Origin of the sequence: Acetobacter aceti NBRC 14818, assembly GCF_000193495.2 — a bacterium.
GTDB lineage: Bacteria > Pseudomonadota > Alphaproteobacteria > Acetobacterales > Acetobacteraceae > Acetobacter > Acetobacter aceti.
On sequence record NZ_AP023410.1, the window covers coordinates 688,364 to 746,034 of the forward strand.

Here is a 57,671-nt window from a genome sequence, read left to right on the forward strand (position 1 = left end):
ACTGAGGATCGCGCTGCGCTCCACCGACTGGCTCTTCGATGATTCGGTCAATCAGACCAAGCTTCTTCAGATCCTGAGCCGTCAGACGCAGTGCTTCGGCGGCAGTCGCAGCCTGTTTCGGATCACGCCAGAGAATCGAAGCGCATGCCTCCGGTGAAATCACCGAATAGATGGCGTTCTCAAGCATCAGCACCCGATCAGCCGTAGCCAGAGCAACAGCGCCACCCGAGCCGCCTTCTCCGATTATGGTCGAAATCAGAGGTACAGGCACCGTCAGGCAGGTTTCGATCGACCGGGCGATGGCTTCCGCCTGACCACGGGCTTCCGCGTCGATACCGGGCCATGCGCCAGACGTATCCACGAATGTAAGAATCGGCAAACGGAAACGTCCGGCCATTTCCATCAGGCGAATGGCTTTGCGGTAGCCTTCCGGACGCGCCATGCCGAAATTATGCTGCAAGCGGGTTTCCAGATCAGAACCGCGCTCGGTTCCGATAACCACCACGGACTGACCGTTGAAACGACCCAGACCACCGATAATGGCCTTGTCATCGCCAAACTGACGGTCACCGGCAAGTGGCGTGAAATCGGTGATCAGTCCCTTGATGTAATCAAGGGTGTGCGGCCGCTGCGCATGACGTGCAACCTGCACCTTCTGCGACGGGGTGAGCTTGGCATAGAGCGAGCGAAGCTGCTTCTCGACCTTATCGGAAAGCTTTCCGATCTCATCAGAGATGCTGACGCCATCACTCCCGCCATCGGCTGCGGCGGCGGTGTTGCGAAGGCCATCGATCTTGGTCTCAAGCTCGGCGACCGGTTTTTCGAAATCCAGAAACTGACGCATGGTCGACGCCGATAGCACACTCACGGACAATTCCAAGCGTGCTGATTTCCCTCACCAGCTCTTTCTTACGGTTTTTTCTCGCTAGCCTCTTTTTGCATGAGACTCTGCTCATCTGTGTCACCCGCCTCGACAGCAGGTTTTCCCAGCGGATGATGCGATTCGACGACAGCCCTCAAGCGGTCTGCCTGCACATGAGTGTAGATCTGGGTGGTTGCGATGTCCGCATGCCCCAGCAGCATTTGTAGCACCCGAAGATCCGCTCCATGTGCCAGCATATGAGTCGCAAACGAATGACGCAGCACATGAGGAGACAATCGTGCGGGATCGATTCCTGCCCGCGAACCGATGTCAGTCAGAATCTTGTCGAAACCCTGTCGGGTGATCGGACGCAAGGGAGTGCGACCGGGGAAAAGCCAGAGACTTTTCTTTGCCTCATCTTCCAGCAGCAGGGCCATGACTGCATCACGGGCCGGGTCGGACAGAGGCACAAGACGCTCCCGTCCACCCTTGCCGCGCACCATCAGCATCCGGACATCCTCCCGGAACATGTCCCGTCTCAACGCGAGCAATTCAGAGATTCGCAATCCGGTCGAGTAAAGCAGCTCCAGTGCGGCACGACCCAGCAAAAGACGGCGCCGCTGTGCCGGGCGGTTGTCCGGTGAACAGGTGGAGGCGTCGATCAGGGCCGACACTTCGGTTTCTGTCAGAAATTTGGGAAGCGTCTGCTGCGGCGATGGCGCATCGAGTTGACTGGCAGGGTTATCCGCCCGCCGCCCCTCGCGTAGCAGAAAGAGATAGAACTGGCGGATACAGGAAATCCGGCGGGCGATCGTGCGACGCGCCAGTTTATCTGACGCCATTTCGGCGACCCACCGGCGCAAAGCCTCCACGGAAGCCGTAGCAAGCGTCTCACCTTCAGCACCGAGCGCCTCGCTGCAATGTTCGAGATCCCGTGTGTAGGCGGCAAGGGTTGCTGGTGCAGCGGCTCTTTCAGCCGCCAGCATCTCAAGAAACGAATCGACTGACTCGTCAGTCACGATCCATTCCCTGACGGTGAAACAGCTTCATTGAGACCGGCTTTCGTAGCCTCACACTGACAAGCCACTCTCACGGAAACTGTGCACTCTGCCTGTTCGATTTCACTGCGCTGGTGTTGGCGCCACTGCCGCGGGCGCAGCTGCCGGGGAAGCCACAGGTGCCGCAGACGGCACGGTCGTCGGAGCCGGAACCACAGCCTGCGGCGGCACCACAGAGACAGGCGCGGGCTGGGAGGCTGCCGTCAGGCTGGCTACAGAGAGTTCCTTGTGAACCATCTGCTGGGTTGCTGGCGGACCTGACGACACTCCGAGAGAGAGAATGCCACCACAGATGACAACAGCAGCGGCTCCGGCTGCGATAAGGACGATTCGGCGCATTTCAGCCTCGATTCTTTCAGTCCCGCAGCCGGTAATATCCGCCGCGTTTCCATGATGACGTGTGTTTGCCCGCTCTATGTTACGATGGCAGCCATGTCACGCCCATTCTTACCTGAACGGGGGAATGCAGTCCTGCCTGAGCAGACGCCTGCGTTGCCTCCCTCCCCGCCTCCGGACACGGTCCCGGAGCCCGCGCCTGCCCTGCCGCTCAATCTGGACGCGGTTCGCAGCAGCACCGGCTTTGGACCTCTCTGCGGCCGAAGCATTCTGCTGATCGGCCTGATGGGAGCCGGAAAATCAACCATAGGCCGCCGCCTCGCCCAGCGCCTCGGACTCGGATTTGTTGATGCCGACGCCGAAATCGAACGGGCCGCAGGCTGTTCGATCAACGATGTTTTCCGTCTGTATGGCGAGGAAGCTTTCCGTGACGGCGAACGACGGGTTCTGAAACGCCTGATCGACGGCCCCTCCCGCGTAATCGCGACAGGTGGCGGTGCTTTCATGAACGAGCAGACCCGCGCCCTCATTCGGGAGCGCGCCATCTCGGTCTGGCTGCGCTGCCCACTGCATGTCCTGCTGAAACGGGTGAGCGGACGTACGCACAGGCCCCTTCTGAACGGTCCCAAACCGCGCGACGTGCTCGAACGGCTGATGATCATTCGTCATCCGGTTTACGCTGAAGCTGATATCATCGTGCAATGTGGAGAAGACAACGTGGACAACGCCACAACCCGCGTCATCGAGGCGCTGGCTCTCAACCACCGCCCACGTCGCCTCCCCGTGCGGCTTGAGCGTAACCCTTACGAAGTCATCATCGGCACGGGCCTTATCGAACGTGCCGGTGCGCTCCTGGCGACAGTACTGCCGCAAAAGCGTGTCGTCGTGGTCTCCGATACGACGGTAGCGGAACTTTACCTCCATCCTCTGCTGGAATCTCTCTCAGACTCCGGCTTTGCCGTTCAGAGTATTGTGGTGCCGCCCGGTGAACAGTCGAAATCGCTGGGCGAGTTCCAGCGAGTCACGGACGCCATGCTGGAGCAGAAAGTCGAACGTCGGACTGCCGTCATCGCTCTTGGCGGTGGTGTGATCGGTGATCTCGCAGGATTCGCCGCTTCAGCGACTCTTCGCGGGCTGCCTTTTGTCCAGATGCCTACCACCCTGTTGTCACAGGTCGATTCTTCGGTTGGTGGTAAAACCGGCATCAACACGTCATGGGGCAAGAATCTGCTTGGTGCGTTTCATCAGCCCGCGATGGTTCTGGCGGATATCTCCAGCCTCGCAACATTACCGGTGCGCGAAATCCGGGCAGGTTATGCCGAAATTGTGAAGGCTGGCCTTATCGGTGACCCGGATCTGTTCACATGGTGTGAACGGCACGGTGCTTCCGTCATTTCACAGGACCCCGATGCACTGGCTGAAGCCGTCGAGCGGGCCTGTGCTTTCAAGGCGGCCATCGTGACTGACGATGAGTTCGAGCAGAAACCGGAAGGCGGTCGCGCGCTTCTCAATCTTGGCCACACGTTCGGTCACGCCCTGGAAGCAGAGATGGGCTACAACGGCAGCCTCCTGCATGGAGAGGGCGTGTCCATCGGCCTTCGTCTGGCTTTCATGCTCTCCGTCCGTCTGGGTTACTGCCCTCAGGCTGACCTTGATCGGGTAACTGCCCATCTGGATGAAACCGGCATGCCAGCACGGATTTCCCAGCTTGGACGCCACTTCGAGGCCCGCACGCTTCTTGACCACATGACAAGGGACAAGAAGATGCATGACGGCAAACTCAAATTTGTTCTGGTCCGAGGAATTGGTCAGGCATTTACATGCCGTGATGTCCCTGCGCAGGCGGTGCATGACGTGCTTGTGGAAGACGGATGTGCAGCAGATGCGATGCAGACACACGCTAGCCGTGGAACTGACATCTAAAAGCCACATAGGTCGTTACAAAACCCTCATCAACCGGCCATGTACAGTCATTCGGACCGAAGAAAAACAGGGGGCCGCATACCATTTGCAACAACAGAAAGTTCATGACCCAAACATGAACTGTTGCATATAAATCACGCTTATGGCGTGTAATAGGCGAAAGCCTCATCAGGTGGGTTCCATTCACGGAACCCATCGTTTTATAGGGCTTTTAGACAGCCTGTAGGGGCAAGGGATCGCAATTCACCGGTCCAGCCCAAACAGTTGATAAATGAGGACGAAAAAATGCGTCTCCGCAGTGCGTTACTCGCAACCACACTGATGGCAGCAGCACCAGTTGCCGCTTCCGCAACAACGATCACCGGACCGTACGTCAATGTCGGCGGTGGTTATGATCTGACACAGACCCAGCATGCCAGCACATGGGATCCGGGTTCACAGAGCACGGTCAGCTCCAAGTACCGTCACCAGAACGGCTTTACCGGCTTTGGTGCATTCGGCTGGGGCTTCGGCAATGGTCTGCGCGTTGAGGTCGAGGGTGTTTACAACTACTCCGAAATCAACCACCGCAACGGTGCCGGTGTCGCCAACAACAAGACACGTGGCAGCGACCAGTCCTATGGTGGCCTTGTCAACGTCCTGTATGACATCGACCTGAAGCAGTTCGGTATCGATGCTCCTGTCACACCGTTCGTCGGTGTTGGTGCCGGTTACCTGTGGCAGCACTACAACCCGACTGACTCGAACTTCGCCAACGGCTCCCGCTCGCGTCTGGGCGGCACGAACGGCAGCTTCGCGTATCAGGGTATCGTCGGTGCGGCCTATGACACGGGCATTCCGGGTCTGCAGGTCACAACCGAATACCGCATGATCGGCCAGACCTTCTCTGACGGTGCGTTCAAGACCACGGCATATGCTCCTGGTGGCGCGAAGATCGGTAGCGGCAACACAAGCTTCGATCACCGCTTCAACCACCAGTTCATCGTTGGCCTGCGCTATGCGTTCGATACGGCTCCGCCGCCGCCGCCAGCCCAGCCCTATGTCGCTCCTCCGGCTCCGACACCGGCTCGTACGTATCTCGTCTTCTTTGACTGGGATAAGGCCAACCTGACGGCTCGTGCTCGCCAGATCGTTGCAGAGGCAGCTCAGGCTTCCACGCACGTTCAGACGACCCGCATCGAAGTCAACGGCTACACCGATAACTCGTCGGCTCGTGGTGGCGCTGCTGGTGCGAAGTACAACATGGGTCTCTCGATCCGTCGTGCAGACAGCGTCAAGGCTGAGCTGATCCGTGACGGCGTGCCGGCTTCGGCTATCGACATCCATGGTTACGGCGAAGCCCACCCGCTGGTTCCGACAGGCCCGAACACTCGCGAGCCTCAGAACCGTCGCGTGGAAATCATCCTGCACTGATCCGCTTTCCGGATCTTTCAGGAAACGCTACGAAGAAGGGTGCCTTTCGAGGCACCCTTTTTTTGTTCTTTACTGTTTCAGGAAATATCGTGGCTGCCCGAAAGTCTTCTTTCCTGCGTCTATTCAAATTCGCAACTGTCGGCAGTCTCGGTCTTCTTTGGGATACCTGTACCGTCCTGAGTCTCAGAGACATCATCGGCCTGAACGCAGCAGCTCTCGCCGCCTATTTCGTGGCCGCCAGCTTCAACTGGACACTCAATCGCGTCTGGACATTTCGCGATGTAGGACGCCACGATCATCCGCTACTACAATGGCTCCGTTTTCTCTCTGCCAACAGTCTGGCGTTCTTTCTGAATCGTGGCACGGTCTACCTCCTGTTCTTCTTTTCTCCCTTCTGCGTAAATCATCCCGTCGTCGCGCTTGTTGTCGGCGCATTGGCTGGCATGGGCGCCAACTTCAAGCTGAGCGAAAGACTGGTCTTTCGGGAACGTCCGCCACAATCAGTTCTGGAACTTGGCGAAATTTCAGTCGGCATGGTTGATCCGGAACTTCCACAACCACAAACCGATGAAGCATCATCAGGCCGCGACAACCCATAACCCAGTTTGGAAAATAAAAGACCGATCTAATTCAGGATGTGGATGAGCTGCACTGCATGCCATCAAGCACATGGATTTCACTCTGAATTTCAGAAGCAGACCACGAGCCACCTTTCCCTGCCCGCCCTGACTGCGCTAGTGTTTCGCCTCAGATGTTTCTCTTGTTCTCCCGCTGTCTCTAACAGACGGCAGCTGCCACAGGACGCTTTTCCGCACCATGCCCACAACAAATGAAATCCGCTCCGCTTTTCTGGATTATTTTGCGTCCAACGACCATCAGATCGTCCCTTCGTCCTCACTGGTTCCCAGTAATGATCCGACGCTGCTGTTCACCAACGCTGGAATGGTGCAGTTCAAGAACGTCTTTACAGGTCAGGAGACACGGCCCTACTCCCGCGCCACAACGGCACAGAAGGTGGTGCGGGCCGGTGGCAAGCATAACGACCTCGACAATGTCGGCTATACAGCCCGACATCATACCTTCTTCGAGATGATGGGTAATTTCTCTTTCGGGGATTACTTCAAGCCTCGTGCAATTGAGTTGGCCTGGAATCTTATCACGAAGGACTTCGGGCTTCCGAAAGAAAAACTCCTCGTCACCGTCTACTCGGAAGACGAGGAAGCGGCTGGCCTATGGCGCAAGATTGCCGGTCTGACCGATGACCGCATCATCCGCATCCCGACTTCGGACAATTTCTGGCGTATGGGCGATATCGGACCGTGCGGCCCCTGCTCGGAAATCTTCTACGATCACGGTCCCGACGTGTTCGGCGGCCCTCCGGGTTCTCCCGATGAAGACGGAGATCGCTTCGTCGAGATCTGGAACCTCGTGTTCATGCAGTTCTTCGAGGACCCACCGGGCACGCGCACGCCGCTTCCTCGTCCGTCGATTGATACCGGCATGGGGCTTGAGCGCTTTGCCGCCATCATGCAGGGCAAGCGCGATAACTACGACACCGATACATTCCGCGCGCTAATCGAGGCTTCTGCCGAGGTGACGGCCCAGGCAGCCGACGGCCAGTTCAAGGCGAGCCACCGTATTGTGGCCGACCACCTGCGCTCCACGGCATTCCTGATCGCGGATGGCATCCTGCCTTCAAAAGATGGTCGCGGTTATGTGTTGCGTCGCATCATGCGTCGCGCCATGCGCCATCTGCACATGATGGGCACGTCGGAGCCAGTCTTCTACAAGCTGCTTCCTGCCCTCATCCAGCAGATGGGCGCGGCCTATCCAGAACTTGGTCAGACAGAATCCCTGATCCGAGAGACGATGCGCGGTGAAGAAGAGCGCTTCAAGGCGATGCTCGGGCGTGGCCTTTCGCTTCTGACGGAAGAAACCGACAAACTGCCAGCCGGCGGTGCCCTGCCGGGCGATGTTGCTTTTAAGCTGTATGATACGTTTGGTTTCCCACTTGATCTGACGCAGGACGCCCTGCGCTCAAGCGGTCATTTGGTAGACGTTCCGGGCTTTGAAGCCGCCATGAAAGTGCAGCGAGATCGTGCCCGCGCAGCATGGTCCGGTTCCGGTGATACAGCTGTTGAAACTGTCTGGTTTGAGGCACGCGACAAGTTCGGCGCGACCGAATTCCTTGGCTACAGCACGGAAACAGCTCAGGCAGAAGTCCAGCTTATTGCCTCGGGTGGCGTCAGTGTTGAATCCGCTGGACCGGGCACCAAGGTTGCAATCCTTCTCAACCAGACACCTTTCTACGGCGAGAGTGGTGGACAGGTTGGTGACACCGGTGAGATCGAAGCACCGGGTGTTAAGGTGGCCATCTCCGACACCCAGAAAAAGCTCGGCGATCTTCTGGTGCATTATGGCACCGTGACAGAAGGCACCCTGAAAACGGGCATGGCAGTCACGGCAAAGGTGGATCACACCCGCCGTTCCGCCATTCGTGCGCATCATTCTGCGACCCATCTCCTGCATGAAGCATTACGTCGTCGTCTAGGCGATCATGTCATGCAGAAAGGCAGCCTCAATACACCGGACCGACTGCGTTTCGATGTCAGCCAGCCTCGTCCGATCACCAAGGAAGAGCTGAACGAAATTGAAGCTGAAGTGAATGCTCGCATTCGGGAAAACACGGCTGTCACAACCCGCATCATGACACCGGATGAAGCCTCTGCTGAAGGTGCGATGGCTCTGTTCGGTGAGAAATACGGCGATGAAGTGCGCGTCGTCTCCATGGGCGGCAAGGATGCGGACGGCAGCAAGCCTGCGTGGTCAGTGGAACTGTGCGGTGGCACGCATGTCAGCCGCACCGGCGACATCGGTCTGTTCCGAATTTCTTCGGAATCTGGTGTTTCGGCAGGTGTCCGACGGATTGAAGCTGTGGCTGGTTCCGCAGCAGAAGCCGTGGCTGTGGCGAATGAAGAGCGCCTCTCCCAGATCGCTGCGATGCTGAAAGTTACTGTGGCGGAAACGCCAGAGCGCCTTGCCACACTGCTGGAAGAGCGCAAGCTCATGGAGCGGAAAATCTCCGATCTCCAGCGCAAGCTGGCGGCTGGTAGCAGCGATGCGACCAAAGTGGAAAAGATCGCGGGCATTTCTTTTGCCGGTCGTAATGTCGGCGAAACCCCAGCCAAGGAGCTGAAAGGGCTGGCTGACACAATCGGCAAACAGATTGGCGAAGGCGTCGTCGCTCTTGTCTCGACAGCAGACGGGAAAGCCAGCGTCGTGGTGGCCGTCAATCCTGCGCTGCCGGAGGGGATTGATGCCGTGTCCCTCGTCAAGGCTGCCAGCGCAGCCCTTGGCGGAAAAGGTGGTGGTGGTCGCCGGGATATGGCGCAGGCAGGCGGTCCGGATGTAGGCGCGGCTGATGCGGCGCTCAATGCCGTTCGTGCCGGGATTGAAGCCGCTGTAAACGCCTGATCAACGGGCATCAGAAGCCATCCGGATGACGTCGATTGCATCATCCGGATGGCATACTATGTGTTGCAGGAACATTTTCCCGGTCGCCAGTCGTTTCATCGAACAGATGAGAGCGCTCTTAGAAACAAAGCTAAGATATCAAGGCAACAGGCTGATAATAAAAAATAAAAATATTTTTTGTCTTTTTGATAAAGCTGATTTCATGCAGCGCTCAAAAAGACTTCAGCAAAACTCTTCTCCGAAGCGGGACGAGATACAGTCAGAGATGACCTTCACACCAGTCGAGTAGAGACTGCGTTTTGATCGGGATAGAAAAACACCCTCTCCTGAAACCACTCACGGATGGTCTCAGTCCGACGTGTCGTTTTCACGTCATGCCGGACCAGTCTGGGATCGAACTCAGTGTGTCGCGGGCAAGGGCGCCGCCACAATACCGTTGGGAGCAGCAGGCTTCACGACAGCCTGAGGTGGAAAGACAGGCGCCAGCGTCGACTGTGTAAAATACAGGACGCCATTGGACTGGGGCACGCCTGTCACCCACAGATGATTACTGGCACCCGCTGCATTGCTGACCAAAGGTTGTCCTGTTGCCGGGTCGAGCGAAAAGGTCAGCGGGATTCCAGCAAGCGTCTTCAGACTGAAGGCATGCGTAGACGACTTGGCAAGAAGATCCTTGATCTTCTTTACAGGCCACTTACCCGGAACGATTGTGTAGGAAATCAGCGCTTTCAGTGAGGCCCGGTTGGCCGGATCAAGCAATCCGTTCCGGAACTGCGCCGAGTATTGCGCCAGCGGCTCATTGGGGATGGCAAAGACCGTGTAGGGGCCTTTCTGCTGCAGAATAGCAAAGTAGCCTGAAACATGTAGCGCCCGAGTGTAATTCGCCAGTTCGATCGCCGCCGACACGCCTTCCGAGATAGGACGGTCACAGTAAATCGGCGTTTCCGGATCAGCGTAGGCAATCCGGCTGTCAGGCGCTTCTTTCTCGCTGGCTGGTACGTAATTTCGGGTGCCGGACACGGTCGGAGCCATGAAGGAGCAGACACTTCCTACCTGCTTGTAGGAGTCCTGCCGTGCCTTGCTCTGACATCCTCCGACGGACAGCGCCATCACTATAGCAGCGCCTGCCGCGCTCCACTGCACTGCCCGCTCTGGCCGCATCCTGATATCCCCGTTCCAAATCCCATGCCTCCGTCCATGACGGATGACTATCCTGTTACTCTCTATGGGGTCCGGGTTTCGTATCTGTAAATCCCTCGCCAGACCGCAAAGGAGAGTTACTCCTTTTTTCAAGTCCCTGGAAAGTGGTGACAATCAGCAACCATCGCCCCGCATGGTCCATCCCCGAACCAGACCGTCAGACAGCTCGAACGTGGTCTGGCAGACGGAGTTGTAATAGCTGGGAGGGAAGCCACCATCCATGCCCCAGCCCCAACCGCCCATTCCACCCCAGCCTCCCATACCGCCCCAGCCTCCCCAGCCGCCGCCCCAGCCTGGACCGCCCCAGCCCCAACCCCAGCCCATGCTGCCGGGATAGTACTGGGTCTGATTGTCTATGTAGGCGAGAAACAGGTGATTATTGGCCATGAAGGTCCGTGTTGGCACGCCAAAGGCACGCACGACGTCCACTTCCGTCTTGCCCACAAGGGAATCAAGCTGCCGGCGTTGCTCCTTTGTTGGCCCCGAGCAGGCTGTCAGGGAGACCAGCATCAGAGAGGCGAGCGTCAGGGACGGTCCAATACGCCGGATGATCATAACAAATTTCCCGATCATTTCTCCCGCCCAGTCCGGCTGGAGAGTGTGACTACAGTTTGATTGGACAGGATGCTTGCGCGAAATCAGCCCATCCACAAGATATCTGACAGACGCGGCGCTCCGGTCGCCAGCATCACCAGCCGGTCAAATCCCAGCGCGATACCCGATGTCGGCGGCAAGGAAGGCAACGCAGCCAGAAGATTTTCGTCCATTTTCCAGTCTGGTCGCTCTGGATATAGGGCCGCCCGTCTTTTCCTGTCACTATCGAAACGTTCTCGCTGCTCTTTGGCGTCGGACAGTTCCTCAAACGCGTTCGCCAGTTCGACATCCCCGATATACAGCTCGAATCGGAGCGCTACACGCGGGTCTTTTGGACAGCGACGCGCCAGAGCCGCCTGACTGGCGGGCCAGTGCGTGAGAAAGGTCGGCCTGTCTCGTCCGATGACAGGCTCCACCCGCTCAAGCAGCAATCGAAAAAAAAGATCTTCCCACTCTTCGTCCGCCCTCAGGACAGCGCCGGCCTGTGCTGCCAAGGCTTCCGCATCATCGGCTGTCGCCAGAACATCAGCACCAACATAACGCTGAAAGGCGTCCGCGACGGTGAGCCGCTCAAACGGCTCCGTAATCGGGATCACGCATCCATCACGCTGGACGGCAGGAGGAAGAAGTGTGCGAACGAACGTTTCCGTCTCGTCCATCAGACCATCAAGGCTGGCACCCGGTCGATACCATTCCAGCATGGTGAATTCGGGCGCATGCAGGGCGCTGCCTTCACCATTACGCCAGACCCGCGCCAGCTGAAAAATTTTCTGCCCCGTCGCCGCAACAATGCGCTTCATCGCAAATTCGGGACTTGTGTGCAGGAAAAGAGCCTCCCGTTCACCGGTCGGCGCTTCCCGTTCCGTGGCGAACACATGGAGATGCACTTCTTCACCGGGCGTCGGCACCGCATAAGGCGTCTCGACTTCCAGATAGTCTCGACCGTCAAAGAACGCTCTTGCTGCCTGCATCATCAGGGCACGACGACGTAGCAGCGGCAGGCGTTCCGCGATGCGTGCAGTGTCCTCTTGTGCCCTGCTCTCGCTCATGCCTGTGCTCCCTCGCCTTTTCATGCGACGACTGATGCCGCGCCTGTCGGACTGCCGCAAGCCAACCACAGTTTCGTTGCCTGAATATTGCGGGAAAGCCTGCGAAACCATTAGAAGCGGCTCATGTCGTCCTCCCGCATCTCTGCCGCCGGTCTCAATTCAGCCCACACAAGAACACTCCGGACACCGGAAGAACTTGTGAACGCCGGCTTTGTGACGCACGGCACCATGCCTGCCATCGGAGAGGTTGCGGAGAAATATGCCACTGCCATTCCGCCTGCTTTTGCGGATCTGATCGAAACACCGGATGACCCCATCGGTTTGCAGGTCATTCCCTCTCCGGATGAACTGGTCGTGGCCCCACATGAACTCGCCGATCCGATTGGTGACGACGCCCTGTCGCCCGTGCCGGGGATCGTCCATCGCTACGCCGACCGCGCCCTGCTGAAACCGCTACTGATCTGCCCGCTCTACTGTCGCTTCTGTTTCCGGCGCGAGCATGTCGGACCCGATGGCGGTCTCCTCGACGAAGAGGCTTTGGCTGTCGCGTTTCAATGGCTGAGGGAAAACTCCGCCATTCGGGAGGTCATTCTGACGGGTGGTGATCCGCTGATGCTCTCGTCAAGACGGCTTGAGCATATCATACGGGAACTGGCGTCCATCCCACATGTCACGACCTTGCGGATTCACAGTCGTGTCCCGTTGGCTGCGCCCGAGAAAATAACAGATGCGCTTCTGGACGCCATGGATGCGGACAAGGCGGTGTGGATGGTGGTTCATGCCAATCATGCGCGGGAATTCAGTGCTGCTGGACGTGAAGCTCTGAGAAAAATTCAGCGCAGAGGGATTCCCGTTCTGGGTCAGTCGGTTCTTCTACGGGGCGTCAATAACAATGAAGCGGCTCTGGAAGACCTGTTCCGGGCTATGGTCGAGAGTCGGATGAAACCCTACTATCTGCACCAACTTGACCCCGCCCCCGGCACAGCCCGCTTCCATGTTCCCATCGAGGAAGGACGCAGACTTCTCGCAGGATTGCGAGGGCGTGTGACCGGCCTGGCCTGGCCCACATACGTGCTCGATATTCCGGGGGGATATGGGAAGGTTCCGCTGGGACCGGACTATGTTGAGCCGTCCCTGAGCGCGGTCAGCGATCCGAACGGGCAGAGACACGCCATTCGTACGCCGAACAGTCAGTAAAAGTGAATCTGTGTGGCAGCCGAAGCCGCCACACAGACAGGCATCACATATGGGTCGCGTCTGGAGCAGGCTGCCCCTGAGGAGCCGGACCATTGGTCTGCGGAGCACTGTTGCTAGGGGTCATTGTTCCCGGCTGGGTTGAATGTTCGACGTCATAGGCCGTGGCTTTTTCAGCGTAGGTTCCTTTTGCGCCCGGATGCTCCTTGTCATACAGAGCGGCCTTGGCACGGGATTCCTTGCGGTAGCGGTAACGGACATACATGCCGGTCACACAGCCACCCATAGCTCCGAGCACGCCGTGATGATTGGCTACGTGGCCCCCCACGGCGCCGGCAGCACCGTATTTGATGCAACCGCCGGGTTCGGCGTGCGCGACCGGAACCACACCGACAGCCATCACAGCCGCGAGGGAAAGAGAGAGAAGTTTTTTCATTACAGCGCCATTTCAAAAATCAGGTTCCACCGCAGCAGAACCAACTGTCTGAGTTTGCCCCAGAATTGCGGCGAAAACCAGAACAACGATAATACTTTGTAACATTTCATAGCTATTGATAGTCTGTCCGGGCTTGACGTTCTCCCATCAGACCAGCCATGACCTCCGGCAGTTTTCTGAAGTGGCCCAGTTTTGCGGAGTTCCATGTCATGTCGCTTACACGCCGTGCCCTGCTAGCAGTCGCCGTTCCGGCCACGATTGCCCCGAATCTGCTCGGTCAGGCTCTGGCCGCTGATACAACCGACCCCCGCATGACCCCGCGTGCATTCGGCAACCCGAACGCCAAGGTGGTGGTTGAAGAGTGGTTCTCCTTCACCTGTCCGCACTGCGCCCGCTTCGAGCTGGATGTGTTTCCGGAAATCCGCAAGAAGCTTATCGACACAGGCCGCATCCGCTACGTTTTCTGCGATTTCCCACTTGATCGCACGGCCCTGATGGCCACGCAGGTGGCCCGCAGCCTGCCGCTCGAACGCTATGAGCCGTTCATGACGTCGCTCTTCTCCAATCTCGACCGCTGGGCTTATGGCGAGAACGTCAATCCTGAAGAACAGCTTCGCAAGATGGCTGGTCTCGCGGGCATGTCGCCGGCCGAGTTCGACACCGCCGTCAACGATGTCGCGTTCCAGAACGCCATTCTCGCCGAACAGACCCGTGCCGAGAAAGACTACAAGATCGACAGCACCCCAACCTTCCGTTTTAATAACGAAGTCTATCGTCAGGGTGAGCTGACCTATGATGCGTTCGAGAAAAAAGTCATTGCGGCTGGCGGCTGAAGCTTCAGCCGGACTGACGGTCTGACGGCGAACGCCCCATACATCGTGTCTGACATTCACACATCTGCCCGGGGGACTGGATGAGCGCACGCTTCGTCCAGCTTCGTATTGCGGGCTTCAAAAGCTTTGCCGACCCGGTCTCCGTGGATATTCTCCCCGGTCTGACCGGTATTGTCGGACCGAACGGCTGCGGTAAATCCAATGTCGTGGAAGCGCTGCGTTGGGCCATGGGTGAAAGTTCGGCACGCTCGCTGCGTGGCGGCGAGATGGATGACCTCATCTTCGCCGGAACGACCAATCGCCCTGCCCGCAACCTCGCCGAAGTCACGCTGGTTCTGGAAAACGCCAAGGGGCTTGGCCCCGGCCCATTCGCCGAGCAGGACGATCTGGAAGTGTCCCGCCGCGCCGAGCGGGGTTCCGGCAGCGATTACCGCCTGAACAGCAAGGCCATCCGCGCCCGCGACGTCCAGACGCTGTTTGCCGATCTCGCCTCCGGTGCACGGTCTTCGGCCATGGTCAGTCAGGGCCGTGTCGCCATGCTGGTCGGCGCACGCCCGGAAGAGCGGCGCACCATTCTGGAAGAAGCTGCGGGCATCACAGGTCTGCACGCGCGGCGGCATGAAGCCGAACTGAAGCTCCGCGCCACCGAAACCAATCTGACTCGCGCCGAAGACCTCCGCACCCAGCTGGAGAGCCGGCTTGAGGGTCTGACCGGCCAGTCCGAGCAGGCGTCCCGCTACCGGGAACTGTCCGCCAATCTGCGTGACGCCGAAGTCTCCTTGCTGGCTTTGCTGCATGCCCGCGCCCGACAGCAGGTTGAACGGGCCAAACTTGCTGCCGTGCAGGCCCGTACTGCCCTGATTGCCGCCGAAGAAGCCTCCGAAACTGCGGTTCTTGCGGATTATGAAGCCGACAAGGCACTTCCGGCCATTCGTGAAGCCGCTGAGCTTGCCCGCACAGCGTTGGAACGTCAGAGAGTCGCAGCGGAAGGCGTGGCGCTGGAAGAACAGCGTGCCGCGCAGGCTGCGAAAGCCGCCACAGAACGGCTCCGGCAGAGCGAAGCGGATCGGGATGCCGCCAAGTCCCGACTTGAAGACGCCTCCGCCACACTGACACGCCTGCAGGAAGAGATGGCGGCTGTTCAGGCCGCTCGAGCCAGCCTGCCTGACAGACAGGCAGAAGCAGAGACAAATCTTACCAGCCTTCAGGCTGCGCTGCAGGACGCCTCTGAAACGCTGGAACGGTTGATGACCGAGGCGACTGCGGCGCGCACACGATCCGAACAGGCGCAGGCCGCTCTTGAAGCCGCAACCCTGCGCCATACTCGTCTTGCTGAAGATCATGCCGCGCTGAAAAAGCAGATCGAAGCGTTGCAGGCTGAACTGCCTGCGCAGGATGTGTTGACGGAGGCAGAGGCTTCCGTTCAGCGGGCGGCAGCAACTCTGGCAACCTGCCGGGAAGAGGCGGATGCAGCTGCACAGAAGCGGTCTGAAGCACAAGTCGCGCTTTCCATCGCCCGTAACGCTGCGGAAACGACCAGAACCCGACATATCGAATGTGAGAAGGCCCTTGCGACGGCCACGGCCACTCTCAACGGTCTTTGCAAGGACCGTGACGCACTGGCTCAGCGCAAGGAGCAGACAGAACGGGAACTGATCCCTGATACGCAAAGGAGCGCGCTGGCGCAGGCCGTGACCGATGCAGAAGCCGCACGGACACAGGCTGTAGCCGCACTGGAGTCAGCCGAGACCGAACGGGCCGCAGCGTCCACTGCGCTGGTCGAAGCCCGTGGACGCATGCAGGAGGACAACGCCACCCGCGCCTCAGTCGCAGCAGCCGTTCAGTCAGCCGAGGCCGCTCTGCGACGTGCCGAGCAGGAAGCCACAACTTTCACACGGGAACTGGCGGCGGCTGAGCAGAACGCCGTGCCGGATTCCGTTCTGGAACAGGCCCAGAGCGCTCGTGCGGCAGAAGAAAAACGCCTGACTGATGCAGAGCAGGCTCTTGTCAACGCGGAAGAGGCCGCCACCCAGGCAGCAAAAGACGCACAGGAAGCCGAAGCCACACTTGGAGCCCTGAAAGCCGAGCTGACCCGTCTGAAAGCGCAGATCGAAGGGCTGTCGCAGGCTCTCGGTGCTGATAGGGAAGAAGACGAAGCCAGCCCTATTTCCGGGCAGCTGGATATTCCAGATGGACTGGAAATCGCCCTTGCGACGGTGCTGGCTGAGGGACTGGATGCGCCGGATGCGGCTGTCGCGCCGGATGCGCCACGCTCATGGTCGTCGCTTGGACCGCTCGCCTCGCCGCCCACTCTTCCTGCAGGAGCGACCTCTCTCGCTTCCCTTCTCGACGCCGTCCCACCTGCCCTCGCCCGTGCTCTTGGACAGGCAGGACTCGTGGCAACCGTGGCGGAAGGCGATTCGCTGTTCTCCGCACTTCAGGCCGGACAGTCGCTCATCACGCGTGATGGCGCATTCTGGCGTTGGGATGGCTATCGCATCGCCGCCGGTCAACCGAGTGCGGCAGCCCAAAGGCTGGCGCAGCGTCGCATTCTCAAGGAAACGCAACTTCGTTTCGACGAGAAAGCGACTGACCTTCCGGTAGCGGAGCAGAAAGCAGCCGAGACTGCTCAAGCACGCACTGCGACGGCTGAGGCGGTCCGCAAGGCTCGCATGGACCGTGCTGCGGTCGAAGGAGTCCTTGGGAAAGTGCGGACGACGGAAGCAGAGACTTCACGTCGTCACGCAGCTGCCCGAGCCAGACTGGACGCCGTGCGCCCGCAATGTGAACGGGCGACACAGGCTCTTGTCGCAGCAAAGCAGGCCGTCGCAGACGCACAGGCCACGCAGCAGGCGCTTCCCGCGCCGGAAACACTTCGCAAGGCACATGAGGAGGCCAAGGCTCGCGACCAGAAGGCCACGCAGACTGAATCTGCCGCACGCGAAACCCGTCGCAAGGCGGATGCAGCCTTCGAGCAGGCGCGACGGGCGCAGCAGGAAACCGAGACGCGCCACGGAAATGCCGAATCCCGTCTCGGCACCATACTGCCCGAACTGGCCCGCCTCGATTCCGAACGGGGCAAGGCGGAAGAAACCGTCGAAGCGGCTCGTCTGGCGCTGGAAGCATCGTCCGATCCCGCATCGGCTGCTACCGCACTGAAAAATGCAGAAACAACGGCTCGGGAAGCTGAACAGGCTGCCGCTGCTGCTCGCGCAAAACTTGAGGCCGTTGGTCAGGAGATGGCCGGGCGAGAAGCCGCTCATCGCGCCATGCAGGAAAAGACGCTGGAGATACGCTCGCGCCTTTCAGCCACGGAACCTCGTCTGGCTGCACTGGATGTCGAGTTGAACGAAGCAGCTGAAACGCTTGAAGCGGCAGAAGCGGCTCGTGCGGCGACAGTGCTCGACGATCAGGCTTCAGACCCGATTGAAACATTACGTGAAAAGATTTCTGAGCTGCGTCGCGAAGAGCAGGCTGGGCGTGAAGCACGCGCCGCTCTTCTCGCTGAGGTCGGCACACTGACCAGTCAGGAAACCGCACTTCGGGATTCTCTGTCGGAATGGACCAGCCGCGCCAAGGCTGCCGAAGAGCAGTTAGCTGAGGCTCAACTGCGTTTTGATGCTGTTTCCGCCGACCATCAGACCCTGACGGCTCTGCCTGATGAAGCCCGCCAGCTTCGTGAGCGGACTGCGGCCACGCTGACAGAAGCAGAGGAAAAATTTGCGACGGCCAACGCGGCGAGAGAAGCTGCCGAGAACCGACTGAAAGACGCGCAGGAAGCGCGGCGTCGGACCGAAGGCGAATTGGCGACCGCTCGGGAAAATCTGCTCCGTAGTGAAGGCAAGAGTGAGCAGGCTCAGGCCATTCTCGATCAGCTTCTGGCCGAGACGCCCGAGCCTCCCACAGCACCGGTCGGAGATCTCACGGAATCCGCAGAAACCGGGCTTCGACGCAAGATTTCCCGCCTGACCCGTGAACGGGAAGAGCTTGGCCCGGTCAATCTGCGCGCCGATATCGAGGCGCAGGAAGCCGAGCAGCAGATCGAGGTCATCCGGCGCGAACATGGCGAAATCGAAGCCGCCATTGCCCGGTTGCGCGGATCGATCGGGAGCCTAAACAAGGAAGGGCGTGAACGCCTGATGGCGGTCTTCACACAGGTGGACCATCACTTCCAGTCCCTGTTCTCCCGCATGTTCGGCGGTGGGCGTGCTCATCTGGGTCTTGTCGGCAGCGACGATCCGTTGCAAGCTGGCTTGGAAATCTATGCCCAGCCCCCGGGCAAGAAGCTTGCCACATTGTCACTTCTCTCGGGTGGCGAACAGGCATTGACGGCCCTATCTCTGATTTTTGCAGTCTTTCGCTGCAATCCGGCTCCGATCTGCGTATTGGACGAAGTCGACGCTCCACTTGATGACGCCAATGTCGGCCGCTTCTGTGCGCTGCTTGGCGATATGGTCAACGAAGCAGGAACACGCTTTCTCGTGGTGACACATCATCAGCTTACAATGGCTCATATGGACCGGCTCTACGGCGTAACCATGCAGGAACGCGGTGTGAGTCGCGTGCTGTCTGTCGATCTCGACAGGGCTGCGGCGATGGCCGGTGAACGTAAAAAGGAAGAGGCTCATGCCTGATCCTGACATACAGGACTCCATAGACGACCAGAAACCGAAGGCGTCTTTCCTGACCCGTTCCTGCCGCCGGAACGTTCTGATCGGGCTGTCAGTCATTGCCATCGCCGGTGGTGGACTGCTGTGGCGTGATTCGCATGCCGATGCGCTGCTGACCCGGATCCATCATGGTCTGGTCATCTGCGCGAGCGGAAAGGCGGCTACAACTACCCTTCCCTCGCCGACAGCGGAAACATCACGGACCGATAAACTTCTGGCTGAACTGCCGCTACCAACCCCGGAAATTCTCGATACGTCCAGCCTGCCGACGATGGTGGCGCTGGATGTGGTCCGTAATGATGACGGCAAACTGGCAATTGCGGGCAATAACGCTCTTCCGCTGCACGATGCGCTGAAACTTTCCTACAAGCGGCATGAACTGGTGATGCTGTCTCTCCGTGGGATTCCTGCGACCGAAGTGGTGAAGGAACTCCGGGCGACCGGCATGAGAAAAAGAGCCGTCCTGATGGCTCATGATCTCATGTCCGCCCATGACGCCCTGGAAGCTGACCGCGCTGTCGTCGTGGCGATGCCGGTGCAGTCCGCGTCGGATGCCCACAAGGCGAAGCTGCTGGCAGGACGCCATCCCTACGCTCTCTATCTACCAGCCAACGCCTCTTCTTCACTGTTTGCAGCCGCACATCGTGATGCGGACGCGGTCATCGTTTACAGCCCTGATCCCAGCGCCAATCTTCTGGCGACCCAAAAGCTGCTCGATGAGCCGGTGGATATTGTCGTAACCGAGCATCCTGATCGGCTGGCCAGCATGATGGACGGCATCTGAGGCAGTCTTAAAAGTAATAAACGGTAATCTCGTGGAGCTTTGGGTTCTCTGGAGCCAGTTTGATGTTACTGCGCAAGGCTGGCCACTGATGGATGAGATTTCTGAAATACGGAGCCTCAATCCAGCCCAGTCGCCTTGAATGAGGCAGCTATGGTTCCTTCAGAATCATCGAAGATGGTGACCTGAAGCCTTAAGTGAAAGTCTATAGGCGCGTCTTTTTCTAATCATTTCATCAGAAATGAGGACGACAAGCATCAACCCGCGTATCGACTGCACTCTGTCAGCAAGACACCTTTCCACGCCAACTTGAATACGGGCGGCGCAGGCAGGATTAGGTTTTACTTCTGCTTCCCCAAAAAAATCAGTCGCTTTGATGCTTGATATTTCTCTCATACGAGAAGATGGCAGAGCCATGCTCTGTCCGTAGTTTACTGATCACAAAGCACGCAAAAATCTGCAGACTCTTCAGGACCTAGTCCCACATCCGGCAAGTCCTTCTGATCCCGCTCGGCCAAAAGAAGAACGCCGCTCAGTTCTACCTATCACCCCAAAGAAAAAGGGAGAGCGAAACCGCTCTCCCTCTTCCGGAAACAGTGTCTGAACGAGTGGATCAGAAATCCATGTCGCCCATGCCACCCATTCCGCCACCACCCGGCATCGGCGGAGCTTTTTTCTCCGGACGCTCGGCAACCATGGCTTCAGTGGTGATCAGCAGACCAGCAACCGAAGCTGCATCCTGCAGAGCCGTGCGGACAACCTTCATCGGGTCGATGATACCAGCCTCGACGAGGTCCTTGTATTCACCAGCCTGTGCGTCGAAACCGAAGGTATAGGTGCTGTTTTCCAGAACCTTGCCTGCGATGACAGCGCCGTCTTCACCCGCATTGTGCGCGATCTGACGCAGCGGAGCCTGAAGAGCCTTGCGGATGATTTCGCCGCCGACCTTCTGGTCTTCGTTGTGGTAGTGCAGGTGGCCAAGAGCCGTGGAAGCGCGGGCCAGAGCCGTGCCGCCGCCCGGAACGATGCCTTCTTCAACAGCAGCGCGGGTTGCGTGCAGGGCATCGTCAACGCGATCCTTGCGCTCTTTCACCTCAACCTCGGTGGAACCACCGACGCGGATGACAGCAACGCCACCGGCGAGCTTCGCAAGACGCTCCTGCAGCTTCTCACGATCGTAGTCAGAGGTTGTTTCCTCGACCTGAGCGCGGATCTGGTTGCAACGGCCCTTGATGTCGTCCGCGTTGCCAGCACCTTCAACGATGGTGGTGTTCTCTTTCGAGATGTGCACCTTCTTCGCCGTGCCGAGCATCGGCAGCGTCACGCTCTCAAGCTTGATGCCGAGGTCTTCGCTGATGACCTGACCACCGGTGAGGATGGCGATGTCTTCCAGCATGGCCTTACGGCGATCACCGAAGCCCGGAGCCTTCACGGCAGCGATCTTCAGACCACCACGCAGCTTGTTGACGACGAGCGTGGCCAGAGCCTCACCGTCGACGTCTTCTGCAATGATGACCAGCGGACGACCGGACTGCACAACGGACTCAAGCAGCGGAAGGATCGGCTGCAGGGAAGACAGCTTCTTCTCGTGGATGAGGATGTACGGGTTGTCGAGATCAGCCGTCATCTTCTCCGCGTTGGTCACGAAGTACGGGGAGATGTAGCCGCGATCGAACTGCATGCCCTCAACGACGTCGAGCTCGGTCTGGATGCCCTTGGCTTCCTCAACCGTGATCACGCCCTCGGAGCCGACCTTCTGCATCGCCAGCGAGATCATCTCGCCGATCTCTTTCTCGCCATTGGCGGAGATCGTGCCGACCTGCGCCGTCTCGGACGGAGACGTCACCTTCTTGGCGTTCTTCTTGAGCTCTTCAACGACAGCGGCCACAGCCTTGTCGATGCCGCGCTTCAGATCCATCGGGTTCATGCCAGCAGCAACGGCCTTGTGACCTTCGCGGACAATCGCCTGAGCCAGCACGGTGGCTGTGGTGGTGCCGTCACCGGCCACGTCGTTGGTCTTGGACGCAACTTCGCGCACCATCTGGGCGCCCATGTTCTCGAACTTGTCGGCAAGCTCGATCTCTTTTGCAACCGACACACCGTCCTTGGTGATGCGGGGCGCGCCGAAGCTCTTGTCGAGCACGACGTTACGGCCTTTCGGGCCGAGGGTCACTTTTACGGCGTCGGCAAGAATGTCGACACCACGCAGCATGCGCTGACGCGCTTCACCGCCGAACTTTACGTCCTTGGCAGCCATTGGGAATTCTCCTTGAAAATGAAAACGAACGTTTAAGGGGGATCAGAAGCCGGTGATCAGCCGGCGATCACGCCCATGATGTCGCTTTCCTTCATGATCAGCAGCTCTTCACCACCGATCTTGACTTCGGTGCCAGACCACTTGCCGAACAGCACGCGATCACCAGCCTTCACATCGAGAGCCACAACCTGACCCTGTTCGTTACGTGCGCCGGGACCAACGGACACAACCTCGCCTTCCATCGGCTTTTCCTTGGCCGTGTCAGGGATGATGATGCCACCAACTGTCTTTTCTTCGCCGTTCAGGCGACGGACCACTACACGATCGTGCAGGGGACGGAATTTCGTCATTATGGATTGCTCCACATTCTGTTTGGGACGACGCCCTCGTTTCTAAAGCAACGTCGCCGCGTGCCACGCGCTCTACGCCGCGGTGCGTTAGCACTCCCACCCCGGGAGTGCCACGTATGGAGATAGGTGTGCCTACAGGGGGTGTCAAGACGGTTCGGCACTTTTCTCTCGTGAGTGCCAATTACAAGAATTTAACAAGATCTTTTTAAATCACCGCCAAGAAAATTTAGGAAATTTTTATTTTAAATTGACTGCATACGAACGTAGCCCGCTTCCCCTGAAGACCGCCCTTTTCTCTCTTGATGGATAGAAGCAGAAACGTCCGTATCAACAAGGAGTGGCGTCTCCTATCGAACAACACGCCCGCTCTCTGCCTGAGCGATGACCCATGTATAAAAAGCCGATGCCTCCCGGCTCGTTCGCCGATGCAGTGTCAGGACATAGCCGTTCTCGCTTTTGATCGGCGTCGGCCAGAGTTTGACCAGTTGTCCCGTCTCCAGCGCCGTATCAATCAGGGGATGCCAGCCCAGAGCAATACCTTCGTTCTGACAGGCTGACTGCATCAGAAGCGGAAAATGACTGAATGAGCGAAACACGTTCAACTGACCACTCAGTGTCTGCGGACGATCGCTCCCCACCTTCCGGAACCAGCTCTCCCAGTTCAGCCACAATTTCCCGTCGCCTTTCAGGTGCAGGAGCTGAGCCTTGCGTATCTCTTCCACGCTATCGAATGGCCCGTGGTGATCCAGATAAGTTCGTCCACACACAGGATAGACTTCCTCCTGAAAAAGCATTTTTCGTTGGAAAACTGGATCATCTTCCCTGATGGGACCGGGTTCAAACAGGATCGAAACATCAGGTCGAATATCACCAGACGCCGTCTCGGACAGATTTCTCGTGGTGACGATCTGGACTTCCACATCGGGGCAAAACCGTTCGAAGTCTGACAGACGTTCCATGAGCCAGGTGGCGCCAAACCCGTAATCGGTGACCACGGCGATCTGTCGTCGTCCTACCGCCGTAGCAGCGATCTCTCCCAGACAGGTGCGGATGCGTCCGGTGCTTTCCGTCGCGGCGTCGAACAGCAAACGCCCTGCTTCCGTCAAAATCACACCGCGATGTCCACGTGTGAACAGCGGATGACCGATCACGCGTTCTATCTGCCCGATCTGTCGACTGACATTTGGCTGTGTCACGCCCAGTTCAGCAGCGGCAGCACTGAAGCTACCCAGCCTACCCACAGCCTCCAACAGGCGGAGATGGGCAAGCACATATTCCACTACGTAAGGTGTCATAATTCAGGGTTATATCACACATAATAAACGCACTACATCACAAACAATCATGTTTTGTGGTTAATAGTGAAATACACCATATGAACGTTATATTTTGCGCTCCTTACGGAACCCAGTCGATGCCCCACCTATCGTCCCGTGTCGTTTCTCACCACGGAATCCAATTCCAGAGCCATCCAGGCAACACAATAATCAACGAAAATAAATCGGATAATATCCATATAATCCATACCACGATGTCCTGTCGATAAAGCCACACCCCGCCTCTCACCCATTCAATGCCCTAGCGATCATCGCGCATGCATTTTCCTAAAAAGGCCTGTGGCTATGGAATTCCATTTTCTTCTGAACGGTACGGTTGCAACGGCCTTTCTCATATCGGCCAATTCCGTGGCTATCGCAGCCACCGATGCCTCCCACAAAGCAGGCGATCTGGGCGGCGCAGGCATACCGCACGCAACGTCGCACAAACCGGCTAGGGGCCTGAAATCAGTCAAACAGAAAGACCCTGAACAACTGACAGTCAGCGCACGACGCTCTTACGCCCGCGGCATCACCGAAACGATTTCCTCGGAAGTGCTCGCAAGGTCTGTGCCGGGCACAAACCCTCAGAAAGTGCTCGCAACTCGTCCGGGCGTGATGTTCCAGTCTGCCGATCCACAAGGTCTGGATACATGGTCAGCCCAGTTTTACATGCACGGGTTCCTGCAAAACCAGATTGGCATGACACTCGACGGTATACCGCTCGGCGATCAGGAATTCCGCTCTCTCAATGGTCTGAATACGACAGCCGCCATCGCTTCCGAAAATGTCGGTCGCGTCAACATGTCGATGAGCGCAGGCGCGGAATCCGTCGCCAGCACGTCAAATCTGGGCGGCTCACTTGAGTATTTTTCATCCGACCCAACGCACGAACATCATCTGACGACAGCACAGACTTTCGGAAGCAACGCCGCCTATCACACCTTCATTCGTGCCGACAGTGGCGACCTGAACCAGATCGGATCGCGCTTCTATGTCTCCTACATGAGAAACAACACCGACAAATGGAAAGGCGGCGGCAACCAGTTCGCACAACAGGTCAACGCGAAATTTCTCCAGCCTATTGGTCAGGACAGCCGTATCTCAACCTTCTTCGACTGGTCCGACAAGGATCTCTACAATTATCAGGACATGTCCTTCGACATGCTGAAGAACGGCGGCTACAAACTTGATAACTTCGTCGGAACACCCGACGGTTATGCCAAGGCCTATCGACTGGCCCAGTCGCTCAACAATCTCCCCGGCGGTGCTATTCCTGCCGGTTATTCACGGATGTCAGACCCTTGGGACGCGTCCTATTATGACGCCGTTACCGCAGAACGGGATTATCTAGGCGGCCTGACTGCGGATTTCTCCCTGACACACGCCCTGCGCTGGAAAACGACCATTTATGGTCATGGGCAGTACAGACGAGGTGGCTGGACAACGCCTTACCTCACTTCGCCCAACGGAGCGCCGCTGGCTGAGCAGATCAACGCCAGCAACACGCAGAGATACGGTTTCACATCCGCCCTGACCTACACGATTGCCCACAACGATATCAGCGCTGGCGTCTGGTACGAAAACTTCCATACCCAGATTGGGCGTTACGGTATTGAGCAACCTCTTCTCGGAGAGGGATCGCCCATAAATGCACTAGGCACCCTACCCGCCGGCTATCAGGATTTCTGGTCACAGACCTTCAACTCCAACAGCTTTACGGCATTTGTGCAGGATACGTACCATCCAATCGAAAATCTCGCCCTGCATTTCGGCTTTAAATCCCTGCTGCAAACCGTGCGAGCAGGACAGAACGCCAATGACGCGTCCTACACTGGAACAGACGCCATTGCCGCTGGCAGCATGACAACGGCCCGCGCCTTCTTGCCGCATATCAGCGCTGACTGGCATTTCCTCCGTCATCACGAGCTGTTTTTCGATATCTCGGAAAACATGAAAGCCTACCCTGTAGCTGCCTACAAACAGGGTGCCTCGCCTTTTGCTGTCACCCAGAGTCAGTTCAATCAGATCCGTGGCGGGCTGAAACCGGAAACCGACTGGAATTATGCAGTGGGGTATCGCTACCTCGACAAGATCCTGTCTGCATCGGTGTATGCCTATCACACGGACTTTCATAACCGACTACAACAGACGACATCCGGAACAATCGTCAATCCGATCTCGACGGTCGCCAATGTCGGGTCCGTGACCATGAACGGCGTGGATGCCGGGCTGACAATCCGTCTGCTACGTGACGTCTCACTTTATAACAGCGTGAGTTATAATCACGCGACTTATGGTGACAATCTTGTCGAGGCTGGCGTGACGTACGCCACCCATGGCCAGCAGATCGTCAACTATCCGCGCTTTATGTACAAAGCCAGCCTGTCCTACAGTCATGGCGGGTTCGAAGCGCATATCGACACCCAATATCTCGGCCAACGCAATTTCAGCTATGTCGGCGACATGAAAGCGCCCGGTTACTGGCTGGAAAATCTGGGCATGCGTTATAATTTCGGCAAGATGGCGCAATACAACCGCAATCTCGATTTTGTAAAAAACATAACTCTTTCCTTCGACATCTATAATCTAGCCAACCAGAAATACATCGCGACGATGGGTGAAAACGGCAACCCGGTGTCAGGCGACTACCAGTCTTTCATGGTTGGCGCTCCGCGACAGTTCTTCGGTTCCATCAAGGCAGAATTCTGATCTCAACACCCTTCAGAACACTCATCCCGCAGGAAACAGTCATGAATCAGAATACGATTTCTTCTCCTCGCCCCGTCACAATAACGGCTGACCTCAAGCTGCGACCGATCGCTGGACGCATCGGTGCAGAAGTGCAGGAAATTGCCCTTACCCCAGACCTGAGCCCAGCCACCATTCAGGCCCTCCGCGACGCATTGACGCACCACAAGGTTCTCTTTTTTCGGGACCAGCATCATGTCGATGCCGCAACACAGACAGCATTCGGCAGGAAATGGGGCGAACCTGTCGGGCACCCCACCGCGCCGGGGCAGACAGGCGATCATCTGCTGGAACTGAGCGCAGAGCATGGAGGAAAAGCCAATGTCTGGCATACTGACATGACTTTTCTGGAATCCTATCCTGCCGTCTCCATCCTGCGTGCCGTCAATGTGCCTCCCTGCGGTGGCGATACGGTCTGGGCCAACACAGCCGCTGCCTACGAACATCTTCCGGACCATCTGAAACAACTGGCCGACGGACTATGGGCTGTTCATTCCAACGATTATGACTACGCCGTCAATCAAACCCGCCCTGATCAAGCGATGGATGCCTATCATGCGACGTTCGCCTCCTCCGTTTTTGAAGCGGAACAACCACTGGTACGCCTGCATCCGATATCCGGAGAAAAATCTCTAATCCTCGGCGGATTTTTCAAGAAATTTTCCAACCTTTCCCTATCGGACTCCCGTCATCTGTTCGAGATATTCCAGACACATATCACACGTCTGGAAAATACCGTTCGCTGGCAATGGAAAAAAGGAGATGTGGCAATCTGGGACAACCAGAGCACACAACATTATGCACTGGACGATTACGGCAATTATCCGCGCGTAATGCAGCGCCTTACCCTGCGTGGCGAATCCAGTCTTTCCACTGATGGCCGGTATAGCCGTCAGCTTCTTCCCGCCAAGTGAATCAGATTGTGTCAGTAAACAGCAGCACGCATCCGGTTCCCAGCATGATACGGAAAGAGACTGTATCCATTCCCTTTTCAGTCGCGCTGGTCGTGGCTCTCGGAGCCATCACCGCAACGGCCCACCTTGGTAACAACTTCACTCCCTATCTGATCGGCGGACTGATCGACCTGTTCGGTTTTTCGCCACTTCAGATGGGCGTGTGGAGCATGGTGGAGCTTCTCGCCTACGCCGCAACGATGCTGTTCATCGCTCCCCATGTCGTCCGTCTCAGTCCTCGACGACTGGCGCTTGTAGCAGGAGTTCTGATTGGGGCAGCACAGTTTTCCTCATCTCTTCTGGACAGCTTTATCCCGCTTCTGGTCACGCGTATGGCATGTGGATTGGGTTTCGGGCTGGCGAATACCGCCCTGAATCTGACAGCGGCCCGCACGGACAGCCCCACGCGTGCGCTGTCCATAGGCCTGGCCGTCCAGACGATTGTCTACACTCTGATCAATCTCGCCTTACCCGTTGTTGGAACGCATCATGGCACGCCGGGCATGTTTACCATGCTCGCTATTCTGGCCGTGCTGTTCACCATTGCGGGCGGAAGTCTGCTACCTGATCGACCAGTCGCGCAACACCTTCAGGCACCGGTTCAATGGAATGAGTTGAAAAGCGATGGCCGGATTGTGCTGACAGCGATCTCCCTGTTCAGTTTCGGCAGTCTGGCGCTGTGGCCGTTCATCGAACGTGCTGCGCATGAAATCGGCATATCGGCAGTCACTTACGGTCGATATCAGAGCATTGCGACACTTGCCTGCGCGGTGAGCAACACCGTCTTCGGCATTCTTGCTCCGCGCATTCCACGCCGACGGAGCCTGCCTGTCGCACTGCTCATCTGTGGGCTGTCGTGCGCCGCACTCACGCTCATTTCCAACGAGGCAGGCTTTGCCATCGCCCTGATTGTGTTCAATGTCAGCTGGCTGATCGCCTATCCGCTCATACTCAGCGTCGCTTACCAGATCGATGCAGGTGGGCGTCTTGCCGTTCTGTGTTCATCAGCCTGGATTGTGAACATGGCGGCAGGTTCGCTTGTCACCGGCGCGATAGCAGAATGGCTGGGAAACTATGTGCTCGTTGGCCCGCTGGGACTGATCTCGTGCGTCGGAGCCTTTCTGCTCCTTCGCCCTCTTGTTCATTCCCGTGTCGGAAGCGGGGGATAAAGCAGAAGATGCTCACTGCCACTTATACCGAGCCCCGTTTGAGTGGCGGTCAAGGATCCAGAGAAGCCTGTCATTTCCTCTCATTCGGGGAAGATGAAGACCGACGACATCGGCTCAATGCCTCGCCCTGCCTTCCGAATACGCGCTGTCTCTCGCTTCCAAAGCGTTTCTGGTACATCCTTCATACGAATCGTAAACTCAAATCATGTCAGGGATCATGCACCGCGCTCTGCTTCTGGGCTTTTGTAGCCTTATCCTTTCCGGCTGTTCCTGGTTCGGGGGCTCCTCCAATCACCACCTCACTCAGCAGCAGCAGTGGGAAGCACTCGGCTACAAGGACGGCCTCAAGTCGGTGAAGCACTGACCCCTGCAATCTCCCCTGCCATTCCAGACAGGGGATCTTCACCCGCCTGTGACAGGTACCAAGCGCTTTCCAGACGTTGTCCTGTTCTGAGAATCCTTCCCATGAGGATAAGGTCAGCGGGATGACAGTTTCAGAGCCAATACATTCCCCGGCAACCGGCCTTTACGGTGCGGCGCGTCTCAAGGCGATGACTGCAGTCTGCCTCGCCGTTCTGCTGGCCCAGATCGACTATGCGATCGCCAATATCGCGCTTCCCGATATCGGGGCGGACCTGCACAGTTCCGCTTCCGACACGGTCTGGGTGGTGAACGCCTACCAGCTCGCCAGCCTGTCATCACTCCTGCCGCTGGCCGCCGCAGGAGCCTGGATCGGCTATGCACGCATGTGCATGATGGGGATCGCGCTTTTTATCGTCTCCTCGGTTGGATGCGCTCTTGCGCCCAGCCTGCCGGTGCTGACCATCGCCCGCGCCATACAGGGATTTGGTGCGGCCTCCATGCTCGGCGTCGTCTCCGCCCTGATCCGCTTCATCTACCCCGTTGAAGAACTCGGAAAAGGTGTCGCCGTTAACACACTGATCGTCGGTGTCGGTATGGCTCTCGGCCCGACCGTTGCGGGCATGATTCTGGCTGTCGCACACTGGCCGTGGCTTTTCTGGATCAATCTGCCGATCGGCGCGCTGACCTTCGTGCTTGCGGCAACTTCCCTGCCCACAACGCCTCGCCAGAAAGAAATGCCGGACCCTATTGGCGCCGTGCTCTGCATTATTGCCGTCACAGCACTCGGTCTCGGCGGGAACTCGGTCGCCCACTCCGACGGCGCGATGCTGGCCTGCGCCATGCTGGTTATTGGTGTGGCGGCCATGGGCAGCCTCATCCGCAAGGAAGCTGGAAGCCTTCAGCCCATTCTGCCCGTCGACCTCCTCCGAGGCCTCGGTTTCAGAATCGCCTTTATCGTCGGCATCATCAGTTATATCGGCTCGAACCTGTTCATGATCTCCATGCCGTTTACGCTCCACGATCATTACGGCTGGAGCGCAACCTCCACGGGGCTGCTGATGACGCCGTGGGCATTCGGGCTGATCGTTTCTGCCTCCGTCACGCGTCGCATCGCCGATAAAATCCCCGCTGGAATCCTTTCCTCAATCGGCCTGATCTGTGCCATGATCGGGTTTCTTGCCCTGCGTTTTCTGCCTGCTTCACCCACCGCTTTCGATGTCGCTTGGCGCATCGGCGTGGCCGGTTTCGGGTTTGGCGTCTTTCAGGTCCCCAACAACCGGGCCATGCTGCTGACTGCTGCAGCCGGGCGCGAAGGTGGAGCGAGCGGCATGGTGCAGGTCTCCCGTCAGAGTGGACAGACCTTCGGTGGCATTGGAACAGCGCTCATCCTGCGTCTTGTTCCCATAAGCGGCAGCCTTGTGTGTCTTGACGGAGCCGCCTTCTGTGCCGGCCTCGCAGCCCTACTGAGCGCCTCACGCATGATCAGCCGCCGGAAATGACCCTTCGTTGCGGTCTTCGGGGGCAGTCTATAAAATTCAAATTTTCTCAGACAGTTACCTTTCACCATCCAATCAACGGACCTCTCCATCAATGACATATTCTGACACCGCAGAGGCTCCCATCAACCTGAATAGCCTGTGGAAACAGATGGTTCAGGAATCCCAAGTCTGCTGCGATCCGCTTGTCATGGGGCTGCTTTCCACGGGCATCAAGAACCATTCCAGCTTCGCGACGGCCCTGGCAGCGCTCATCGGTCGCAAACTTGGCGACCATTATGTAAGCATCGAGCAACTGACCAGTCTGGTGCTGGAATGCTACGGTGACACGCCTGATACGATCGTTGCGGGAGCCGCTGATCTACAGGCCATCCGGGATCGTGACCCCGCATGCCCCGACTATGTGACGCCCTTCCTCTTCTTCAAGGGTTTCCACGCTGTCCAGTGCTACCGGGTGGCCCACTGGCTCTGGAACGGTAACCGACGCCATCTTGCACAGCATCTTCAGAGCCGGGCCTCCGAACTGTTCGCAGTCGACATTCATCCCGCCGCCAAGCTGGGCCGACGTATCCTGTTCGACCACGGAACCGGAATTGTGGTCGGCGAAACATCGATCATCGAAAACGATGTGTCTCTGCTTCAGGGCGTGACTCTGGGTGGCACAGGCAAGCACGCTGGCGATCGGCATCCGAGAATCCGCCGTGGTGTACTGATTGGAGCCGGAGCCAAGGTTCTGGGAGCGATTGAGGTTGGCGAAGGCGCCAAGGTGGGAGCCGGTTCCATCGTTCTGGAAGCCGTCCCTCCCTACACCACGGTCGTCGGCAACCCAGCACGGAAAGTGGGAACGCGTCTCAAGGAAATGCCGTCCCTGACCATGGACCAGACATTGCCGCCGATTGATTACATCATCTGATCCTTAGGGATCAGGCGGGAGAAAAAATTCCTTCCCATACCCGCATGGCCTGAGTCATTCCGGCGCAGTCATGCACCCGCAGGATCGTGTCGCCCAGCGCCAGCCCCGGCAATGACGAGGCGATGGTTCCCGGATCGCGGGAGACTGCCTCGCTCACACCTGCCAGTGCGCCGATCATTCGTTTGCGGGAGGTGCCAAGCAGAACGCGGCAACCGAGATTGGCGAACAGAGGCAGTCTCCGGATCAGTTCGGCGTTCTGTGCAGTCGTTTTTGCAAAGCCAATACCGGGGTCCACGACCATACGATCACGGGAAATGCCCGCTTTCTCCGCAGCGATGAGTCTGTCGCCAAGCTCCCTCACCACATCAATCGCCACATCCCGGTAGTTCGTGAGACTTCCCATCGTCTCGGGAGTCCCACGCATATGCATCAGCGCTACGGGACACGAGCGACTTGCCAGAAGAGACAGAGCATCCGGATCATGTGCTAGAGCCGTCACATCATTGATCAGGCAGGCACCCGCATCCAGAGCAGCCTCCATGGTTCGTGCGTTGCGGGTATCTACAGAAATACAGGTGCCCCGCGCGGACATTTCACGCAGTAGCGGCTCAAGCCTTACCCACTCTTCTTCGACCGATACGGGCACTGAGCCGGGACGCGTGCTTTCTGCACCGATATCCAGAATGCGTGCACCGTCATGGATCAGTTTTTCAGCATGAGCGACGGCAATGGCAGGATCCACATAGCGGCCACCATCGCTGAAACTGTCCGGCGTGACATTGAGTATACCCATCACAACCGGCCCCGATGGGAGGCCTGCGTCGGAAGGTCGCATCGTAATGCGCTCCAGTTCCGGCAGCCATCCGTCAGGAATACGCTCGACTGGCATTGGGTCTGAGACCCAGTCTCCCTCAATGATCCTTACAAGCGTGAAGGCTGTTCTGCCGCCAGCCAGAGGAAGAGCAACTCCGGCTCTGACCGCAGCATCCGCAGTCGGTCCATGCACAAGACCAACAGGCTCGATAAGACGCACGGTATCCATCGGTCACTCCGTCTGATTGAAGCAGGCCTCTGTATAAATCAGACACAAAAAAAGGCGAGGACCGAAGCCCTCGCCTTTGATGGAAGCAACCAGAATTAGCCGGGCTGCGGGGATGCATCTCCCAGAGAAGGCGGTGCCGTCGGTTTACCGATCACCGGCGGCACCGAAGAGCGCCGGTTTTCCGGCATGGCATCATCGACCACCACGCGTTCAATCGGCTCGCCGCGCAGGATCTGACGGATCTCCTCACCACTCAATGTTTCATATTCAAGCAGCGCTTCCGCCAGACGGTGCAGCTCATCAATGTGCTCGATCAGCAGTGTCCGGGCACGGTCATAAGCGGAATCGATCAGTCTCTTGACCTCGCCATCAATGTCACGTGCCGTCTCTTCCGAGATGTTCTTGTTCTGCGTCACGGAGTGACCGAGGAACACTTCCTGACCATTATCGCCGTAAGCGATCATGCCCATCTTCTCGCTCATACCCCATTCGGTCACCATCCGGCGCGCCTGATCGGTCGCCATCTTGATGTCACCGGATGCGCCACTCGTCACATTGTCCGGGCCAAAGATGATTTCCTCAGCAGCACGACCACCCATGGCGAGATCAAGCTCGGCCACACATTTCGCACGGCTCTTGGAGTAGCGATCCCCTTCCGGCAGGCTCATCACCATACCCAGAGCGCGTCCACGCGGAATAATGGTCGCCTTGTGAACGGGGTCCGTGCCGTGCGTCAGGATAGAGACAAGCGCATGCCCCCCTTCATGATAGGCCGTCATCTTCTTCTCGTCGTCACTCATTACCAGTGAGCGACGCTCGGTGCCCATGAGCACCTTGTCCTTGGCGTTCTCGAACTCCAGCATCGCAACGGTCCGCTTGCCCTGACGTGCGGCCAGAAGTGCGGCTTCGTTGACCAGATTGGCCAGATCGGCACCGGAGAAGCCCGGTGTTCCACGTGCAATCACCTTCGGATCAACGTCAGAAGCCAGCGGCACCTTGCGCATATGCACGCGCAGGATCTGCTCACGACCGTTCACATCCGGGTTCGGCACCACGACCTGACGGTCGAAGCGGCCCGGACGCAGCAGCGCAGGGTCAAGCACGTCAGGACGGTTGGTCGCAGCGATGAGGATCACGCCCTCATTGCTCTCGAAGCCATCCATCTCGACCAGCATCTGGTTGAGCGTCTGCTCACGCTCGTCGTTACCACCGCCAAGACCGGCACCACGGTGACGACCGACGGCGTCGATTTCGTCGATGAAGATAATGCAGGGAGCAGCCTTCTTGCCCTGCTCGAACATGTCGCGGACACGGGATGCACCCACACCCACGAACATTTCCACAAAGTCGGAACCGGAAATGGTGAAGAACGGAACGTTGGCTTCGCCTGCAATCGCACGCGCTAGCAGCGTCTTACCCGTGCCCGGGGGACCGACAAGCAGCACACCCTTCGGGATCTTGCCACCAAGACGGGTGAACTTCTGGGGGTCTTTCAGAAATTCGACGATTTCCTCCAACTCACCCTTGGCTTCCTCAATGCCAGCGACATCAGCAAAGGTCACGCGCCCCTGTTTTTCCGTCAGCATCTTCGCACGGGACTTGCCGAAACCCATGGCACGACCACCGCCCGACTGCATCTGGCGCATCATGAACAGCCAGACCGCACCCACCAGAAGGAACGGGAACCAGTTCAGCACGATCCGCAGGAACGGATTGCCTTCTGCCTCAAGCGGTTTGGCGACCACTTCCACGCCCTTGCCCGTCAGACGGGAGACAAGGCCGGTATCCTGAGGCGCATAGGTCTCGAAGGAGGTACCGTTGGTCAGCGTGCCGGAAATATTGTGTTCCTGAATGATGACCGAGCGCACCTCACCCTTGTCGACATCACCAATGAAGTCGGAATAGGCGATCTGCTGCGCGGCATGCTGCGCCCCGGTGGGCTGGAACATGTTGAACAGGAACAACAGCAGAACAATGATGCAGACCCAGAGGGCCAAGTTACGTCCAAAATTATTGATCACGACATCCGTTCCATACTGTTCCTATACGCGTCCGTTCCTGTGGCGCTGGTCTCATGAGACCGGTTTCACGCGACGAATGCAATCCTGTTCATGCTGACATTGGGTCTTCGCACCCTGCATGAAAGTGGCGCTCAGGTTAAATATGCGTTCATCCAGCGGAAAGTTGCCGTCACAGGCGACGGCGGGGCAAAATCAAACGACACTTCTGCAAGCAGTTTCTGATCACCCACCCCCAGATGCGGCACGCACAGACGTTGCCCCTCTTTCCAGAGCGCAGGCAGCGTCGCAGTCAGCACAGCAGGCAGACCTGCCCGGTCTTTGCGGGGCAATCCCGATCCTGCGGCCCCCATCATGAGACCGGAAGGCATGTTCTCCCCTGAATATCTGAGGACGAACCGCCTGTCCCAGCACTGATTTTCACCAGCCGGAACAAGAGATTGCATGGCTGCCATTTCCCGTATGAGCAACCACTGCTCCCGGCGGTCCTCGCCAGCCTTTCCTCTCAGCAACCTTACACCACCAAGAGTGCCGGGTATTTTTTTTTCACGCAGTTTTTCCACCGCATCCAGAGAGGGAAGATAATCACTCCCTCCAATACAGCGAATCAACGCAGCCAGAGCATCCACGGATGGCAGTGTTTCTCCAAGCGCAACCCATCCCCCTGACATCAGGCACTGAGTCTCAACCAGATCATGGGTGATCGCCCTCTCCTGACGGACGCGTTCATCGGCAGCCATTTCAGCCTGCCGTAACAATGCCTGTTTCTCCGTCGGTGAGAGTTGTTTCCTCACCCTCACCCGTTCGGCTCGTTCATTTTCATTCGAAGGGTCATCACACCAGCCAAGCCCTGCCTGACGAAGCGTATTGCGGAGGGTCTCGCGAGAATAACCAAGCAGAGGGCGGATAATCCGGACATCCGCACGCTCGGACACCCATGCCATCCCCGACAGGCCTGTACCGCTGCCTCGCCTCTGCCGCATCCCAACGGTTTCCACCTGATCGTCAGCTTGATGAGCAACGAGCAGATCAACCGCCCCAACCCGGCGACAGGCTTCAATCAGCACTTCATAGCGGGCATCACGCGCACGTTTGGCCAGAGCCGGCCCATAAGGAAGATCCCTGACCCTGAGCAGTTCAGCGGGGATACCCAGTTCGGAGAGGGTTTTCAGCGCGCTTGCGGCTTCCTGCGCAAATTCGGGACGCAACCCGTGATCGACCACAAAGGCGATCAGCCGTTTTCTCCAGGATGCCGCAAGCCATGCCAGCGCGATGGAATCACCGCCACCGGAAACAGCCAGAGCAACCGGAGGCGCAGCAGGATCGTCGGGAAGCCAAGGCCCCAGTCTGCGCATGATGGTCTGGAAATCGTTTCGCGAAACAGTCGTCTGACCGGAGAACAGGGAAGAATTGCACTCTTCCCACTGACCGGCCATCACACATTGACTCTCAGGAACATTCACCCTGCTTTGAGAATAAAACCATCGATTTCGTTACGTTTTCGGAAGGATTGGGAAACTCGGACTTCAGTCTTGTCAGAGCCTGACAGGCCATCTTCTTGTTCCCAAGACCTATGAGCGCAGAACTGACACCGAGCAGCGCATAGGGCGCCTTTGGTCCTTTGGGAGAAAGTTTATAAGCATCGTAATAAGCAACAGCGGACTCGCGAAATTGCTTTTGTCCGGCCAGAGACTGTCCCAGCAGATACTGACCGTCTATTTTTACAGCACCTTTTCCATGTGTGATTGCTGACTGAGCACTCTCCTGCGCCGCACTGTAATCATGCTTGAGAAGAGCCGCTTTTCCCGCCTTGAGAGCAGCCTCCGGTGTCTGGGCTGCTTCCGTCGAAGCCGTTGCCGCATGCGAAGCGCCCGTCTCTTCCTTCTTGCTGGTCGAGGATGTAGCTGCTGTAGTCGCAGCCGCAGCGCCGCCACCATTCTGGGCAGCAAACTGCATATCGCTCATCTGCTTGGAAAGAGAAGCACTCTGTTCCTTGACCTGGTTGGTCAGTTCTTCAAGCTGCCCACGCATGTCACGCTGCTGGGACTCAAGCGTATTCACCCGATCGAGAAGCTGGGCGACAAGGTCACCGTTCGCTCCTCCAGACTGGCTGCCCACAGCCACAGGGGCAGGCAAAGAGCCCGATGATGATGCCCCACTGCTCTGAACCTGAGACAGTTGCTGACGCAACTCCATGATCTGGTCCTGAAGCGCGATGCCTTCCCGGCTGGAAACCTGCGCGTGCGCCACGACCGGCCCAAAAGACAGGAACACGGTGGATACCATCAGGCACGTCATCCGGAAGGGATTCCGGAACGGGTAAGAAAATCCTGTCATGACAAGTCTTGTGCGGCTGAAGAGCCGTCTCCCTCTGGCGTTGTCCCTGCCCTTCCGGCTTCTGCATATTCGTTACCAAAACACAGACAGCCAGAGGCTGGTAAAACATCTGTCAGTGCAAACGACAGACGATCATCTATCTGCTTATTTTAACATGATTCCTTATCCGACTAGCAAGCAACGAGGAACCACATGAAGCAACCCGTCATACTCGACTGCATCTTCCTTGAAGCAAAACACCTTCGCCAGAAAAGGAATTTCAAAGCACACCAAAAAAAAGACCGGACAGATGCGTAAGCACCTGCCCGGTCTTTCAAACGTCACAATAAAACTGTTCCAGACAGAAATTACTGAACGGACGTGATCGCGTTACGGTTCTGCGCCCAGACATCTTCACCTTCGCCGGTCGCTGTCGGACGATCCTTACCATAGGAAATCGTCGTCATGCGTGAGCTGGCGGAACCCTTCGCAACGAGATAGTCGCGAGCGGCATTCGCACGACGCTGACCCAGCGCAAGGTTGTATTCCTCAGTGCCACGGTCATCGCAGTTGCCGGCAATCTGCACGGAAACCTGCGGATACTTCGCAAGCCAGTCAGCCTGCTTGTCGAGGGTAGCCTTGGCGTCGCCGGAAAGGCCGCTCTGGTTCAGCTCGAAGAAAACGCGGTCGCCCACATTTGCAACGAGATCAGCTTCGCTTCCCGGCACCGGGCCGCTCGGCTGTACAGCAGCGCCTGAACCGGTGTTGGCACCGGTGTTGGTGTGATCATTAGAGCAGCCAGCAAGAAGAGCCGCTACACCGAGCGCACCAAGAAGTTTCAGTCTCATTTGTTTGATCCTGGGATCAGTTCCCTAAACGGAACATAAGGGGATGGGATGGATAGAAACGGACCAGTTTTACTTCTCCGGCAACAGAAAATCTGCTCCCACTGCAGAAGCAATTTCCTACCGGAGGTTGCCACTCGGTAAGCCACATTGCTGAAGACACGTCAAGCATCTTCAGCATATGCCTTACTATTTTGCATATCCACCCTGCATGAAAGACACTCTCAAAAGCGTGAATACTTGCAGTGTCAGACGTTCAGCGGAGACCATGTCGGACCTGAACCACCTTCCGGCGTCGGGATGGCCAGTTCATGGAAGCCAGTAATATCAATCGTATGGATAGCCGCCCCACCGCTGGCCCCGCTGCGGGAGAAGGCCAGAACGCGACCATTCGGGCAGAAGCTGGGTGATTCCACCGTATAGCCCTGCGTCATGATACGCTCGCCGGTTCCATCGGGATTCATGATACCCAACGAGAACTGTCCGCCTGAAATGCGGGTAAAACCGATCAGATCGCCCCGTGGAGACCAGACGGAATCTCCATAATTGCCACTACCAAACGAGAGTCGGCGTGCGGCACCACCACTCGCACTCATGATGTAGAGCGCAGGTGAACCGCCCTTGTCAGAGTTGAATACAATCTGGGAACCGTCAGGGCTGAAGCTCGGGCTCACATTAATAGCCCCACCCGAAGAGGTAATCTGCCGCTTGGCGCCGGACGCAATATTGACCGAATACAGGTCAGAACCGCTTCCTTTCGCCACAGGAACAATCAGGGAGTTACCATCAGGCGAATAGTGCGGGCCAAGCGGAACGCCGTTGAAGTCACCGATGATGCGCTGATGGCCGCTGGCGAGATCAAACACATAAATCCGCGGCACGGTCGAGGCATAGGAAAGAAAAGCAATCTGGTCGCGCACCGGGCTGAATGCCGGCAGCTTGGTCTGCGTGCTGCTCAGGATGCGGCAGTTCGCGCCATCCTGATCCATGACAGCCAGCCGCATACGGGGCTGATGCACGGAACCAGAACGGGAGATAAAGCCAATCCGGGTGTCGAAATATCCCTTCTCACCAAGCATCCGCTGATAGATCACGTCGCCCATGATGTGAGCGATCCGACGCCAGTTGGCCGCATTGGTGGTGTAAGCCGTTCCCTGAATCTGCTGACCTGCGAGAACGTCCCACAGCCGGAACTCAACGCGAATGCTACCGCTTCCCGAGAAGCCGCCTGTGACGGCCGCATGAGCACCCATCGCCTTGTAAGGCGCGAAATCGGGCGTACCAGACATGGCGGAGCCGGGAAGAACCTTGAACAGACCCGTGTTGGAAAGGTCGTTTGTCACAACCTGCGTGATCTGCTCACCAACACCCGGACCAAAGGAAGGAATCACGATGGGGATAGGAGCCGTACGAGCCTGATCCACCGTGATTTCTGCCGCCGGAGCATCAGCCGCAGCCCAAGCTGACAAAGGTGTCGCCGTCAGTCCTCCGACCAGTCCGGCCCCCGCCGCCAGACCACCACCCAGAAGGGAGCGACGGCGCATGCCGTTCGGACCAAACGCCTCCGCAAGAGCTTCGGCCTCATGATCCGGGAGATAGCGGTTGGAAATCGAAACCATGGTCATGTGTCCTCTCTAATCCTGCGGCTTACGGCCGGAAGACGAATTTCAGAGTCTGGGTCTTGCCCAGCAGGTTCTTCGGAATAGGCAGTTTTGAACAGGTCGGACTGAGCACTGCCGCCCGTGCCCGTTCGGCAAGGGCGCGGTAAGACGAATCGCTGTTCATCTTCGCCAGCGTTTCAGGCGCAAAAGTGACAATGCGCGCCTCGCCACTCGCATCGACCGTCACGACGAGATGCGCAACGAACGTCGCATAGTCCTTGGCAGCGGTATCTTCCGTGTAGCAACGACGGACTTCTCCGCCGATGGCACGCTGATCGCCCGCGCTCATCTTGCCCGTGATATCCCCGTTGGGCGAACCACCACCATCGGGTGAACCACCCTGACGCGGATTGGCCTGCCCTTTGGGGGCATGCGTCTGCTTGGAGTCAGCGCGGAAGGAATCCAGCGTCTCCAGCAGGGAGTGCGTGTCAGCCTCGGTTTTCTTGGCCGGGTTGGGCTGCGTGATGTGCGAGGGCAGCACCATATCCGGCAGCTTGTCCGTGGGCTGAGACATCGGCGACGGCGGCGCGACGGCAGATGATGTCACAGCTGGCGCCTGCAGGGACGGCGGAGCCGCGACCTTGGAAGGCGTCGGTTTTGCCGGAGGCGTCGGCGGCGTCTTTTCAGCGTCCGGCGACGGCTCCTCCACCTTTGGTGGAATTGGCGTATCCGGCAACGGCGGCGCTTCGGTCGGCGGCGGTGGCGGCACAGGCGGCGGAGGTGGTGGCGGAGGCGGCGTCTCTTCCGGCGGTAACGGCTTTGGAGGAGTCGGCGTCTGCGGCGCGTCTACCTTTTCGGGAGCCGGAGCTGGCGCGGGCTTGGAAGAAGGCGTGGCGGATTTGGCCGGAGGGCCGGAATCGCTGCTGGCACCTTCAAACTGCACTTCTACCGGTGGGGGTTCCTTGGGTTCCTCAGGCGGCTTCTGCTCTGGAAGAGCCAGCAGCAAGGCAGCGAGGATCAGGAAATGCAGCGAGCCCGAGACAATCGTCGAGCGCCGCATCAGAATGGTTTCGGAACGGCGGGGCCGAACCATGGAGAGTCAGACTCCTGACGTCATGCCGCAGTGCAGCAGATCGTGGAGAACCACTGAGGTCCACGACCACCGCACCGGGGCGCATGAAGGGAAAAGGGAACGTTCTGAACCATGAGTGACAGATCTCACTGACCAGCCGCAGCAGCGGGCTGCTGAGCCAGCAGGGCAACATGCGTGAAGCCGCCAGCTGTAATCTGGCCCATCACCTGCATAACCTTGCCGTAGTCAATATGGGCATCGCCACGCACGAAAATACGGTGCTCCTGATCATTCTGCGCTGCGGCCTTGAGCTGATTCACCAGTTCGTCCGCAGAAACAGGATTGTCACCAAGATAGATCGAGCCGTCAGCCTTGATGGAGACGGTAATCGGCTTGGTGTCCGTATTGACCGGTTTCGCATCGGTTTTCGGCAGATCCACGTTGACGCCGCTGGTCATCATCGGAGACGTGACCATGAAGATGATCAGCAGCACCAGCATGACGTCGACAAGCGGCGTGACGTTGATGTCCGACATCGGACGACCCCGACGGCGTGAGCCGCGACGACCGCCCCCTCCTCCGACCGACACGCCCATGACTTACGCCCTTTCCTCGGACTGACGGGACAGGATGGCTGCGAATTCCGTGCCGAAGCCTTCCAGACGGTCCTGAAACTGCATCAGGGAATTGTTGATCACGTTGTAGCCAATCACAGCCGGAATGGCGGTGATAAGACCAATCGCAGTTGCAAACAGAGCCTCGGAAATACCAGGCGCGACGACACTCAGGTTAGTGTTGTGCATGGCGGCAATCGAGCTGAACGAATGCATGATGCCCCAGACCGTGCCGAACAGACCGATAAACGGTGCGATTGGACCGATGGTTGCGAGGAAAATCATCCAGCGCTCAAGGCGATCCATCTCACGCGTAATGGTGATGTTCATCGCCCTGTCGACGCGTTCCTGCACGCCGCCATGAACAAGGTCCACGCCCGGAATGCGGGAAGACCGACGCCACTCGCCCATTGCCGCGCCAAAAATGGCGGCCATCGGGTGAGACGGCTTGGCGCCCTCATTTTCATACAGATCGTCCAGGCTGCCGCCGGACCAGAACTTGTCCTCGAATGCCGTGGCCTGCCGTTCGACACGACGCATGGTCACAATCTTGTCGAAAATGATGGCCCAGACCCAGATGCTGCAACCGACAAGGCCGAGCATGACCAGTTTGACGACCAACGACGCCTGCACAAACAGGCCCCACAGCGACAAATTCCCGCCCGCAGCTGCGGCGAGATTTGTTGCGTCTACCGCTGCTTGATCCAAAAAACGCCTCCTGTCCTGATACGGACCTGCTTTTTCCTGCCGCGCAACCGGCTTCCGGCAAAAGCCGAAGAAGACAGTGCATATCCGACTCGTAAAACATTCGAATCGTCAGGCGATCCTTACTGGCTTCCTGCGGAAAGCAGAAGAGACCTTCCTATTATTCGTGTTTCATTCTTCAAGTCTGGCAAGGAGAGCACGCCACGAAGGCGGAAATCGGGCAGGACGTCCATCTTCCGCACGAATACAGGCCAGACGTATGTCCGTATGGACGCAAAGTTCATCGTCCTTGAGGAAATCCTGCACCAGATGGCAGGTTGCCGCCGCCTGCGCCCTCAGTCTGGTCCGAACGGTAAAAACATCGTCAAGACGCAGTGGCCGACGGTAATCCAGAGTCGCATTGCGAACGACAAACAGCAGACCATAGTCGTTCAGCAGATCCATCGCCGACATGCCTTCCGAACGAATGGCCTCCGTGCGCGCTCTCTCTGCAAACGCCAGATAGCGCGCATGATAGACGACACCGCCCGCATCGGTATCTTCGTAATAGATTCGGAAGTCGATGTTATGAATGGTCATGCTTCGCCTTCTTCGGTCGTGTCATCTTCGGCAAGAAGATCGAATTGCGCCATCTGCGCCGATGCTGGCGGAGTCAGTCCGAGATGTCGCCATCCCCGCTCGCCCAGCACGCGCCCCCGACTTGTACGGAGCACAAGACCTTCCTGAATGAGGTAAGGCTCAATCACATCTTCCAGCGTGTCACGGGCTTCCGCCAAAGCAGCAGCCAGCGTCTCCACGCCCACAGGACCGCCATTATGGTATTCAGCGATACGTCGCAAATACCGCCGATCCATACCATCAAGGCCAAGGCCGTCCACTTCAAGCCGGGTCAGCGCCGCATCAGCCAGTTCCGCCCCGACCGGCTCATCACTGGTATTGCCGACAGAGGCAAAATCCCTGACCCGACGCAGGAGGCGTCCGGCGATACGCGGTGTGCCACGGGACCGACGGGCAACCTCCATCGCTCCGGCTTCCGTCAGCGCAAAGCCGAGCTTGCGTGCGCCTCGCGACACGATCAGTTGCAACTCGTCTGGAGTATAGAACACCAGCCGTAACGGAATACCGAAACGGTCCCGCAGAGGTGTGGCCAGCAGCCCAGCACGGGTTGTTGCCGCCACCAGCGTAAATGGCGCGAGATCAATTCTTACCGACCGAGCCGCAGGCCCCTCTCCGATGATCAGATCAAGCTGGAAATCTTCCATCGCCGGATAGAGGATTTCCTCGATGGCGGGTTGCAGGCGATGGATCTCGTCAATGAACAGAACATCACGCGGCTGAAGATTGGTCAGAATCGCAGCCAGATCCCCTGCCCTCTGGATCACCGGCCCGGACGTAGCGCGGAATCCGACGCCCAGTTCACGCGAGACAATCTGCGCGAGCGTCGTCTTTCCCAGTCCCGGCGGCCCATGCAGCAGGACATGATCGAGCGCCTCCCCACGATTGCGTGCGGCCTCGATAAAAATAGCGAGATTTTCCCGGCTGGATTTCTGTCCTGTGAAATCGGCAAGGGTTTGCGGGCGAAGGCCTCCTTCACCAAGATCCTCTTCGGTGCGCTCAGGGTCGACTGTGCGGTCGTTCATTTCGCCAGTTCTTTCAGAGCATCACGGATAACGCCATCAAGTGTCGCTTCCGCCTCTTTTTCCGCAATCAGACGCGACACGATAGGCCAGGCTTCAGCGCGACGGAAACCCAGTCCAGCGAGTGCCAGCAAGGCGTCTGCTTCAATGGTTCCACCGACATTTCCCTGCGCGATGATAGCCGCTGTTGCTGTTCCGCCCCCACCACCCGGCATTTTCCCGGCTTTGTCGCGCAACTCGGTCAGCAGACGATCCGCAAGACGTCCACCTACGCCGGGCGCACGTGTCAGGCTGGCTTTGTCGGCGCTGGCGATGGCGGAAATCAGCTCTGATGGAGACAGCGTGGAGAGAAGCCCAAGCGCGACCTTGGCTCCGACCCCCTGAATGGCGGTGAGCGTGCGAAACCATTCGCGCTCCGCTGTGGTTGCGAAACCATAGAGGAGAATGGCGTCTTCCCGAACAATGGTCTCCACCAGCACTTTTGCAAGCTCGGGCGGGTTCGGAAGCGCCGAAATCGTTCGTGTGGAGGCGAAGACAAGATATCCCACCCCGTTCACATCAATCACACAACGATCGGCTTCCACATGGGACAGCAGGCCAGCCAGCGACGCGATCATCGGCGGGCACCCGCGCCACGGGCCACAGCGCTCCGGCTTCCGGCTTCCACACGTAATGTACTGGCGCGATGATGGGCGTGGCAGATGGCGACAGCCAGCGCATCGGACGCGTCATTGCGGGAGATGGAAGCTGTGGGCAACAGACGACGCACCATCATTTCAACCTGTTCCTTGGTAGCGGCCCCTGTTCCAACCACGGAGCGTTTGACGGACATCGCACCGTATTCAGCGACAGTCAGACCTTCCAACGCAGGTGCCAGAAGCGCAACCCCACGGGCATATCCCAGCTTCAGGGTCGAAGAGCCGTTCCGGTTGACATAGGTTTCCTCGACAGCGGCTTCATTGGGTTTATGAGTCTGAAGCAATGCTGTCAGCGCGTCATAAAGAGCGCACAATCGAGCAGGCACAGGTTCACTGCTATCGGTTGCAATCACACCATCCGCGACGTGAATGAGACGATTGCCGTCAACGTCGATCACGCCCCAGCCAGTGAAGCGCAGTCCGGGATCAATGCCGATAAGGCGGGCTCGTGAAGTCATGTTTGTTCTCTTAGCGTTCTTGTTCTGCGCACGCCAGAGCGTCCCCCCATAAGCAGAGGAAATGGATCCATCTGTCATACTGAGTATTGGTTACTCGCAGCTTCACTCCCTCTTCCTGGAAAGATAGCTTTAATAATTTCCGTGATAAGCCGGGGCGACTCTTCGGAACCGGCAAAGGAAGACATGACGATGGCACGAGTAAGATGTCTCATGATGCAAAGAGATGAGACTCTCCTTCTTGAAGCCTGGTTCCGATATTACGGATATCTTTTCGGCTTTGAGAATCTGTGTGTTTTTGACAATAATTCCACTGATCCGACCGTTATTGAAACCCTGAAGACCTATGAGCGCGCCGGTGCGGACATCCACTGGGGGCATAACCGCCCGGAGGATTTCCTCGGTCGCAATGAACATTTCAAAAACGTCATTCGTCACTGGGATTCAGGCGGGCATTACGATTTTGTCCTGCCTGTCGACTGTGACGAATTTCTTTCCGTTTTCACGGAAGACGGACTGAGCTGTTCCAGGAAATCCATCCACTCGGCTTTCGATGCACTCATTGGGGATAAGCGTACATTCGAGATCAGGTCCATGCTGTTCAATGTGCCCACAAGACCTGGGTATTTTCGTCCCGAACAGCACGTCCGCACTTTTCTGGCGGCCGGTACGCTCGACAATATGGATTTTGGCTTACAGGGCTGTTCTTCCAGAATTTCACCAGATCGGCGAATTACGGATTTCACTTTTATCCATATGCACAACAAGCCATTTGACAGCTTTCTGCAGCACACGCGCTACAAGCTGGAAAAAGCCGTTCCCCTCGACAACCCCAAGATTCTGGCGGGTGATCACGGACCGGAAGCCCGACTGATCCGGTATTTGGGTATGAAAGAAGAAGACTATCTGCAGCAGTTCGATAATGGCGTATTTCTGCGGTTTCAGGGGTTGGCCGATCTCATGCCCGCTCTGGGAATCACCGACCGTTATCTGACCGAGGGACCAGCCCAAAAATCAGATATGACAGATGGCATTGATTTTATCGATGTGAGCAAAGGCAAAGTCACAAAGACGATCTCCTTTAATCCCACAGCCTATCTCCGGCTCAATGCTGATGTGAGAGCAGCCAGAATCACGCCTTTACGCCATTATATTTCACATGGCCGAGAGGAAGGGCGTCTCTTTACAGAAGCCGTTTCCGAAGACACGCTCCTGAAGACCGCACTTCCGAACAACGCAGATATCCCAATCCTGACTCCGAAGAAGCCGAAGCCAACAAAGAAAACTTCTCCCAAGGGTCAGGCAAGGCAGCCACGCAGAAAACCAGCCACTTCCTAGAGGCTGGGGTTATTCATTGCGCAAGCTGCCTTCCTTAGGGCATCGCGCCGATACTTCCAGCTCCATACAATCCGTGGACAGAGTGACGATTTCCGCTCCCTTCGGCAGGATGACATCCTGTCAAAGTCGACAGGATGACGAAAACTGCCATCAGTTTTGCCATCCTGTTTCGTACAGATGGACTAAGGAAGCCTTCTGTTCTTCTGAAAAGAAAAACAGTCTTTCTTCTCATGTCGAATCACTGTCCAGCAGAAGCTGGGGCAGGTATTGCAGGCGCAACAACAGTAGAACCTGCTGCGCCAGCCTGCTGCTGAACTGACACATTCGGCGCCACCACACGATTAAGCACGGTGAAGGACACCGCTTCCATGGTGGTGACGTCGACCTTGTCATCTTTTTTCAGCTGGGCAAGCATCGGCTGGAATATCTTCTGTTTCACCACAACCTCACGTTGTGTCCCAGCTGAGTCGATCACCGTCAATGTGTGTGTCTTCACATCGGTTGAGACAACGCTGACGCGTCTCCGCTTGAAAGTCACCAATGTGCCGTGCGGATGGCGATTCGCATAACCGCGGGCAGTAGACGTAGTGGATTCCGGAGCCGGACTATCAGGAGCGGCAAGAGTCGCATCCAGGGTCTTGATTACACGAATATTCAGCCGATCTCCCACACTGAGATGCGGCAGGGCATGCCGCTTGAGCGGCACATCAAGAGTGAACAGATCACCATCTTCAGCGCGCAACAGGACTTCTCCCGTGGTGCTGTCGACGGTTTCAACTGTCGCAATCGTACTGTTGGTGGCCGTGATCACACTCTGTGCCGCAGCAGGCTCTGCTACAAGAGCGGTTACTGCACATCCAGACATCATGGCGGCAAGGGCTACGGCACGGCAGGATCTGCCCGAACGAAAGAATGTCGAGGGATTCATGATGTCAAGACGCCTTTAAAATTCAGATCGCGTAACATTACAGGCAAGGATTACCCTATACCATTCCTGATTGCATAACTGTCATAATTTGAGAACCAAAAGTGATCGCCGGGCAGGAGAAATGGAGGTGATCCAAGTCCCAGAAATGCCATCACGAAGAGGAAAAGCCTGCTTCTTCATGCGATCACCTGTTGCGTCGCCCCCCCCTAACGGGCTTATGGTTTATGTTACAGTAGCAAGCCCCTCTTATGGTTTTCTGACTCGACCAAGGATCATTCTCGTGCCGACAAGTTCTCCTTATCCCCCCGAAGTGATCCCGACGATCCGCGTTGTCGCGATGCCCACCGACACCAATCCTGCCGGAGATGTTTTTGGCGGCTGGCTTGTCTCCCAGATGGATCTTGCTGCGGGCACCGCAGCTGCTTTCCGTGCGAAGGGTCGATGCGTCACCGTTGCGATCGACAGTTTCATTTTCCACGAGCCAGTCGCCGTTGGCGACGAAGTGAGCATCTACACCAAGATCACTCAGACAGGGTCGAGTTCAATTATTGTCCATGTCGAAACCTGGCGGAGAGCACGTAACACCAATGAACGTCGCAGAGTGACGCAGGGCAAATTCACCTTTGTTGCGCTGGATGAAAATCGCAAGCCCCGTCGCCTGCCGCCAGAAGCTGGATTTGATACGATTACAGACTGACAGGACGAAAAATAATTTCAGAATAAAAATTCGCTTGAGCCAAATGTTTGGCTCCAGTTTTTATTGAATTCTATCGTTATGATTTGTTGATCTGTTTTCTTTGTAGATAGCGACACCATAGGACCGAAACCATGCCTCCACTCAGGCCAGTCAAAGCCGTTGCAAAAACGGCTACCTCCTGTCAGGGAGATGATACTGGTGACAACATTTCAGATCTTAACAAGCATTTCAGTGAACTGACTGTGTTGTACTGGGCCTGGAAAAATGATCTACCATCATATTTTATAAGTCTCGTTCACTACAGACGATATTTCACCAAATCTCAGTCAGGCATTGATGAATATGTAACAAACTTGAGGTGAAACTGATCCAGTTCTTGCTGATGTGCCGCCAATCGTTGCCTCGAATGACTTTGGTTTGCTTATAGATGGCACCGATCTGATTCTGCCTTCCGTCCCCACATTGGGAACTGCCAGCAGAAGCATGGATCCAGCCATCATGTAGAAGACATGTATGTCGTAAGCGAAATTATTAAAAAATCTATTCTGACTATATCGAAGCCGATGCTTACATCATGCAGAATGCAACAAATATATACAACAGTAATACAATAATCTCAAGAAGAGAAATAATTTCAGACTATAGAGATTATCCTTTTAATATTATTTTCTCCATGAAAGGCATTAATTACTACAAATATTAAGATGAATATCAGAAGATAATTTTTGGCTTTATATCAGAAAAACACTGCAATGTGTGACCACTCAAAAATCGGCATAGACTTTATAGCGGCGAACGTAACATGACTGTAATCTGAAATACTTAAAGGCTCTAAACATCATAGATCCTGTCTTTTTCGATACGATTAAAAAATTCACGCATGAAATATCAATATTAAAAAATAAATGGATAATTTGTCTCTAAAAGATATTATTCTATCAGTACCAATCAGATTTAGAAGAAGAACAGAAATCACAATAATGTTCCAGCTTCAACTCACTCTGAAAATTACTCCAGACCTTGCATCAGAACAAATATGAAAAAAGACACCTAGCAAAGAAACTTTTGAAATTATCTTTCTGACAGAGTGGTTTTCGTGCATTTCAACTCTGCCTAGACCGTATATAGAATATAGATAGTTCTCGTAGTCTATTCATCCGCAAGGTCAACCAAGTTAAACGGATGAGAGCAGCTCTACACCCTGTCTGTTTTTCCGCTCAAAGTCATGCCAAGCCTGAGCGTCGCCGCCACATTGCGCGCAACATGAATCAGATTGGGGCGGGCCTCAGCAAGAGCCTCAGCCAGCGTGCAGGGCCGTGAAACCGATGCGAAAACAGCTTCGATCCCAATAGCATGCACTTTCTCGACATCCGGTCCCAATGACCCGCCAAAAGCGATAACCGGTTTTCCCAGACGTCGTGCCACCTCCGCTACACCCGCCGGTGTTTTTCCTCGAATGGTCTGACCGTCAATACGTCCTTCTCCCGTAATAACAAGATCAACAGGCCGCAGAAGCTCTTCCAGCCCCAGCATCTCACTGACAATATCAAAACCGGGTCTCAAACGAGCGTTCAGAAAAGCAAGGGTCCCAGCTCCCGCGCCTCCGGCAGCGCCGGCTCCGGGAATATCCGCGACCGTCTTGCCCAGATCCTCTTCCAGTCTTTGCGCATAGACAGCCAGAGCATTATCCAGAGACGCAACAAGTTCGGCAGAAGCCCCTTTCTGCGGCCCAAACACAGCTGAGGCCCCCTCCAAACCGAGCAGAGGATTATCCACGTCACACGCGACCTCTACCGTGCATTCCACCAATCGCGGTTCTATATTTGAGACATCAATACGAGCAAGCCGACTCAGCGCCAGCCCGCCAGCCTCAAGTTCCCGCCCCTGGTCGTCCAGCAGTCGCGCACCAAGCGCCTGTGCCAGACCAGCAGCTCCATCATTCGTGGCGCTTCCACCAAGCCCAACGATGAAATGACGGCACCCTTCATCCAGAGCGTGACGGATCAGCTCCCCCACTCCACGGGTCGTGGCACGACCGGGATCACGCTGTTCGGGAGACAACATTTCCAGCCCGGCAGCAGCGGCCATTTCGATTACAGCAGTGCGCCCATCCCCCGTGACACCGTAAAAGGCCTCCACCGGAGTGCCGAGCGGACCGGCAACCGACACCTCCACGAGCTTGCCCTTTGTTGCAGCGACCAGGGCAGAGACTGTGCCTTCTCCTCCATCAGCAGCAGGACAGGCAATGAACTCGGCCTCTGGAAATATTTCCTGAAAACCAGCCTGAATGGCCTCCGCCACAGCAATGGCAGTGAGACTTTCCTTGAAGGAGTCGCAGACGATGGCGATTTTCACTCTTTGTCCCCTTAAGTCCAATCGTTCAGACCAACCAGTAGTCGGAATGTTCATTCTGCAAAAATGTTCCCACATTTTGCAAAAACCGGTCACGAAATAATCTCTCGAAACCGAGGTTCCTGCATCAGGGCATCAAAAAAGGGCGCTCTTGCAGAACGCCCTTTTCATTTTCAACGGTAGAAAACGCGCTTCAGCCCGGAAGCATGGAGCCCGTTTCCACAAACCGCTCATGCCAGGACAGGGCTTCCTTGAGCAGATGAGGCGTATGCTTGCCGAAGGACTCCTTCTTTGCGCGCGCCAGATAATCTTCCAGCATCGGACGGTAGGTCGGGTGCGAGCAGTTGCGGATCACAACTTCCGCACGCTGCACCGGCCCCAGACCACGCATATCCGCCAGCCCCTGTTCGGTCACAATGATCTGGCTATCCTGCATGATGTGGTCCACATGCGCCGCCATCGGAACGATCGCCGAGATGTGCCCGTCTTTCGCCGTGGAAGGCGTCAGGAAAATCGACAGATAGGAGTTACGGGCAAAGTCGCCTGATCCACCAATTCCGTTCATCATTTTCGAACCCATGACACGGGTCGAATTGACGTTGCCGTAGATGTCGGCCTCCAGCATGCCGTTCATGGCGATACAGCCGAGACGACGGATGACTTCGGCGTTATTGCTGACATCCTGCTGACGAAGGATGATCTTCTCGCGGAAGAAGGAAATGCGGCTGTTGATTTCCTCGACAGCGTCAGGGCTGAGGGAGAACGACGTTGCAGACGCAATCTTCATGCGGCCATTGTCGAGCATACGCAGCATGCCGTCCTGAATGACCTCGGAATAGCCCATCAGATTCTCGAACGGTCCTTCATTGAGACCATCCAGAACCGCGTTGGCCACATTGCCGACACCGGACTGCAGGGGCAGCAGATTCGCGGGCAGACGGCCGACCTTCACTTCATGCTCGAAAAACTCAAGCAGATGTCCGGCAATGGCCTTGGCCGAGGCATCCGGCTTGGCGAACGGTGCGTTCCGGTCCGGCTCGCTGCTGCGCACGATCCCGGCGATCTTGGCCGGATCAACCCGCAGGAATGTCTCACCAATCCGCTCATCCGCGCTGGTAAGAGGAATGATGTCACGGGGCGCCATGCCGCTGATATTGCCCCGGAACACGTCGTGCATGCCCTCAAGACCCTCGGGCTGCCAGTCATTGACCTCGATGATGACCTTCTCGGCCAGATCCATGAAGGTCTGCGAGTTGCCAACAGATGACGTCGGAACAATCCCGCCATCCTCACGAATCGCAGTCGCCTCGATAATGGCGAAGTCGAACTTGCCGTAATTGCCCTGCATGGCACGGGGAGCCACCAGTCCGAGATGCGTATCAAAATATTCGGTTTCACCGGAATTGATGTTGTTGCGCATCGCGGCGTCTGTGTTGAACGGCGAGCGGTAAGACACGCCATGCACCTTTGCGAGTGCTCCATCCAGCTGGGGTCCAGTGGACGCACCCGTCACCAGGCGAACCTTGAGTTCCTCGCCTTTCTCTTTGGCTGCGGTAACCCGGTCGGCAAGCGCCAACGGGACAGCTTTCGGATAGGCAGCGCCGGTAAACCCACTGGTTCCCAGAGTGGCGCCATTGCCAATCATGGCGGCAGCGACTTCCGCCGGCATTTCCTTGGCGCGCAACGCCTGGCTACGGATACGATCAGTCATAAAGCGTTCCTGTTCCAGCTTCGATTCAATGGATCGGCCCCGCAGTCATCTCCCCTCAGGGAATCGTCTGCATCGAGCCACCTGATCCGGGGACAGATGCGGTCTTCTGACTGTTTCTTGTTTTCTGTGCAGAAAACCATCTCAGACCTCACCGGGATCATTCGGTTCCCCATCTACGCTCAATTCGTCGGAAAGCGCGTCTCACATGAGTGTGCGCAGCCCCTCTTTACCCCTCTTATCCGATCGAATTTTCGTGAGGTCAGTACGCCACAAAAGTCAGAACCGCGTTATAAAAGACATAAATAATGAAATGGCCCCCTTCGCTGACGAGAAAAATTGGCCAAATATGACAGAGGGATGTCGCAAGCGAGCACGCCATGTATGACGAGAGAGACTTACAGCACCTTATCGCCGGACGACGCATTCGCGTCGTGGGAGACGTGCATGGTGATCTGGAAGCGTTTCGCCATGCCGCCGCGACGGACCGGTTCATCATCCAACTGGGCGATCTGGTCGATTACGGGCCTGATAGCGCGGGCACCCTTCGGTTGATGGCTGATATCATTCACGACCGGAGAGGTCTTTTTCTTCTGGGAAACCACGACCGCAAGCTGGGACGCGCCCTCATGGGACGAAAGCTGCGGCGCGATCCGCCTCTGGAAGCCACACTTGAACAGGTGAATGACGCCCGCAACGCCGATATCAAGGAAATCCTGCTGCCGCTTCTCAGAGAGGCGCCGACCTGGCTGCGGCTCGGGCGCAGGATCTTTGTCCACGCTGCTTTCCATACAGGCATGCTGGAAGAACCCGCGCCGTCCGGTCTGGATAATGTCACCTCACTTTTGTCACGCGCGCTTTTCGGTGAGGTGACGGGCAAAACCCAGCCCGACGGTTATCCGGAGCGACGACTGAACTGGGTGGACCATATCCCTATGGGACACACTGTTTATTGCGGGCATGACCGCCGTTCCACGGATGGACGTCCGTGGATCAAGCATGGACGCTCCGGGGGAACGGCCGTTTTTGTTGATACTGGCGCAGGAAAAGGTGGTCATCTGGCGTGGATTGATCTGCCGGATGAAGTCCGCGACATCCCGGACTATCCGCCGCCGACGCCGTTTTTCTAAACCGTGATTTATCACAAACCTGTCGCCGGACCGTTGCCCTGTTCTCTCTGCTCACGGCATGATGAGTCGTGCGGATTCTCAATCGTTCCCGCCCGCAGCCGCTTCCGGCGTCAGACAGGGCGCGGATACATAATACAACAGGACCAAATGGCGTGACTTCTGCCTCCTCTGACACGACTCCTCCCAGCGACAGTCTGAACCGGCAAAACGCCGAACTGGCGGCGCTCCGTCAGAGCATCGACAATATCGACATGGCGCTTGTGGCGATTCTGGCCGAGCGATTCCGTTGCACGCAGGCTGTCGGCGAACTGAAAGCCCGTTACCGGATGCCGCCAGCCGATCCGGCCCGCGAGAAACGGCAGATCACACGACTGAGACAACTGGCCAGAGACGCCAAGCTGGACCCCGACTTCGCCGAGAAATTCCTGAATTTTATCATCAGCGAAGTCATCCGGCATCATGAGGCCATTGCGAAGCAGAAAGACACAGGCGCGGGATCCGTCAGCAATGATTAAACCGGTCGCCCATCGACTCCTGTTGCTAAGGCATTGCGAGGCCGCTCCTCCGGCAGGCGGTGACATGAGCACCAAAGCCGATCTTGCGCGTCCTTTGACAGATACTGGCCACCGCATGGCAAGGCAGCGCGGCGAAAGCATGCGCAAGGCAGGTCTCATTCCGGATCTGGTGCTCTGCAGTCCGGCCATGCGGACACGCCAGACCTATGCCGGGCTGCTTCCGTTTGGAAATAATGCCCGACCCGAAATCCGTATCGAGCCGACTCTGTATCTGGCAGCGCCCGATGAACTGCTCGCACGCCTTCGGGCCACTCCGGATTCGGTGCATACGATTCTGCTTGTCGGACACAATCCGGGGCTTCCCGCCCTCGCCCGTTATCTGAATGGCGTGGAAGTTGCACTCGAGTCTGATTTTGAACTCGGAACGCTTGCGACCTTCAATGTCGAGGTCGAAGAGCGTGAAACCATTGCTCTTGCATGGAAATCTCTGGGGCCAAAGACAGCGTGGCTGGAATCGTTCTCGCAAAATTGAGCGGAAACAGGCTCTGAACCCCCTGCCTCGCAACAAGGTGACCCCTCAGCAGGGTTCCGATTTCTCTCGCGATCAGGGACATTCACCGGGTTGCCACCGCCTTGAGGCGCGTGGCCAGATCGTTTCAGAAGTAGCGCCATAGAGCGCGTCGGAGGAAGCTGTGACGGGTACAACTGCCAGCATCAAAATCGGAGACAAATCGGCTGAACTGCCGGTTCTCAAAGGCACTCTGGGACCGGATGTCGTCGATATTCGTCGTCTGACCCATGATACGGGCGTTTTCACGTTCGACCCTGGTTATGGCGAGACAGCCTCTTGCGAAAGCAAGGTTACCTTTATTGACGGTGACAAGGGCATCCTGCTGCATCGGGGCTATCCGATCGAGCAGCTCGCCGAGCACGCATCCTACCCGGAAGTGGTTTATCTGCTTCTCAACGGGGAGCTGCCCAACAAGGAGCAGTATGCTTCCTTCGTGAACACGCTCACGAATCATACCCTGCTGCATGAGCAGATTCGCAACTTCTTCAACGGCTACCGCCGTGACGCCCATCCAATGGCGATCCTGTGCGGCACCGTCGGCGCGCTGTCCGCTTTCTATCCGGACGCCAACGACATCTCCAAAAAGGAAACCCGAGACCTTTCGGCCATGCGTCTGATCGCCAAGATCCCGACGATTGCCGCCTGGGCCTACAAATACACGGTTGGCGAGCCATTCGTTTATCCGCGTAACGACCTGAACTACGCCGAGAACTTCCTCTCGATGATGTTCGCGCGCCCCTCCGAGCCTTACAAGGTGAACCCGGTTCTGGCCCGCGCCATGAACCGTATCCTCATCCTGCATGCCGATCACGAGCAGAACGCGTCGACTTCCACCGTGCGTCTGGCCGGTTCGACGGGAGCCAATCCGTTCGCCTGTATCGCAGCTGGCATCGCGGCTCTGTGGGGCCCCGCCCATGGCGGCGCCAATGAAGCCGTGCTGAAAATGCTGGCCAGCATTGGTTCCAAGGACAATATCCCCGACTTCATCTCCAAGGTGAAAGACAAGAACAGCGGCGTGAAGCTCATGGGCTTCGGACATCGCGTCTACAAGAATTTCGACCCCCGCGCGAAAATCATGCAGGCGACCTGTCACGAAGTGCTGTCAGAACTCGGCATCAAGGACGATCCGGAACTCGATCTGGCTGTCGAGCTGGAAAAGATCGCTCTCAGCGACGACTATTTCGTGCAGCGCAAGCTTTACCCGAATGTCGATTTCTATTCCGGCATCATCCTGAAGGCGATGGGCATTCCTACCAGCATGTTCACCGTGCTGTTTGCGGTCGCCCGCACCACAGGCTGGATCAGCCAGTGGAAAGAAATGATCGAAGAGCCGGGACAGCGTATCAGCCGTCCGCGTCAGCTCTATACGGGTTATGCAGAGCGTAATTTCGTCGATCTTGACAAGCGATAAGCGCGACTAGATTTCTGACTGCCGAAGAAGGGAGGCCACCGTAAAAGGTGGTCTCCCTTTTTTATGGACGACGACGTCAGAAGTGAAAAACGGCCCCTCTATTCCTGAGGAAGCAGTCCCTTTTTCGTATTGATTTCAGCAGGATGGAATCAAAGGGGTTTTTGCCCTTTGCAGGATTCAGGACACGGTCCTGAATCATAGTACCGTGATAAAACTCACGCGACAGCCAGAATGGAATACCGCCACTCTGGCCCGTCAAAAATGCTGGGTTGCAATCATCATATAGCGCTCAGAAAAACAGCGCTTACTTTACAGCGCAATCACAGCCTTTGGTCGGCTCGTTGCTCTTCTTGACGACGTGATGATCAATCCATTCGGACACCAGACGTCTCGCCTCATTCAGGGAAGATTCCGGATGATGGATGCGATAAAGAGTCGTGCAGGCATTGAACGCGGAGACATCGTTTGTCCCCACCTGCTTAAGCTCCTGATAAGCCGTGATCACAGCCCTTTCGCAGTTTCTCGCTATCCGGCTGCTATCGACCACTGTGTTTATCCTTAGTATTGATAATCATTTGCAACTTTAGGATTATATCTCACGCACCCTACCTATGCAAGGAAATGGCTCCTATTCCGGCATCACGTTTAACTCACGTTATGTATCAACTCCTTCAGAGCCGTGGTGTTCTCCCTCTTCGCCATGCCTTTTTCATGACTGAGTCAGAATAAATTCTGAGGCACCGATATTCGGGTTCCATCTGCCTGAACCGCCTCGCCTTGCTTCCTTTTGCCACTATATTATGCAATGCGCGGGTCACGCCGGAGAAAAAGCTGTGTCAGACTATATTCCTGTTTCTGAAGAGGAAAAATCGTCAAGATTTCATGCGGCTCAGGAGCTTATGGAAGACGGCGATTACGCAGAAGCATGTGATATATTTGAAACTCTGACAAAAAGCTTTCCTGATGATCGCGGGATCTGGTGGCAATATCTTTCCGCGTTACAGCATGCCCGTCAGACGGAAAAAGCTGATGAATGTATAGAGTGGTGTTACAAAACATTCCCGGATGACTTGGGCTTTACACTGTCCTGGACGCGCACCTTTGACGCTCGTGCTGACTGGGATGAATGTATCCGACGACGAAACGTCGTATTAAAGCAGCATGATCCACGGGGAGATCTATGCTATCTCCCTGTTATAACAGAGATTTTTCTCCCTCTTGTTGAAAAGAAGGATTTCGGCGCCATCAGGGCGTTCCTCGCCAGATACTGGGATGTGCTGACACGATTTAACCAATGTGGCGCAGCGCTCTATTTTGCTCTTGAGACACTTGGCGATTTTGAACGTCAGCTTGAACTGTGTGATATCTTTCTTGAACGCTGCGATCCGAACGATCCGGTCCTTGATGGCATCAATTACGCCAATCTTCGTGTCATCGTTGAATCAGCTCTCTGGAACCGAAAAATAGTCTCCCGTCCGGGGAGCAAGACGCAGGTCCTGTCTTTCGGTCAGAACTGCCTTCCCTATTCGATAGCAAATCGGTGGGGGCTCCTCAAATATATCGGCAATCCCGACGCCATAACGATTTTTGATCTGGGTGCTTTCGGAAAAAACTCAGCCGCAGAAGCTCTGCTCAGTGACTTTGAGAGTTTTCGAAATCCGGACAACTATTATGAAAGTCAGGACCCCGCAGGTGCTCCGCGGATGATGCACAGACCAAGCGGTGTTCATTTTGGTCACGAACGCGGCCGCACGCTCATTGGCGCTGACCACAAGGCCTTCTTTTCGGTTCTTCCGCACTTTTCGTGATGGGTATCTTGTACTGAGGTTCCGGAACTGGGAAATCCAGAAAGTCGTTCACTTTCATGGATATTCCCCAGTGTCACGCCTTCGGTCTCTTGATCTTCCCCGTTCCCTCGTCGTTCGTCGTGTTGTTGCACTGGATAACAGAGTGGAGATCGAAGTCGGTCTGCGAAAACGGAGTGCAGTGTGTCCGGACTGTCAGTGCCCGACACAACGCATTCACAGTTTCTATCAGAGAAAACTCGCGGATCTTCCATGGCAGGGCCGTCCAGCCACGCTGATCGTTTCTGTGCCGCGCTTTTTCTGCCAGACGATGCTTTGTCCACGTCGGACGTTTGTCATGCCCCTTGAGGGGATAACCGTGCGTCATGGCAGACAGACCACACGTCTTGCCGATCTTCATTATTATATCGCCCACACCCTGGGCGGTTCCGCTGGAGCACGAATGACCGTGCGCCTGTGTTGCCCCATCAGCGCGGATACTCTTGTCCGCCGTCTTCTCTCACGTGTGCAGAACACCACAAAAGGCACGGCCCTTACACGTGTGGTGGGGGTGGATGACTGGGCATGGCGGCGGGGACATCACTATGGAACGATTGTGGTCGATCTTGAGAAAAATGATGTCATTGACCTCCTGCCAGATCGGGACGCTGATACCCTTGCCCGATGGCTGCAGGTCCACCCCGGTATTGAAATCATTGCCAGAGACCGTGCCGGTACTTATGCAGACGGATGCCGCAGAGGCGCACCATCCGCTCTTCAGGTGACAGACCGCTGGCATCTGCTGAAGAACCTGTCAGACGCTTTTGTCAGCATTCTGGACCG

51 protein-coding genes (2 of these 51 running past the window's edge) are annotated in these 57,671 nt (G+C 56.9%); 23 read left to right on the plus strand and 28 right to left on the minus strand.

Annotated elements, in window-relative coordinates:
• The 3 genes from EMQ_RS03185 to EMQ_RS03195 form a co-directional block, all read right to left on the minus strand.
• Window positions 1-844, minus strand: the 5' portion of a protein-coding gene (locus EMQ_RS03185) for an acetyl-CoA carboxylase carboxyltransferase subunit alpha (protein ID WP_026200246.1). Its footprint begins 128 nt before the window's first position; only the first 844 of its 972 coding nucleotides appear in the window; it begins with the start codon at window positions 842-844; its stop codon lies beyond the left edge, outside the window.
• 65 nt (window positions 845-909) lie between these two features.
• The gene (locus EMQ_RS03190; protein WP_010667864.1) at window positions 910-1,881 is read right to left on the minus strand and encodes a tyrosine recombinase; all 972 of its coding nucleotides are present in this window, start codon (window positions 1,879-1,881) and stop codon (window positions 910-912) included.
• 102 nt (window positions 1,882-1,983) lie between these two features.
• Entirely contained in the window at window positions 1,984-2,259 is a 276-nt protein-coding gene (locus EMQ_RS03195; RefSeq protein WP_010667863.1) for a hypothetical protein, read from the minus strand.
• Between the two features lie 93 nt (window positions 2,260-2,352).
• Here EMQ_RS03195 and aroB point away from each other — a divergent pair, with 93 nt between their 5' ends.
• From aroB to alaS, 4 genes are all read left to right on the plus strand, one after another.
• The gene (aroB, locus tag EMQ_RS03200; RefSeq protein ID WP_081470991.1) at window positions 2,353-4,179 is read left to right on the plus strand and encodes a 3-dehydroquinate synthase; all 1,827 of its coding nucleotides are present in this window, start codon (window positions 2,353-2,355) and stop codon (window positions 4,177-4,179) included.
• Window positions 4,180-4,464: 285 nt separating this feature from the next.
• A complete protein-coding gene (locus EMQ_RS03205) occupies window positions 4,465-5,592 on the plus strand; it encodes an OmpA family protein (protein ID WP_010667861.1) in 1,128 nt (375 codons plus the stop codon).
• An 89-nt stretch (window positions 5,593-5,681) separates the two neighbouring features.
• Window positions 5,682-6,191 (plus strand): GtrA family protein, encoded by a 510-nt coding sequence (locus tag EMQ_RS03210; RefSeq protein ID WP_018308475.1) that lies wholly within the window; start codon window positions 5,682-5,684, stop codon window positions 6,189-6,191.
• 217 nt (window positions 6,192-6,408) lie between these two features.
• Window positions 6,409-9,066, plus strand: coding sequence for an alanine--tRNA ligase (gene alaS, locus EMQ_RS03215; RefSeq protein ID WP_010666922.1), 2,658 nt, complete (start codon window positions 6,409-6,411; stop codon window positions 9,064-9,066).
• A gap of 399 nt (window positions 9,067-9,465) precedes the next feature.
• Here the strand turns inward: alaS and EMQ_RS03220 are convergent, their stop codons facing one another.
• From EMQ_RS03220 to epmA, 3 genes are all read right to left on the minus strand, one after another.
• Window positions 9,466-10,227: a fasciclin domain-containing protein gene (locus tag EMQ_RS03220; RefSeq protein ID WP_231368010.1), complete on the minus strand. Its 762-nt coding sequence runs from the start codon at window positions 10,225-10,227 to the stop codon at window positions 9,466-9,468.
• A 153-nt stretch (window positions 10,228-10,380) separates the two neighbouring features.
• Window positions 10,381-10,821, minus strand: coding sequence for a hypothetical protein (locus EMQ_RS03225; protein WP_026200245.1), 441 nt, complete (start codon window positions 10,819-10,821; stop codon window positions 10,381-10,383).
• A gap of 83 nt (window positions 10,822-10,904) precedes the next feature.
• Complete coding sequence (gene epmA, locus EMQ_RS03230; protein ID WP_026200244.1) at window positions 10,905-11,909, minus strand: EF-P lysine aminoacylase EpmA; 1,005 nt, start codon at window positions 11,907-11,909, stop codon at window positions 10,905-10,907.
• Between the two features lie 123 nt (window positions 11,910-12,032).
• Here epmA and EMQ_RS03235 point away from each other — a divergent pair, with 123 nt between their 5' ends.
• A complete protein-coding gene (locus EMQ_RS03235) occupies window positions 12,033-13,106 on the plus strand; it encodes a lysine-2,3-aminomutase-like protein (RefSeq protein ID WP_010666927.1) in 1,074 nt (357 codons plus the stop codon).
• Window positions 13,107-13,149: 43 nt separating this feature from the next.
• Here EMQ_RS03235 and EMQ_RS03240 read toward each other — a convergent pair whose 3' ends face one another.
• Window positions 13,150-13,539, minus strand: coding sequence for a hypothetical protein (locus EMQ_RS03240; protein WP_018308474.1), 390 nt, complete (start codon window positions 13,537-13,539; stop codon window positions 13,150-13,152).
• 209 nt (window positions 13,540-13,748) lie between these two features.
• Between EMQ_RS03240 and EMQ_RS03245 the strand changes: the two genes are divergently transcribed.
• The 3 genes from EMQ_RS03245 (at window position 13,749) to EMQ_RS03255 (ending at window position 19,826) form a co-directional block, all read left to right on the plus strand.
• Window positions 13,749-14,372: a thioredoxin domain-containing protein gene (locus tag EMQ_RS03245; RefSeq protein ID WP_026200242.1), complete on the plus strand. Its 624-nt coding sequence runs from the start codon at window positions 13,749-13,751 to the stop codon at window positions 14,370-14,372.
• Window positions 14,373-14,452: 80 nt separating this feature from the next.
• Window positions 14,453-19,006 (plus strand): AAA family ATPase, encoded by a 4,554-nt coding sequence (locus EMQ_RS03250; protein WP_010666772.1) that lies wholly within the window; start codon window positions 14,453-14,455, stop codon window positions 19,004-19,006.
• Window positions 18,999-19,826 carry a hypothetical protein gene (locus EMQ_RS03255; RefSeq protein ID WP_010666773.1) on the plus strand — a complete coding sequence of 276 codons (828 nt, stop codon included), beginning with the start codon at window positions 18,999-19,001 and terminating at the stop codon, window positions 19,824-19,826. The genes EMQ_RS03250 and EMQ_RS03255 overlap by 8 nt, the downstream gene beginning before the upstream one ends.
• A 165-nt stretch (window positions 19,827-19,991) precedes the next feature.
• Here EMQ_RS03255 and EMQ_RS03260 read toward each other — a convergent pair whose 3' ends face one another.
• The 4 genes from EMQ_RS03260 to EMQ_RS03275 form a co-directional block, all read right to left on the minus strand.
• Window positions 19,992-20,240, minus strand: coding sequence for a hypothetical protein (locus EMQ_RS03260; RefSeq protein ID WP_132012077.1), 249 nt, complete (start codon window positions 20,238-20,240; stop codon window positions 19,992-19,994).
• Between the two features lie 196 nt (window positions 20,241-20,436).
• Entirely contained in the window at window positions 20,437-22,080 is a 1,644-nt protein-coding gene (gene groL / locus EMQ_RS03265; protein ID WP_018308472.1) for a chaperonin GroEL, read from the minus strand.
• 56 nt (window positions 22,081-22,136) lie between these two features.
• A complete protein-coding gene (locus tag EMQ_RS03270; protein WP_010669365.1) occupies window positions 22,137-22,430 on the minus strand; it encodes a co-chaperone GroES in 294 nt (97 codons plus the stop codon).
• A 347-nt stretch (window positions 22,431-22,777) separates the two neighbouring features.
• Window positions 22,778-23,725 carry a LysR family transcriptional regulator gene (locus EMQ_RS03275; RefSeq protein WP_231368009.1) on the minus strand — a complete coding sequence of 316 codons (948 nt, stop codon included), beginning with the start codon at window positions 23,723-23,725 and terminating at the stop codon, window positions 22,778-22,780.
• Between the two features lie 327 nt (window positions 23,726-24,052).
• Here EMQ_RS03275 and EMQ_RS03280 point away from each other — a divergent pair, with 327 nt between their 5' ends.
• The 6 genes from EMQ_RS03280 to cysE all read left to right on the plus strand — a co-directional run bounded on the left by EMQ_RS03280 (window position 24,053) and on the right by cysE (window position 31,391).
• Window positions 24,053-26,458, plus strand: coding sequence for a TonB-dependent receptor (locus EMQ_RS03280; RefSeq protein WP_018308471.1), 2,406 nt, complete (start codon window positions 24,053-24,055; stop codon window positions 26,456-26,458).
• A gap of 41 nt (window positions 26,459-26,499) precedes the next feature.
• Entirely contained in the window at window positions 26,500-27,411 is a 912-nt protein-coding gene (locus EMQ_RS03285) for a TauD/TfdA dioxygenase family protein (protein WP_018308470.1), read from the plus strand.
• 44 nt (window positions 27,412-27,455) lie between these two features.
• Complete coding sequence (locus EMQ_RS03290; protein WP_010667888.1) at window positions 27,456-28,619, plus strand: MFS transporter; 1,164 nt, start codon at window positions 27,456-27,458, stop codon at window positions 28,617-28,619.
• A gap of 217 nt (window positions 28,620-28,836) precedes the next feature.
• Entirely contained in the window at window positions 28,837-28,983 is a 147-nt protein-coding gene (locus tag EMQ_RS03295; protein ID WP_155877637.1) for a hypothetical protein, read from the plus strand.
• A gap of 121 nt (window positions 28,984-29,104) precedes the next feature.
• Entirely contained in the window at window positions 29,105-30,481 is a 1,377-nt protein-coding gene (locus EMQ_RS03300) for an MFS transporter (RefSeq protein ID WP_010667890.1), read from the plus strand.
• 91 nt (window positions 30,482-30,572) lie between these two features.
• Window positions 30,573-31,391 carry a serine O-acetyltransferase gene (gene cysE / locus EMQ_RS03305; protein WP_010667891.1) on the plus strand — a complete coding sequence of 273 codons (819 nt, stop codon included), beginning with the start codon at window positions 30,573-30,575 and terminating at the stop codon, window positions 31,389-31,391.
• A 10-nt stretch (window positions 31,392-31,401) separates the two neighbouring features.
• Here the strand turns inward: cysE and folP are convergent, their stop codons facing one another.
• The 13 genes from folP to ruvC form a co-directional block, all read right to left on the minus strand.
• Window positions 31,402-32,433 (minus strand): dihydropteroate synthase, encoded by a 1,032-nt coding sequence (folP, locus tag EMQ_RS03310; protein WP_010667892.1) that lies wholly within the window; start codon window positions 32,431-32,433, stop codon window positions 31,402-31,404.
• Between the two features lie 95 nt (window positions 32,434-32,528).
• Complete coding sequence (ftsH, locus tag EMQ_RS03315) at window positions 32,529-34,451, minus strand: ATP-dependent zinc metalloprotease FtsH (protein WP_035350060.1); 1,923 nt, start codon at window positions 34,449-34,451, stop codon at window positions 32,529-32,531.
• Between the two features lie 134 nt (window positions 34,452-34,585).
• Window positions 34,586-35,887, minus strand: a complete 1,302-nt coding sequence (tilS, locus tag EMQ_RS03320; RefSeq protein ID WP_018308466.1) for a tRNA lysidine(34) synthetase TilS — start codon at window positions 35,885-35,887, stop codon at window positions 34,586-34,588.
• Between the two features lie 13 nt (window positions 35,888-35,900).
• Window positions 35,901-36,749, minus strand: a complete 849-nt coding sequence (locus tag EMQ_RS03325) for a tetratricopeptide repeat protein (protein ID WP_010666759.1) — start codon at window positions 36,747-36,749, stop codon at window positions 35,901-35,903.
• A 386-nt stretch (window positions 36,750-37,135) separates the two neighbouring features.
• Entirely contained in the window at window positions 37,136-37,615 is a 480-nt protein-coding gene (gene pal, locus EMQ_RS03330; protein WP_010666760.1) for a peptidoglycan-associated lipoprotein Pal, read from the minus strand.
• A 245-nt stretch (window positions 37,616-37,860) separates the two neighbouring features.
• On the minus strand, window positions 37,861-39,231 hold the full coding sequence (gene tolB / locus EMQ_RS03335; RefSeq protein ID WP_010666761.1) for a Tol-Pal system protein TolB: 1,371 nt from the start codon (window positions 39,229-39,231) through the stop codon (window positions 37,861-37,863).
• A 28-nt stretch (window positions 39,232-39,259) separates the two neighbouring features.
• Entirely contained in the window at window positions 39,260-40,306 is a 1,047-nt protein-coding gene (locus tag EMQ_RS03340; protein ID WP_010666762.1) for a hypothetical protein, read from the minus strand.
• A 125-nt stretch (window positions 40,307-40,431) separates the two neighbouring features.
• Window positions 40,432-40,881: a protein TolR gene (gene tolR, locus EMQ_RS03345; RefSeq protein WP_010666763.1), complete on the minus strand. Its 450-nt coding sequence runs from the start codon at window positions 40,879-40,881 to the stop codon at window positions 40,432-40,434.
• Between the two features lie 3 nt (window positions 40,882-40,884).
• Complete coding sequence (tolQ, locus tag EMQ_RS03350; protein ID WP_010666764.1) at window positions 40,885-41,607, minus strand: protein TolQ; 723 nt, start codon at window positions 41,605-41,607, stop codon at window positions 40,885-40,887.
• Between the two features lie 168 nt (window positions 41,608-41,775).
• Window positions 41,776-42,183, minus strand: coding sequence for a tol-pal system-associated acyl-CoA thioesterase (ybgC, locus tag EMQ_RS03355; RefSeq protein ID WP_010666765.1), 408 nt, complete (start codon window positions 42,181-42,183; stop codon window positions 41,776-41,778).
• A complete protein-coding gene (gene ruvB, locus EMQ_RS03360; RefSeq protein ID WP_010666766.1) occupies window positions 42,180-43,244 on the minus strand; it encodes a Holliday junction branch migration DNA helicase RuvB in 1,065 nt (354 codons plus the stop codon). Before ruvB ends, ybgC begins: the two co-directional genes overlap by 4 nt.
• Window positions 43,241-43,858 (minus strand): Holliday junction branch migration protein RuvA, encoded by a 618-nt coding sequence (gene ruvA / locus EMQ_RS03365; RefSeq protein ID WP_010666767.1) that lies wholly within the window; start codon window positions 43,856-43,858, stop codon window positions 43,241-43,243. Before ruvA ends, ruvB begins: the two co-directional genes overlap by 4 nt.
• Window positions 43,855-44,397 carry a crossover junction endodeoxyribonuclease RuvC gene (ruvC, locus tag EMQ_RS03370; RefSeq protein ID WP_026200241.1) on the minus strand — a complete coding sequence of 181 codons (543 nt, stop codon included), beginning with the start codon at window positions 44,395-44,397 and terminating at the stop codon, window positions 43,855-43,857. Before ruvC ends, ruvA begins: the two co-directional genes overlap by 4 nt.
• Window positions 44,398-44,607: 210 nt before the next feature.
• Between ruvC and EMQ_RS03375 the strand changes: the two genes are divergently transcribed.
• Window positions 44,608-45,732: a glycosyltransferase family 2 protein gene (locus EMQ_RS03375; protein WP_018308464.1), complete on the plus strand. Its 1,125-nt coding sequence runs from the start codon at window positions 44,608-44,610 to the stop codon at window positions 45,730-45,732.
• Window positions 45,733-45,970: 238 nt separating this feature from the next.
• On the opposite strand, the gene EMQ_RS03380 is transcribed toward EMQ_RS03375, so the two are convergent.
• Window positions 45,971-46,660, minus strand: coding sequence for a hypothetical protein (locus tag EMQ_RS03380; protein WP_010666395.1), 690 nt, complete (start codon window positions 46,658-46,660; stop codon window positions 45,971-45,973).
• 337 nt (window positions 46,661-46,997) lie between these two features.
• On the opposite strand from EMQ_RS03380, the gene EMQ_RS03385 reads away from it, so the two are divergent.
• Window positions 46,998-47,357 (plus strand): acyl-CoA thioesterase, encoded by a 360-nt coding sequence (locus EMQ_RS03385; RefSeq protein WP_173572748.1) that lies wholly within the window; start codon window positions 46,998-47,000, stop codon window positions 47,355-47,357.
• 131 nt (window positions 47,358-47,488) lie between these two features.
• Entirely contained in the window at window positions 47,489-47,719 is a 231-nt protein-coding gene (locus EMQ_RS03390; protein WP_081471057.1) for a DUF4422 domain-containing protein, read from the plus strand.
• 832 nt (window positions 47,720-48,551) lie between these two features.
• Here EMQ_RS03390 and EMQ_RS03395 read toward each other — a convergent pair.
• Window positions 48,552-49,712, minus strand: a complete 1,161-nt coding sequence (locus EMQ_RS03395) for a glycerate kinase (RefSeq protein ID WP_010667463.1) — start codon at window positions 49,710-49,712, stop codon at window positions 48,552-48,554.
• A 190-nt stretch (window positions 49,713-49,902) separates the two neighbouring features.
• Window positions 49,903-51,420, minus strand: coding sequence for an acetyl-CoA hydrolase/transferase family protein (locus tag EMQ_RS03400; protein ID WP_010667464.1), 1,518 nt, complete (start codon window positions 51,418-51,420; stop codon window positions 49,903-49,905).
• Window positions 51,421-51,797: 377 nt separating this feature from the next.
• On the opposite strand from EMQ_RS03400, the gene EMQ_RS03405 reads away from it, so the two are divergent.
• The 4 genes from EMQ_RS03405 to gltA all read left to right on the plus strand — a co-directional run bounded on the left by EMQ_RS03405 (window position 51,798) and on the right by gltA (window position 55,044).
• Window positions 51,798-52,547, plus strand: a complete 750-nt coding sequence (locus EMQ_RS03405; protein WP_010667465.1) for a metallophosphoesterase — start codon at window positions 51,798-51,800, stop codon at window positions 52,545-52,547.
• A 194-nt stretch (window positions 52,548-52,741) separates the two neighbouring features.
• Entirely contained in the window at window positions 52,742-53,062 is a 321-nt protein-coding gene (locus tag EMQ_RS03410) for a chorismate mutase (protein ID WP_026200240.1), read from the plus strand.
• Window positions 53,055-53,594, plus strand: a complete 540-nt coding sequence (locus EMQ_RS03415) for a SixA phosphatase family protein (protein ID WP_269208705.1) — start codon at window positions 53,055-53,057, stop codon at window positions 53,592-53,594. The genes EMQ_RS03410 and EMQ_RS03415 overlap by 8 nt, the downstream gene beginning before the upstream one ends.
• A gap of 160 nt (window positions 53,595-53,754) precedes the next feature.
• The gene (gene gltA / locus EMQ_RS03420; protein WP_018308463.1) at window positions 53,755-55,044 is read left to right on the plus strand and encodes a citrate synthase; all 1,290 of its coding nucleotides are present in this window, start codon (window positions 53,755-53,757) and stop codon (window positions 55,042-55,044) included.
• Between the two features lie 304 nt (window positions 55,045-55,348).
• On the opposite strand, the gene EMQ_RS03425 is transcribed toward gltA, so the two are convergent.
• Window positions 55,349-55,591, minus strand: a complete 243-nt coding sequence (locus EMQ_RS03425) for a hypothetical protein (protein ID WP_010669274.1) — start codon at window positions 55,589-55,591, stop codon at window positions 55,349-55,351.
• Between the two features lie 286 nt (window positions 55,592-55,877).
• Here EMQ_RS03425 and EMQ_RS03430 point away from each other — a divergent pair, with 286 nt between their 5' ends.
• Together EMQ_RS03430 and EMQ_RS03435 are read left to right on the plus strand one after the other, a co-directional pair.
• A complete protein-coding gene (locus tag EMQ_RS03430; RefSeq protein WP_132012078.1) occupies window positions 55,878-56,852 on the plus strand; it encodes a tetratricopeptide repeat protein in 975 nt (324 codons plus the stop codon).
• A 70-nt stretch (window positions 56,853-56,922) separates the two neighbouring features.
• Window positions 56,923-57,671, plus strand: partial view of an ISL3 family transposase gene (locus EMQ_RS03435; protein WP_035347742.1) — the 5' end (the start) only. The gene runs 865 nt beyond the window's last position; only the first 749 of its 1,614 coding nucleotides appear in the window; the start codon lies at window positions 56,923-56,925; its stop codon lies off the right edge, out of view.

Coding starts and splice junctions, on each gene's coding strand:
- EMQ_RS03380 (WP_010666395.1), bottom strand. CDS start 46,660: ATGAATCCCTCGACATTCTTTCGTTCGGGCAGATCCTGCCGTGCCGTA.
- pal (WP_010666760.1), bottom strand. CDS start 37,615: ATGAGACTGAAACTTCTTGGTGCGCTCGGTGTAGCGGCTCTTCTTGCT.
- EMQ_RS03290 (WP_010667888.1), top strand. CDS start 27,456: ATGATACGGAAAGAGACTGTATCCATTCCCTTTTCAGTCGCGCTGGTC.
- EMQ_RS03250 (WP_010666772.1), top strand. CDS start 14,453: ATGAGCGCACGCTTCGTCCAGCTTCGTATTGCGGGCTTCAAAAGCTTT.
- EMQ_RS03385 (WP_173572748.1), top strand. CDS start 46,998: ATGCCCACCGACACCAATCCTGCCGGAGATGTTTTTGGCGGCTGGCTT.
- EMQ_RS03255 (WP_010666773.1), top strand. CDS start 18,999: ATGCCTGATCCTGACATACAGGACTCCATAGACGACCAGAAACCGAAG.
- EMQ_RS03205 (WP_010667861.1), top strand. CDS start 4,465: ATGCGTCTCCGCAGTGCGTTACTCGCAACCACACTGATGGCAGCAGCA.
- EMQ_RS03285 (WP_018308470.1), top strand. CDS start 26,500: ATGAATCAGAATACGATTTCTTCTCCTCGCCCCGTCACAATAACGGCT.
- EMQ_RS03340 (WP_010666762.1), bottom strand. CDS start 40,306: ATGGTTCGGCCCCGCCGTTCCGAAACCATTCTGATGCGGCGCTCGACG.
- EMQ_RS03220 (WP_231368010.1), bottom strand. CDS start 10,227: ATGCGGCCAGAGCGGGCAGTGCAGTGGAGCGCGGCAGGCGCTGCTATA.
- cysE (WP_010667891.1), top strand. CDS start 30,573: ATGACATATTCTGACACCGCAGAGGCTCCCATCAACCTGAATAGCCTG.
- EMQ_RS03275 (WP_231368009.1), bottom strand. CDS start 23,725: ATGACACCTTACGTAGTGGAATATGTGCTTGCCCATCTCCGCCTGTTG.
- EMQ_RS03415 (WP_269208705.1), top strand. CDS start 53,055: ATGATTAAACCGGTCGCCCATCGACTCCTGTTGCTAAGGCATTGCGAG.
- tolB (WP_010666761.1), bottom strand. CDS start 39,231: ATGGTTTCGATTTCCAACCGCTATCTCCCGGATCATGAGGCCGAAGCT.
- EMQ_RS03325 (WP_010666759.1), bottom strand. CDS start 36,749: ATGACGTGCCTGATGGTATCCACCGTGTTCCTGTCTTTTGGGCCGGTC.
- ruvA (WP_010666767.1), bottom strand. CDS start 43,858: ATGATCGCGTCGCTGGCTGGCCTGCTGTCCCATGTGGAAGCCGATCGT.
- ruvB (WP_010666766.1), bottom strand. CDS start 43,244: ATGAACGACCGCACAGTCGACCCTGAGCGCACCGAAGAGGATCTTGGT.
- EMQ_RS03240 (WP_018308474.1), bottom strand. CDS start 13,539: ATGAAAAAACTTCTCTCTCTTTCCCTCGCGGCTGTGATGGCTGTCGGT.
- EMQ_RS03300 (WP_010667890.1), top strand. CDS start 29,105: ATGACAGTTTCAGAGCCAATACATTCCCCGGCAACCGGCCTTTACGGT.
- EMQ_RS03225 (WP_026200245.1), bottom strand. CDS start 10,821: ATGATCATCCGGCGTATTGGACCGTCCCTGACGCTCGCCTCTCTGATG.
- folP (WP_010667892.1), bottom strand. CDS start 32,433: ATGGATACCGTGCGTCTTATCGAGCCTGTTGGTCTTGTGCATGGACCG.
- EMQ_RS03245 (WP_026200242.1), top strand. CDS start 13,749: ATGTCGCTTACACGCCGTGCCCTGCTAGCAGTCGCCGTTCCGGCCACG.
- EMQ_RS03260 (WP_132012077.1), bottom strand. CDS start 20,240: ATGGCTCTGCCATCTTCTCGTATGAGAGAAATATCAAGCATCAAAGCG.
- alaS (WP_010666922.1), top strand. CDS start 6,409: ATGCCCACAACAAATGAAATCCGCTCCGCTTTTCTGGATTATTTTGCG.
- groL (WP_018308472.1), bottom strand. CDS start 22,080: ATGGCTGCCAAGGACGTAAAGTTCGGCGGTGAAGCGCGTCAGCGCATG.
- EMQ_RS03400 (WP_010667464.1), bottom strand. CDS start 51,420: ATGACTGATCGTATCCGTAGCCAGGCGTTGCGCGCCAAGGAAATGCCG.
- EMQ_RS03235 (WP_010666927.1), top strand. CDS start 12,033: ATGTCGTCCTCCCGCATCTCTGCCGCCGGTCTCAATTCAGCCCACACA.
- aroB (WP_081470991.1), top strand. CDS start 2,353: ATGTCACGCCCATTCTTACCTGAACGGGGGAATGCAGTCCTGCCTGAG.
- EMQ_RS03195 (WP_010667863.1), bottom strand. CDS start 2,259: ATGCGCCGAATCGTCCTTATCGCAGCCGGAGCCGCTGCTGTTGTCATC.
- tilS (WP_018308466.1), bottom strand. CDS start 35,887: ATGGCCGGTCAGTGGGAAGAGTGCAATTCTTCCCTGTTCTCCGGTCAG.
- ybgC (WP_010666765.1), bottom strand. CDS start 42,183: ATGACCATTCATAACATCGACTTCCGAATCTATTACGAAGATACCGAT.
- EMQ_RS03375 (WP_018308464.1), top strand. CDS start 44,608: ATGATGCAAAGAGATGAGACTCTCCTTCTTGAAGCCTGGTTCCGATAT.
- epmA (WP_026200244.1), bottom strand. CDS start 11,909: ATGAGCGAGAGCAGGGCACAAGAGGACACTGCACGCATCGCGGAACGC.
- EMQ_RS03405 (WP_010667465.1), top strand. CDS start 51,798: ATGTATGACGAGAGAGACTTACAGCACCTTATCGCCGGACGACGCATT.
- tolR (WP_010666763.1), bottom strand. CDS start 40,881: ATGGGCGTGTCGGTCGGAGGAGGGGGCGGTCGTCGCGGCTCACGCCGT.
- ruvC (WP_026200241.1), bottom strand. CDS start 44,397: ATGACTTCACGAGCCCGCCTTATCGGCATTGATCCCGGACTGCGCTTC.
- EMQ_RS03390 (WP_081471057.1), top strand. CDS start 47,489: ATGCCTCCACTCAGGCCAGTCAAAGCCGTTGCAAAAACGGCTACCTCC.
- EMQ_RS03295 (WP_155877637.1), top strand. CDS start 28,837: ATGCACCGCGCTCTGCTTCTGGGCTTTTGTAGCCTTATCCTTTCCGGC.
- EMQ_RS03270 (WP_010669365.1), bottom strand. CDS start 22,430: ATGACGAAATTCCGTCCCCTGCACGATCGTGTAGTGGTCCGTCGCCTG.
- EMQ_RS03280 (WP_018308471.1), top strand. CDS start 24,053: ATGGAATTCCATTTTCTTCTGAACGGTACGGTTGCAACGGCCTTTCTC.